The following is a 57,612-nucleotide window of genomic DNA, read 5'->3' as shown; positions in this document are numbered from 1 at the left end:
AAGAGCGGAACCATAAGCGGCCATCACCCAAATAACGGATATGTACCCAGCCCCCCAAAACCATAAAAAACACACCTGAACCATTGCGCTAACTTGAATCCCCCACAGCACTGCCCCTAGATACGCCGCAACATCAACGCCGCCACCCCACACGCCGCCAACGCCACGCACGCCAGAAAGAACGCATCACTGTAAGCCATCAAAAACGCCTGATGACGAACACTCTGGTCCAGCAGGTTCAGCACCACCTGATGTTCCGGCAATTGATCCTGCAGCACCCCGCCACCGGGAAGCTGCTGTTGCAAGGCCGGGTCAAACAGCGTCACCGACTCGCCAATACGCGCCGAATGCACCCTCTCGCGCACCACCACCAATTGCGCCAGCAGCGCCGTGCCGACCGCGCCCCCCAGGTTGCGCAGCATCGAGAACACCGCCGACGCCGACCCCGCCTGCGCCTTGGCCAGGCCGTGCACCGCCAGCACCGACAACGCCACCATGATCAGCGGCTGGCCCATGCCGCGCACCACGATCGAGGGCACGATCACATTGCTGGCGCTATCCACCGACAAGTGCGCACCCATCCAGCAACCCAAGGCCATGATCGCGAACCCCGAGGCCACCAGCATTTTGGCGCTGACCCACTTCATCAGGCGCGGCAAAAACGGCGCCATGATCAGTTGCACCAGACCATACGCGATCAGGCTCACGCCAATTTCGCTGGCGTTGTAGTGCTGCAATTGCGACAGGTAGTTGGGCACCAGGAACACCAGGCCATAGGTACTGGCGCCGAAGATAAACATCGCCACGCTGGCCACCCCAAAGTTGTAATGGCCCAACAGTCGCAGGTTGATAAAGGCGTGCGCGCCCCATAATTGCCGGGCAACGAAGCCGATCAGGCCCACCACCGCCAGCAGTGTCATCCACACGATAAAGGGCGAGCCGAACCAGTCCTTGCGCCCGCCCTCCTCCAGCACGATCTGCAACGCACCCAGGCCCAGCACCATGCAGCCGATACCCAGCCAGTCGCCCTGGCGCAGCAGGCCCAGCTGCATCGGCTGGCGGTCAATGGACCAGGCCACCGCCGCCAGCAACGCGATCCCCGGGAACAGTTGCAGGTAGAAGATCCAGCGCCAGGAATAGGCATCGGTCAGCCAGCCGCCAATCGACGGCCCGGCGGCCTGGGCCACACTGTTGGCCAGGCTGAACAAGGCCATGCCCAGCGGGATCTTGCTGGGCGGCAGCTCGGTGATGATCAGTTGGAATGACAAGGGAATCAGCACCGCCCCGGCCGCGCCCTGCACCACCCGGATCAGGATCATCACTTGCAGGTTGGGCGACAGCGAACACGCCACCGAGGCCACCAGGAATATCCCCGAGCCCCACAGCATCACCCGGCGCAGGGAAAACACCTGCACCAGCCACGCGGTGAGGGGAATCATGATGATCTCCGCCACCAGGTAAGCGGTGGAAATCCACGAACCCTCCTCAAACGTCGCGCCCAGTGCACCTTCGATTTCCGGCAGTGCGGCGCTGGTGACGTGCACGTTCATCCCGGCCATGAAGCAGCCGAACAGCCCGCCGATCACCGCGACCCAGGCGCGAAACGGCACACGCCCTTCAGCCTCCATGGACGTGCTCCTGGCTGGCGGCAGGGCGGGTATCAACCGTGGCAATCACCGACATGCCCGGCAGCACCCGCGACTCACCGGGTTCCAGGCGAATCTTTACCGGAAACCGCTGGACGATCTTGGTGAAGTTGCCGGTGGCGTTGTCCGGCGGCAACAGCGCGAACACGGCACCAGAGCCGGGGGCGATGCTTTCCACTTTGCCGTGCCAATGTGCGCCGGCAAAACTGTCCACCGCGATTTCCACCGACTGCCCCGGCGCCATGTGCTGCAACTGGGTTTCCTTGTAGTTGGCAATCACATAGGCCTGCTCCACCGGCACCACCGCCAACAGCGGCAGGCCGGGCATCACGTATTGCTGGCGCCGGACCTTGCGCTGGCCCACCACGCCATCAAAAGGCGCGCGGATCTCGGTGTCCTTCAACGCATTGCGGGCCAGCGCGAGGTTGGCCTGGGCCTCGCCGATGCGTGCCTGATGCTCGACGATTTGCGCCTGCGCCTGTTGCCGGCGTGCCTGCAAGACCTGCAACTGCGCCTGCTGCCGCGCGACCTGGGCGCTCGCCTGGGCCAGGGCCGCCTGGGCCTTGGCCTGGCTGGCGCTGACGGTTTCCAGGTGCTGGGCGCTGGCCACCTGTTGCGCGACCAATTCACGATAACGCTGGTAATCGAGCCGCGCGCGCCGGGCTTCGGCCTCGCCACTGCTCAGTTCCGCCCGGGCCTGGGCGATGCGTTGCTGTTGCTCGCCCATTTGCGCGTCGAGGGTTTGCACCGATGCCTGCTGTGCGCTCGCTGCTGCTTGCGCCTGTTGCAGTTGCGCCTGGGCGCTGTTCAGACGCTCGGTGAAATCCCGCTCATCGATACGCACCAGCACATCCCCGGCCTTGACCGGCTGGTTATCTTCCACCAGCACCTGGGCTACATACCCGGCAATGCGCGGGCTGATAGCGACCCAATCAGCGCGCACATAGGCATCGTCGGTTTCTTCAAGAAAACGCCCCCATTGCCACCAGTACCCGGCAAAGGTTGCCAGCCCCACCAGCGTCGCGAGGGAAGCCGTGGTCACCAGGGCGCGACGATGACGTTGCATAACGGTCAGGCGAATGGGTTCAACAGCCTGGTTCATGGTTTGGCTCCATTGACAGCGACAGATAAGGGGGCGGTTGGATCGTCACGCTGCCAGCCGCCACCGAGGGCCTGGAACAGGTCGATCTGGCGGTTGATCAAGCGCAGGTCGGACTCGGCCACGCGGGCTTCAAGGCCCACCAGGCTGCGTTCGCTGTCCAGCAGTTGCAGGGCATCCAGCGCGCCGGAATGGTAGCCGCGGGAGGCCAGGTCGAAGGCGCGGCGGTTGTTGTCCAGGGCGGCGGCCAGGGCCTGCCCACGCTGCTGTTCGCCCTGGTACAGGGCCATGGCCTGCTCCACCTGCTTCAGTGCGTTGAGCACCGTACCGTCAAACCGTGCCAGGGCCTGGCGCGCTTCGGCCTGGCTCTGCCTGACCCGCGCCTGGGCGACCTGCCGGTTGGGAAAGCGCCAGGACACCAGCGGCCCGACGGAATACACCGTGGCGTAGCGGTCCCCGAGTTTGCCCAGGCTGCTGGCGGACGAACCGAGCATCGCGCCGAAGGTGATCCGCGGGTAAAGCTCGGCGCGGGACAGGCCCACCGTCAAGGTGGCTGCGCGCAATTGCCCTTCGGCGCGGCGGATGTCCGGCCGCCGTTGCAGCAGTGCCCAACCCTCGCCCACCGGCAAAGGCGCCTGCAACTGCGGGGCCTGGGTACAGCTGCGTGGCGTGACCTGCTCCGGCGGCAACCCGCTGAGCACGGCCAACTCATACAGCGCGCTGCTGCGCCGGGCCGTGAACATCGGCAACGGTGCCCGGGTTTCTTCCAGCAACCCTTGCAGGCGCGCCAGGTCGAGTTGCGTGGCCGCGCCGGCCTTTTGCAGCTTCTGCGTGACCGCGACGCTCTGCTCCAGCAGCTGCACCGAGTGCGCCTGCACCTGTTCGCGCACACCATAGACGCAGGCCTGGGCATAGGCGCGGGCCGTCTGCGCGGCCACCGTCACCCGCAGCTCATCCTCCAGCGCCCGCGCCACCTGGGCATCCGCCCGTGCCGCAGCGATGCGATAACGCACCTCGCCCCACAAATCGAGGGTGTAGCTCAGGGAAAACTCAGGGGTGTGGCTCCATTCGGCACCGGCATGACGGTTAGTCGCCTGGGCCAGCGTCTGGTCATCGCGGCTGCGACCGTAGGCCAGGCCATAGTCCAGGGAAGTCGACGGCAGGCGCTCGCCGTCTGCCTGTTCCAGCTGCGCCAGCAACGCATCGACATGGGCGGCGGCGGCTTCGAGGTCTTTGTTCTGGTGCAGGGCCCGCGCCACCAGGGCGTCCAGTTGCGGGTCGCGGTACAGCTGCCACCAACGGGCGGGCAACGCCTCGGCCGACTCGGCGGAGAGCCGCGGTGCAGGCTGCGCCGTGACGGTCGACGGTTGACCGGGCACACCAGTGCACCCGGCCAGCACACTCAACAGGGCGATGGGCATCCATGGGTGAAAAGAAGGGCTGTGCATCACAAGGCTCGCTCAAGAAGGAGCCTTGCAGATTAGGCAGATGGCCTGTCCGATTCGCCCGCGTCAGGGCCATGTATCGTCGCTAAACGGACAATAGCGTTACCTGACGCAACACTAAACTCCGGGCCGAAAATGACTTGGCGGATAACCCAGCGACTTGCGAAACATCGCACTGAACGCACTCGGGCTCTGGTAACCATGCTCCAGCGCCACCTCCAGGATCGACACGCCCTGGGCCAGCAACTTCAAGCTCAGGGCCAACCGCGCACGCTTGCGCCATTCACCGAAACTCATGCCCAACTCCCGCTGGAACACCCGGCTCAGGGTGCGGGCGCTCATGTTCAGGCTGTCGGCCCAGGATTCCAGGCTGCTGTCGTCAGAAGGGTTGCGGATGAAATGCGTGCACAGCCTGGCCAGCCGTGCTTCGCCGGGCACCGGCACGTGCATCGCCACCACCGGCGCGGCGAGCAGTTCCATGCGGATCAACTCGATCATGGCCTGCAGACGCGGGCTGTGGTGCCCGGCAATCTGCGTGGCGGCGACGATCAGCTCCCGCAGCAATGCCGACACTTCAATCACCTGGCAGGTGCGCCCCAGCCCCGGCTCGGCCTCGGGCATGAGGAACAGCGTGCGCATATGCACCTCGCCGGCCATGCGGATCTCATGCGGGGTGCCGGCCGGCACCCACAGCGCATGCCCGGACGGCACCAGCCAACTGCCCTGGGCGGTGCTGACCACCATCACCCCGGACACACCGTGGATCAATTGCGCCTGGGCGTGGCAATGGGGATGCACCACGTCATCGTTGCGGTAGTTGTCGGCGTAGGCTTCAAGCCACGGGCGGGGTGGGCAGTTCATCGGCTGAGGTCTCGCATCAATCAAGCGTCGATTCTAGCGAAAAGTCCTGTGGCAAAAACGATAGATATAGACAGCCATCGTCGCATTCCAGACAGCCGGTGAACTTGTGGGCCGCCCCGTCAGTCAGCTAGTTGGGCACTCTGAAAAAGGTTGGGTGGGCAATGCGCATTTCGTTGGAGCAACAAGTGGCGCTGGTGACTGGCGCCAGTTCCGGAATCGGCGCGGGGGCCGCCAAGGCCCTGGCCGAGGCCGGAGCCGCCGTGGTACTGAACTACAACGCCCAGGCGGCGCCGGCTGAAGCACTGGCGGCGCAGATCAACGCCAACGGCGGCCGGGCCATTGCGATTGGCGCCGACGTGTCGAAAGAGGCCGATGTGGAGCGCCTGTTTGCCCAGACCCTTGATGCCTTCGGGCACCTGGACATCCTGGTGGCCAACTCGGGCATGCAGAAAGACGCCGCTGCCGTCGACATGACCCTCGACGACTGGAACACCGTGATCGGCGTCAACCTCACCGGCCAGTTCCTCTGCGCCCGCGCCGCGTTGCGCATCTTCAACCGCCAGGGCATCCGCGAAGGTGTTTCCCGGGCCGCCGGGAAGATTATCCATATGAGTTCGGTGCACCAGGTGATTCCCTGGGCCGGGCACGTGAACTACGCCGCGTCCAAGGGCGGCGTGGAAATGCTGATGCGCACCCTGGCCCAGGAAGTCAGCCAGCAGCGCATCCGCATCAACGGCGTTGCGCCGGGAGCGATCCGCACGGCCATCAACCGCGCCGCCACCGAAGGCGCAGCCGAAGTGGAACTGCTCAAGTTGATTCCCTATGGCCGCGTGGGTGACGTCGAAGACGTGGCCAACGCGGTGGTGTGGCTGGCCAGTGATGCCTCCGACTACGTGGTGGGCAGCACCCTGTTCATTGATGGCGGCATGAGCCTTTATCCGGAGTTTCGTGGCAATGGTTGATCTGAAAAACGAACCACAAAGTGCCATTGATGCCCACGGCATCATCGGCGACATGCGCAGTGCAGCGCTGGTGAACGACAAAGGCAGCATCGATTTTTTCTGCTGGCCGGAGTTCGACAGCCCCTCCATCTTTTGCTCATTGCTGGACTCCCCCGCCGCCGGCATCTTCCAGCTCACGCCGGACCTGCCCGACGCCCGCCGCGAGCAGATCTACCTGCCCGACACCAACGTGCTGCAAACCCGCTGGTTGAGTAATGACGCGGTGGTGGAAATTACCGATTTCTTGACCGTCAGTGAAGAAGTTGACGACCTGCCGATCCTGATTCGCCGGGTGCGGGTGGTCAGCGGCAAAGCGAGCATCCATATGCGCTGCGCAGTGCGTCATGACTACGCCCGCGCCCAGACCCGGGCCACTCAAGATGACGGCGACGTGTTGTTTGAGGCCGCAGACCAACCCGGCCTGCGCCTGACCAGCAGCCACACCCTGCAGCTGGATGGCGACGCTGCCGTAGCATCCTTTGAGCTCGGCCAGGAAGAAGGCGCCGAGTTTGTACTCGGCGGGCTGGACGATCCCCGAGTCAAAAACGACTGCACCGACCTGTGCCTGGAGCGCACCCTGAAGTTCTGGCGCGGCTGGATTTCCCAATCCAACTACCGTGGGCGCTGGCGCGAGATGGTCAATCGTTCGGCCCTGGCCTTGAAGCTTTTGACCTCGCGCAAACACGGTGCAATCCTCGCCGCCGCCACCTTCGGCCTGCCGGAAACACCCGGCGGCGAGCGCAACTGGGACTACCGCTACACCTGGATCCGCGACGCCTCATTCACCGTCTACGCGTTCATGCGCCTGGGGTTTATCGAGGAAGCCAACGGCTACATGCGCTGGTTGAAAGGCCGGGTGGGTGACTGCTGCGATCAGCCGATGAAAATCAACATCCTGTACGGCATCGACGGCCGCCAGGAACTGCCGGAAACCGAGCTGAGCCACCTCAGCGGCCACGGCGGCGCGCAACCGGTGCGCATCGGCAACGAGGCGTACGACCAGGTGCAACTGGATATCTACGGCGAGTTGATGGACGCGGTATACCTGGTCAACAAATACGGTGAGGCCATCTCCCACGAGGGCTGGAAACACACGGTGGAAGTAGCCGACCAGGTCTGCGAAACCTGGAACCACAAAGACGTCGGCATCTGGGAAATGCGCGGTGAGCAGCATCACTTCCTGCACTCAAGGCTGATGTGCTGGGTGGCGCTGGACCGGGCGATTCGACTGGCGTCCAAGCGCTCGCTGCCGGCGCCGTTTGCCCGTTGGGACCAGACCCGCCAGGCGATTTACGCCGATATCTGGAGCAACTTCTGGAACGAAGAACGCGGCCACTTCGTGCAGCATATCGGCAGCACCGCGCTGGATGGTTCGATGCTGTTGATGCCACTGGTGCGCTTCGTTGCGGCGACAGACCCGCGCTGGTTGTCGACACTGGAGGCGATCCAGAAAAGCCTGGTGCGCGATGGGATGGTTTATCGCTATCGCAACGACGACAGCCAGATTGATGGGCTACAAGGCACCGAGGGCGCGTTTGCAGCGTGCTCGTTCTGGTACGTGGAATGCCTGGCCCGGGCCGGGCAAGTGGAGAAGGCGCATCTGGAGTTTGAACAGTTGCTGCGCTATGCCAACCCGCTGGGGTTGTATGCCGAAGAGTTTGATAACCAGGCACGGCATTTGGGCAATACACCGCAGGCGTTGAGCCATTTGGCGCTGATCAGCGCGGCAACGTTCCTGGACCGAAAGTTGAGTGGGGTGAAGACGGTTTGGCAGCCTTGAGCCCGAGCACAATCTGAAGGCAATTGAGTAACCTTGTGGGAGCTGGCTTGCCTGCTCCCACATGACCGCGCCAGACTTGGAGACGAGGTGTACCCGGTGCACAATGCGTGGTCCTTCGATCTATACCAGGATGCCAATGCGCCAAGTCCTACTGATCATCGATGTACAACCCTCCTTCGCCCCGCCCGACTGGCTGGTAATCGGCATCAACGCCTTGCTGGGTCGCATGCCGTCAGTAGCCACCGTAGAGCGCCACGACGAAAACATAACCCCCTTCGCTCGCCAACTCGGCTGGCAACCGGCGCCCGACGACGACAGCCTGATCGCCGCCGACCATATCTTCATCAAACACGGCTACGCGCCCACGCCCGAGACCATCAGCCACCTGAAAAGCCTCGCGCCGGACCGAGTGCTGGTGTGTGGCATCCAGACTGATACCTGTGTGCTGGCGGCCGGGTTTGCGTTGTTTGATGCCGGATTACAGCCCACGCTGATCAGCGATTTGACCGTGGGTTCGTCGCTGGATCGCTCGGGGAAACTGGGCGCGGATTTGTGGCGACACCACTTCAAACATGTCATCAGCCACGCAGAGATTTAAGTCAGCCCCTCACTGTGGCGAGGGAGCTTGCTCCCGCTGGGTCGCGAAGCGGCCCCAAAAAGCTCAACGCCATCTAACTCAAAGAACACAGTCAACAAAACCTGGGGCTGCTGCGCAGCCCAACGGGAGCAAGCTCCCTCGCCACAGGTTGTTTGGCAAAAAACACAAGATTATCGGTCCCACCATTTACGACACCGCTAAATACTCAAGGAAGGAATATGACCGCAATACCTGTGGCGAGGGAGCTTGCTCCCGCTGGGGCGCGAAGCGGCCCTAAAAAGCTCAACGCCATCTAACTCAAAGAACACAGTCAACAAAACCTGGGGCTGCTGCGCAGCCCAACGGGAGCAAGCTCCCTCGCCACAGGTTGTTTGGCAAAAAACACAAGATGTGTGTAGATCGGTCCCACCGTTTACGACACCGCTAAATATTCAAGGAAGGAATATGACCGCAATACATGTGGCGAGGGAGCTTGCTCCCGCTGGGTCGCGAAGCGGCCCCAAGAAGCTCAACGCCATCTAACTCAAAGAACACATTCAACAAAACCTGGGGCTGCTGCGCAGCCCAACGGGAGCAAGCTCCCTCGCCACAGGTTGTTTGGCAAAAAACACAAGATCTGTGTAGATCGGTCCCACCGTTTACGACACCGCTAAATATTCAAGGAAGGAATATGACCGCAATACCTGTGGCGAGGGAGCTTGCTCCCGCTGGGGCGCGAAGCGGCCCCAAAAGCTCAACGCCATCTAACTCAAAGAACACATTCAACAAAACCTGGGGCTGCTGCGCAGCCCAACGGGAGCAAGCTCCCTCGCCACAGGTTATTTGGCAAACATCACAACATGTGTGTATATCGGTTTCACCATCAACGCGAAACCTTCGGCCCATGCTGAGCTGGACCGAGACCTGGCAAAGCACTGACTTAAGGAGCATGGACGCATGACCGATCTTCATCAGGAATTCGAACGCAGTCACCTCTTCCACAAGGCGCGTATTGATCGGCGCTCTGCCGACGCATTACTCGGCGTCACTGCCGGCCTGGTCGCCGACGGAAACATCAATCAGATGGAAGCAGCGTTTCTAAAGACCTGGATAGAAACCCATCTGCTCCAGTTGGAAGACCCGGTGGTAAACATTCTTTATCAGCGCCTTGCCAGCATGTTGAGTGACGGTGTTCTCGACGCGGAAGAGTCCGCAGAACTGTTGGAAATGCTGCATCAGTTTTCCGGTATCTCGGTGGGGTCACCTCAACGCCCCTCTGCTGTCAGCAGCCTGCCGCTGAACAATCCGGCTCCGACACTGGAGTGGCAGGACCGGACTTTTTTGTTTACCGGTGTCATGGCGTATGGGCCTCGCAAAGAATGTGAGTTACTTGTCGTCGAACGCGGCGGCCTTATCGGCAACTCGGTGAGCAAGAAGGTTCATTTTCTCGTGGTCGGGAGCGTTGGTAATGAACAATGGCTCCATAGCTCATATGGAACAAAGATCAAAAAAGCCGTCGAGTTAAGAAATAGCGGTATTCCGATCGCTATCATCAGTGAAACCCATTGGCAGCAGGTGTTGTTCGGTTGATGCCCATTATCTCCATCCTGATTCACGTCCCCGACTGGCGTGCCGCCACGGAGTGGTACGCCGCGGCCTTCCCTACCGCCACGCGCATCTACCATGAGCCCGACGATTTCGGTCACTTGGACGTGGACGGCGTTGCCCTCGAAATCGTGAATGCAGACAACAAGGTCGCCAGCGGCGCGGCCGGGTCGGTGGTGTATTGGCGGGTGACGGACCTGCTTCACGAGGTACAGCGACTGGTCACGTTAGGCGCCACGTTGTATCGCGGGCCAATGGAAGTCGAGGGCGGCGAGTGGATGTGCCAGGTGCGCGACCCTTGGGGTAATTGCATCGGCTTGCGCCAGGCCGGTCTAGACAAGTCAAGCAATTGCAGCCTTTCGAACCACACTCGGTAACCCGCTTGGTCTACAGTTCCAACACTTTCCCTCCACCCTTGGAGCCTCCATGCCCACCCTCCAAATCCGCACGCCCATGCTCGATATCGCCTACGAAGCCCATGGCCCGGAAGGCGGTGAGGTGGTGATCCTGCTGCATGGCTTCCCCTACGACCCTCGTGGCTATGACGAGATCGCCCCGGTGGTCGCCGCACGTGGCTACCGGGTATTGGTGCCATACCTGCGCGGCTATGGCCCGACGCGCTTTATCAACGATCAGGTGATGCGCTCCGGCCAACAAGCAGCGCTGGCCAAGGATTTGCTGGATTTCATGGATGCCCTGTCCATCGAAAAAGCCACGCTGGTGGGCTATGACTGGGGCGGACGCGCGGCGTGTATCGTTGCGGCGCTTTGGCCTGAACGGGTGCGCGGCCTGGTGACGGGCGATGGCTACAACATTCAGGATATCGCTGCGTCGACCAAGCCTCGGGCGCCGGAAACAGAACATCGGCTGTGGTATCAGTTTTACCTTCATACCCAGCGCGGCGTCGACGGCTTGACCGCCAATCGTCGCGAGTTCTGCCAGTTACTGTGGGCGCTCTGGTCGCCGTCCTGGGCCGAAGGGCCGAGCCTGTATGGCAAGACAGCGCCCTCGTTTGATAACCCGGATTTTGTCGAGGTGGTGGTCCATTCCTACCGTCATCGCTTCATGTACGCGCCGGGTGACCCGGCGCTGGAAAGCATCGAGCAGGCCCTGGTGCAGCCACCGCCGATTTCAGTACCGAGCATCTCGTTGTGCGGCGCTGATGACGGCGTAGGTCCGGCTCCGGTTGAAGATGACGACCTGGAAAATTTCAGCGGGTTTTATCGGCGCGAAGTGTTGGCCGGCGTGGGCCACAACATTCCCCAGGAAGCGCCCCAAGCGACCCTTGAGGCGATATTCGAGCTGCTGAGCCTCAGCCCCCAGCCGAAATCCTGAAGCTGAACACGCTGCCCTGCCCCACCACGCTTTCAGCCCACAGGGTGCCGCCGTGGGCCTCGATGATGCCGTGGGAGATGTACAACCCCAGCCCGCTGCCGGTGGGGTTGCCCACGCGGGAGGTCCAGTAGCGTTCGAAGATATACGGCAACTGCGCCGGGTCGATGCCGACACCGTTGTCGCACACCCGGAACAGCACCTCATCGCCCGCGGCCTCGGCAATCACCTCGATCACACCGCCCACCGGGGTGAATTTCAGGGCGTTGCCCAGCAGGTTGGAAAACACCTGGAACAGTCGCTCAGGGTCGGCCTGGGCACTCAGCCCGTCCACTGAGCGCCAAGTTAGGTCCACACCCTTGGCCGCCGCCAGCGGTTGCCACATCGAACAGATCTGGTCCAGGGTTGCCGCCACATCGAGTCGTTGCAGCGAAACGCTGTAGCGCCCGGCCTCCATGCGCGAAATATCGATCAGGTCTTCCAGCAGCGTGTTCATGCGGGCGGTGGCGTTTTGCATGGTTTCAATCGCGGTGGAGAGGCGGCGGTTCGCCTTGTTGTCCTCGGCGGGCACCATGCTGCGCATCATGCCGCATTGCATCAGCAGGATGGTCAGCGGGCTGCGCAGGTCATGGGAGACCACCGCCACCAACTCGTCACGCGCCCGCACCGCAGCATGTTCGCGTTGCACCTGGCGCGCCAGGTCATGCTCCAGGGCATTGCGCCGCAGGCTCTCCGCCGCCTGTAGCTCCGACAGCGACCAATACAGCGCCTTGCCATCGACCTGCTGCTTCCACAACTCAAACGACAGGCGCGGGCTCAAGGTCGTGCTGCCCGGTTCCTGATGTTTGACCGGCTGGCCGCTCCACTCCACCGAGGACTGGACCTCCGGGCGAAACCACATCACCGCGTTGTCCACCGGCTTGGGCAGGCAGAACGCCAACAGGCCGCTGGCGTGGGCCTGATAGGCCGCCGCCGGGGGGAAATCCACAGACAGTTGATGGCTGTGCACCACGCCTTTGCCCTGCCCACGCACCCACTGGTACAAGGCGTGGATTTCAGCCCGTTTGGGGCAGACGCCGAACACATGCAGGCGCTCTTCCACCAGGATCGCCAGGCCACCGGCGGCGGTCAGGCTCAGCAGCGTTTGCGCATGCGGCAACAGGCTTTCCATCACATCGCACTGCACCCCCGTCATGGCAGCAACCAACGCTTCGACCATGGCGGCCTTGTCACGTTGCTGGCGGCGCTCCTGCTGCTCCTGGAGCAACGTGATCTGCATCGACAACAACTGGCCGATGCTGGTGCACGCCGTGCGCAGTTCATGGGGCACGCGCAACGGCTCACGGTGACCACAGGTGATCAGGCCCCAGAGCTGGTCGTCCTTGAGCAGCGAAATGCTCATGGAGGAACGCACGCCCATGTTCTTCAAATAATGGCAGTGCACCGGGGACACGCTGCGCAACACGGCGAAGCTGAGGTCCAGGGGCTGGCCGTTGTCGGGGCGCAGGGCCGGCAGGATCGGCACCGGCTGGTACTCGGCGTCGGGAATCGCGCGGATCCAGTTCAGCCGGTACAGCTCGCGGGCCTGGGGCGGGATGTCCGACGCGGGAAAACATAATCCCAGGTACGGCTGCATGCCGTCGCTGAGGGCCTCGCCAATCACTTTGCCGTGGCCTTCCTGCTCGAAGCGGTACAAGGTGACCCGGTCATAACCGGTGAGGCTACGAATCTCGGTCACGCTGATCTGGTACAAGCTGTCGAGCGTCTTCGCCGACTGCAAGCGGCGCAGCGTTCGGGACAGCTGCTTCACAGCGCTGTGCTCAAGCGTGAGGCTCCGCTCCAGTTCGAGAAACAGCAGGCCTTGATGACGATGCAGCAGGATGTCGTAGGCGTAGCCATCCAGCGTCAGTTGATGCACGTCCTCCTCAAAGGCGTCCAGGTCTGCCAGGGCACGACTCACCTGTACTGCCGCTTCGCTGCCCAGCACACTGGCCAGCGCCTGGCCCGACAGGCGTTGCGCGTCCAGGCCCAGCGCGACGCTCAGGTTGCTGCTGGCTTGCAGCACCTCAAGCGCCGGTTCGCTCAGCGTCAACAACAACCCGTGAGGCTGGATCGAGCCGGGAATATGGATGGGTTCGCTGGCGCAATCGTCTATCAGCGTATCGACCGTGGTCATCGCAGCACCCCGCAGCGGTCCAGCCACTGCTCGAAACACAGGAAGGTCGACTCGGCGACCTTCACCGCCTCCACGCGCTCGTACGCGGTTCGCAGCGGGTCAAGGCACGCCATAAAGCGCTGCCACAGGGCGCTGGTCTCGGCCCCGTACACATTCATGAACGCGCCGCCATTGGTGGAGCCCACGCCAATCTTGATCTCGATCAGGTCGCGCAACACCTGGCCGCCGAGGGTGGCGCCTTCCAGCACATAGAGGGCGCCCAAGGCCTGGGCCACGTTGGTGATGGCGGGCAGTTCGGGGCATATCGGCAAGGCATCGATCTGCAGGTTTTCCAGGCCCAGCGCCCGCAAATCCGCCTGCAAGTACGGGGTTTTGCTGCGCCGTCCCCATTCCAGGTCAGGGATGATTTCACCCCACGGCGCCAGGGCTCGCTCCAGCGGCTGATAGAAGCCGTAATAGGCACTCATCAACTCGCGGTACAGCGCAAGGTCCATGCGGGAAAAAGGCAGCCGAGTGTCGAGACGTCGATGCAGCGCAGCGGTCGCCGCGCGTAGTTCGACAAGGACAGGAGGTAGTGAATTCATGAGCTGTGCGCACGCCGGGAAGGTTCAAAACCGCGACGTAGAGGCCTGGGATCAAGACACTGCGCAATGGACTGTGAGTAACATAGCACCTTGATACAAAAACGTACCTATTCGTTCAAACAGGCTTCGCTTCAACCGGGTGAGGAAAACCGTTCGCGGTAGGCCTGGGGCGTGATCGACACCGCCCGCAGGAAGCTGCGGCGCATGGTTTCTTCGCAGCCAAAGCCGCAGTGCACGGCAATACGTTTGATCGACGCGCTGCTGTCGGCCAGTTGCCGGCGGGCGGTTTCCACACGGATCAATTCGACGGCCCGCGCCGGCGTCTGGCCGGTTTCGGCGCGGTAGTGGCGCACGAAGCTGCGCTCGCTCATGCCCGCCTGGGCGGCCAGTGTGGCAACGTTCAAATCGAGGGTCAGGTGTTCAGCGATCCAGGCGTGCAGCTCCGCAAAACGGCTACCGCCCTTTTGCAGGGATAACGTCACGCTGAACTGCGACTGCCCACCGGGGCGCTTGAGAAACACCACCAGGTGCCGCGCCACTTCCAGGGCCACGGCGCGGCCCAGGTCTTCTTCCACCAGTGCCAGGCACAAGTCGATGCCGGCAGTCACGCCGGCGGAAGTCCACAGGTTGCCCTGCTGGATGAAAATCGGGTTGGCCTCCACCGTCAGTTGTGGGTATTTGCGCGCGAGCTCTTCGCAGCGGGTCCAGTGAGTCGCCACGCGGCAGCCGTCGAGCAAACCACTGGCGGCCAGCAGAAAAGCGCCGGTGCACACCGAGGTGATGCGTCTGGCCTGGGTGGCTTTTTGCCGAACCCAGTCCACCAGCGCCGGATCTTCGGCGGCCCCGTACACGCCCCACCCGCCTGCGATCACCAACGTGTCGCACGGCGCATCGGCGGCCGGCAACGGCTCGGCCACCAGGGCCAGGCCCGCCGAGGTCATCACCGGCTCGGCCTGGGCGGCAATCACACTGACCGCATAGGGCAACGGCAAACCCTGCTGGCGCGCCAGGTCATTGGCCGAAGCAAACACTTGCAAGGGCCCGGTGACATCGAGGACCTGCACATTGGCAAAGGCGAGTACGTTGATGATTCTGGGCATGTTGGCGCAATTCGTGGGCTCAATGGCGTATGCGCCAAAGCCTAGGTGACTAGAGTGAAGCCGTCCATCCCTTTATCAGGAGCAGTCCCCATGACCTTGCAGCTCGGCTTTTTGTTGTTCCCCGGCATCCAGCAACTGGACCTCACCGGGCCCTACGACGTGTTGGGATCGCTGCCGGATGTGAAGCTGCATCTGGTGTGGAAGGACCTCGCGCCGGTCACCTCCAGCACCGGCTTGGTGTTTACCCCCAGCACCACTTATGACGAGTGCCCGACGCTGGATGTGATTTGCGTGCCCGGCGGTTCTGGCGTCGGGGCATTGATGGAGGATGAGCAGACCCTGGCGTTTCTCAAGACACAGGCCCAGACCGCGCGCTATGTGACATCGGTGTGCACCGGCTCCCTGGTGCTGGGTGCCGCGGGCTTGCTGCGCGGGCGTCGCGCGACCACTCACTGGGCCTACCACGACCTGCTCGCACCGCTCGGTGCGATCCCGGTGCAGGAGCGCGTGGTGCGTGACGGCAACCTGTTGACCGGTGGCGGGATTACCGCCGGGATCGACTTTGCCCTGACCCTGGCCGCCGAGCTGTACAGCGAGGCGGCAGCGCAACTGGTGCAGTTGCAGATTGAGTACGCCCCGGCGCCGCCGTTCAATGCTGGCCGGCCGGAAACCGCACCGTCGCATGTACTGGAAGAAGCCCGCAAGCGCACCGCCGAGTCGCGCAAGACCCGGGGTGAAATCGTGGCACGGGCGGCGGCCAGGTTGGGTTAAGCGTTCGCCCGCCCGTGGCGGTCGGCGGGCACCAGATGCCCGATCGTGCCGTCCCCATACGCCCGTTCCACTTTGGAAATCACCACGTGATAACCGCCGTACCAGCGGCGGTATAGACGCTTGGCTTCCAGGTGGGTCGGGTGACTGGCAAAGGCGCGAATGGAGGCCTCGTCACGCCAGTAATAACTGGCGTTGATCAACCCGCCATCCGCCGAACGCCACGACTCGGCCCCCACGTATCCCGGCAGCCTTGCTGCCAGTGCGTCGATCAGATTCGTGAGGCGCTGGAACTCGTCATCCCGTTCGCCGGGCTTGTAGATAAAGGCTGCGATGTACATGGGTAACGTCCTTTTATGAGTGATGTTTCACGTCGGGCGAGACATCAATGCCAAGCGCACGGCCAGCACCATCAGCACGGTTGCCAGGCCCCATTTCTGTAAGCCTGCGCTCCCCGGTTTGCCGGCAAAAAACCGGCTAACCGCCCCGCCAAAAATTCCCAGCACGGCATGAAACACACCGCTGATCAGCGTCAGGATGATCCCCAGTTGCACCAGTTGCAGCGCGATGGGGCCCGCCTCGGGGCTGACGAATTGCGGCAGGAACACCATGAAAAACAGCAGCGCCTTGGGGTTGAGCAAACTGTTGAGCATTGCCCGCACAAACACTCGGCCCAGCGGCACGCGGCTGACGTGGGCCGTGTCCAGGGCGGGCGTTTTCTGCAGGGTCTTGAACACCAGCCACAGCAGGTACAACACCCCGGCGTAGCGAATCAGGTCGAAGGCCGGCGGCCAGCTGGCGACCAGAGCGGTCACGCCGGTTGCGGTCAGTGCCGTGAGCAGCAGGTCTGCCACGCTGATGCCCAACCCCGACGCCACTCCGCCGCGCCAGCCATAGGTCACACCGTGGCTGATGACGAATGCCATGTTCGGGCCCGGGGATAACAACAGCAGCAGGACTGCGCCAGAGAACACAGCCAGGGTTGCGAGGTCGATCATGCTCAAGCCATCCACCGGGAAAGCCTGTAGATTAATCAGCTCACCTGATACAAACAAAAAATTGATCTAGATACGCTTTACACGGGAACGCACCATGGCTCAGGTCCGCTACAAACTGATCGTCGATGAACTGGCCACGCGGATTCGCGCCGGAAAATTGCCGCCGGGCACCCAGTTGCCGACCGTGCGTAGCCTGATGAACAGCCATCGCATCGCCCTCGCCACTGCCTTGCGGGTGTACAGCGAACTGGAGGCCAGCGGCCTGGTGGTGGGTGAACCGGGACGCGGGACGTTTGTGCGCGACACCACGTTGCTGCGGGGCATGGGCCTGGTACAACAACCGCTGCAACCGGGCACCGTGGACCTGAGCCTCAACTACCCCTCGTTGCCGGGCCAGGCCGAGATGCTGCGCGACGGTTTGCGTGCCATTGCCGCCTCGGGCGACCTCGATGCGCTGCTGCATTCCGCGCCGCAGGGTGGCCGCGCCCATGAACGACAGACCGCCGCGCGGCACCTGCGCAATCGGCAGATTCGCGTGAGTGGCGAGCAAGTGCTGATCGTCAACGGTGCGCAACAAGGCCTCGCCGTCAGCCTGATGGCGCTGCTGCAACCGGGGGATGTATTGGCGGTGGATGCGCTGACGTATCCCGGGTTGAAAACCCTGGCCCAGTCCCAGCGCATCGACCTGGAGCCGCTGCCGCAACCGGCTGGGCATACGGATCTGGATGCGCTGGAGGCTTTGTGCAAACGGCGCCCGGTGCGGGCTTTTTATTGCATGCCCACGTTGCACAATCCGCTGGGCACAGTGATGGTTGAAGCCGACCGCGAGCGCCTTGCAGCGTTGGCTGAACGCTACGATTTTCTATTGATCGAAGACGGCGCCTACGCCTTTCTCGCCGAGCCCGCACCGAAGCCGTTGTTTACTTATGCACCGCTGCGCACGGTGTATGTGTCTGGCCTTTCGAAGAGTGTGGCGTCGGGGTTGCGGGTGGGGTTTATCGTCGCGCCCAAGGCGTGGGTGCCGGCGCTGGAGCAAGCGATCCGTGTCTCGACCTGGAGCACGCCGACGCTCACGGTGAACCTGGCGTGCCGCTGGATAGAATCCGGCGCAGTGGATGCACTGGAAGAGCACAAGCGCCAGGATGCGCGCCAACGCCAGGCGCTGGCCCGGGAGGTCTTGCGAGGGTGTGAGGTGATTGCGCATCCGGCGTCGTATTACCTGTGGCTGGTGCTGCCGGAAGGTCTGCGGGCGGATGCAGTGGTGGCTGCGCTTGAGGGCCAGGGTGTGCGGGTCACCAGTGCCGAGCCGTTTGCCTGTACGGCCCATGTGCCGCATGCGTTGCGGGTGGCGCTGGGGTCGATTGACTTGGCGACGTTGAGAATAGCCTTGGGGAAAATTCGCGAGGCAATTCGGATATGAATAAAGGGCCAGCAGGGTAAATCCCTTTGATTTGCGGGACATTTCCGAGACAATCTTTCGGCCTTGTGCCTGCCGGAACCGGTGGCTAGTCTTCGCCCCGTCACTGCTCATCAGTGATCGGGTTTAGTCGCCCGGATCCGAAAAGGCGCATGTCCCATCATGAGGTTTTATGGTGGCTGTGCGCAGGGCACCTTCGGGTGCGCCGGTTTTTCCTTTTCGGCCGGTCGACTAACCTGCGTACAGCCGCCACCCTACGTTTAGTCGCGAAGGGGTCGGCTCCTTAACCGAAAAGGAGTTACACCATGAATAAACCCGTCCCCGACCCACCCATCGACCTGCTCAAAAACCGCGCCGCGTTCAATCGCGCCCTCGAACACTACCTGCCCTCCCAGGGCTTCCATACCGTCAACGAAGACCTGAGCTTCGAAGACTCCCTGCTCTACACCGCCAGCCTGCTCAGCAGCGCCTCGGCCACCGCCCTCGACTGCGGCGAACTGCTGCAAAGCCCCGAGCGGGCAAAGTTGCTGGCGGTGTGGCATTTGCTGGAAATTGCCAAGACCACCGTCGACCGCTCGATTGAGTGTTTGCACCTGCGCAAGGCTTAGCCGCAACCCCGTCAAGCCTGTGTGGGTTTGTGCATCCGGCCAAATCCACACGGCAACGATTGCCCAATCCTCTGGCCAACGCATAGAATGCGAACCGTTATCAATTAAGACGCCCGCGCCAGGATGCCCATGTCGAGCGACCACCCACTGGATCATGCCGCCATCGGCCAGCTCTACCATGCCCATCATTCCTGGCTGCGCGGCTGGTTGAGCCGGCGTACGGGCTGCCGTGAGCACGCCGCCGACCTGGCGCAGGAAACCTTCGTGCGCCTGCTCAATGCGCGCAAGCAGCAAGCCTTGCTGCAACCCCGGGCCTACCTGAGCAGCATCGCCCGCAGCCTGATGATCGACCAGTATCGCCGCCGCGAACTGGAGCGTGCCTATCTGGAGAGTCTCGCGCATTTCCCGCAAGTCGAGGTGCCGTCGGAAGAAACCCGCCTGCTGATCCTCGACAGCCTGGAGCGCATCGACCGCCTGCTGGACCAACTCAAGCCACGGGTGCGCGAAGCGTTTTTGCTGGCGCAACTGGACGGCTTGACCTGCCAACAGATCGCCCAGCGCCTGGGGGTGTCCAAGGCCACCGTGGAGCGCGACCTGGCCAAGGCACTGCATGCCTGTTATCGGTTGCGTTATGCCGAAGGCTAATCCGCCATTGGTGGACCAGGCGATCCAGTGGATGATCAAGCTGCGGTTCAATATTGCCGATGACGCCACCACCGCTGCCTTCGAACGCTGGCTTGAAACCAGTGGCGATCACCAGCAGGCCTGGCAACGGGTCTCGTCGATGAGTGACGAGTTTGCGCAGTTGCCGGCACAGGTCGGCCGCCATGCCTTGCAAGGTGCCCGCCAACGCATCAGCCGCCGTGAAGGGTTGAAGTTGCTCGGGCTGTTCGCCGGTGCCGCAGGGCTGACTTGGTTCGGCCGCGACTACACGCCATTGCCCGGCCTGCTGGCCGATTACCGCACCGACACCGGAGAGCGGCGTTGGGTCGCCCTCGACGATGGCAGCCGTATCCAGCTCAACAGTGCCAGCGCCATCGACACAGTCTTCAACACCGAAAGGCGTCTGGTGCAGTTGCGCCAGGGTGAAATCCTGATCGACATGGGCGCCGACGGTAGCGCGCCACGGCCCTTCTGGGTGCAAACCCGCGACGGTTATCTGCGCGCCTTGGGCACCCGGTTCATGGTGCGCGAGGAGCCCCACGGCACCTTGCTCGCCGTGCAAAAAGGCAGCGTCGCGGTATTCGCCGACAGCCATCAGGCCAGCGCACGTGGGGTGATACAGCCCGGCGAGCAGATGCTGTTTGATCGAAACGGCTTGCGTCCACCCGCCACCACGGGACTGGATCCCTGGGCCTGGAGCGACGGTGTGATCAGCGCTCACAACATGCGTCTGGACGATTTCCTCGCGGAGCTGAGCCGTTACCGCACTGGGCTGGTGCGCTGCAGCGAAGCGGTCGCCGGCCTGCGTGTGTCCGGGACTTACCAGTTGGACGATACCGATCAGGTCCTGACCCTGGTGGCACAGGCACTGTCGGTGAACATCACCTATCGCAGCCGTTATTGGGTGACCGTCGCAGCTCGTGCATGACCTTCCGAAAATAAATGAGGTGAATTCTCATCTTCGCTCGACCTGTAAGGAAAGGCCGATCAACAGGCCGATTCTGTCCACTTCCTTCAGGAGCATTCCGCGGTCATGCAAGCGTTCCCCTCCAAGCGTTCTCCCCTCAAGCATGCGGTGCACGCCGCCCTGCTCGGTGCCTGCCTGAACGGCAGCGCCCTGCCCCTGGCGGTCATGGCGCAAACGCCTGTCAGCGACACCCAGGCCCGTGACTGGAACATTGCACCCGGCCCATTGGCCACGGTGCTCGACCAGTTTGCGCGCCAGGCGAGTATCAGCCTGTCCTATGACGCCACCAGCGTCGCCGGCAAGACCAGCCCCGGCCTCAACGGCGCACTGGACAGCCAACAGGCCTTGAGCCAATTGATCCAGGGCCAGGGCTTGCAAGCCCAACGCCAGAGCAACAACACCTGGCTGCTGTTGCCGCAAGTCGCGGACACCGGCGCGCTGAACCTGGGTGCCACCACCGTGACCGGCGAACACCTCGGCGTCACCACTGACGGCAGCGGTTCCTACACCACCGGCGCAGTGACCATCGGCAAGGGCGCCCACAGCCTGCGGGAAACACCGCAATCGGTCAGCGTCATGACCCGCAAGCTGATCGACGACCAGAACATCACCACCATCGATCAATTACTGGAACACACCCCGGGCATCACCACCTACGACTCACCTATGGGTGGCAAGTATTTCTATTCCCGTGGTTTCAAGATGCTCGGCCAATACCAGTTCGACGGTGTGCCGTTGGACATCGGCAAAGACTACGTACAGGCCGACAGCTTCACCGCCAACATGGCGATCTATGACCGGGTGGAAGTGCTCAAGGGTGCGGCCGGCATGCTAAAGGGCGCCGGCACCGCCAGTGGTGCGGTGAACTTCGTGCGCAAGCGGCCACAAGACAAACCCACCACCAGCCTGTCGCTGTCTGCCGGCACCTGGGACAACTACCGCGCCGACGTCGATACCGGCGGCCCGCTCAATGACAGCGGCACCGTACGCGGCCGCGCCGTGGTCAGCCAACAGAACCGTGGCTCGTACATGGACGTCTCCAAGCGCCAGGACCAAGCTGTTTACCTCGCACTGGATGTTGACCTCTCGCCCGACACCACCCTGGGCATCGGTGCCAGCTACGAAGATGTCGATGCAACGCCCTGCTGGGGCGGTGTGCCGCGCTACAGCGACGGCAAGAGCATCGGCCTGAGCCGATCCACCTGCCTGGGCCAGGCCTGGAACGACTGGCAGAGCCAACGCACTACGCTGTTTGCCGACCTCACCCACCACTTCAACGACGACTGGCAACTCAAGGTCACGGCGGTGAACAGCCGCAACCTGCAAGACATCAAATACGCCGCCAGCCAAGGCACCGTGAAGTACGGTGATCCGGCGCCAACCGCCGAGATGTACGCCGCGCTGTTTGACTACGACCACCGGGATTTCGGACTGGATGCCTACCTGGACGGTAAGTTCGAAGCGTTCGGTTTGCAGCATGAACTCATCATCGGCGCCAATGGCAGCCGTGGCACCCAGGACGATGTCTACGCGATCCGGAGCCTGCCCGACCGGCAAAGTATCTTCCTGCCCAACCACCACTTCCCGCAGCCCGCCAACGATACCTTCTGGCCCAACATGTACCGGGGCGGCACCGTCAAGGAAACCGCCACCCAGTACGGTACCTACGCCACTTTGCGCCTGAGGCTGGCCGAGCCATTGATGGTGGTGCTCGGCAGTCGCGTCAGTTGGTTCGAAAACCGCCGCCAGTCGAATAACCTCGCCTGGGGCGAATGGGCCCTGCAGGATGCACGCACCAAGGAAACCGGTGAAGTCACGCCGTTCGCCGCGGTGATCTATGAGCTCGACGACAACCTTTCGGTGTACGCCAGCTACGCCGATATCTTCCAGCCACAAAGCTCCAACGCCACGGTGACCGGCGCTGCCCTCAAGCCCAAAATCGGCGAAAACTACGAGCTGGGCATCAAGGGCGAATGGTTTGAGGGGCGCCTCAACAGCTCGCTGGCATTGTTCCGCGCTATCGAGAAAAACGCCGCCGAAACCGACTACACCACCCAATGCGGTACCTCGGCAGACGGCTATTGCTACACCGACACTGGCAAGGTTCGCGCACAAGGTGTCGAAGCCGAGTTGAGTGGCGAGTTGCTGGAACGCTTGCAAGTGGCGGGCGGCTACACCTACACCCAGACCAAGAATCTCAACAACATCAACAGCGCCGCCATTGGCGCGGTCGCAAACAGCTACGTGCCGCGACACATGCTGCGCTTGTGGGGCGATTATCAGTTGGACGGCACACTGTCGAAATGGAGCGTCGGCACCGGCGTCAACGCCCAGAGCAGCAACTACCGAATTCAAGGCATCAAACTGGAACAAGCCGGTTATGCGGTATGGAATGCGCGGTTGGCGTACCGGGTTGATGACACATGGACGGTGGCGCTGAACGGTAACAATCTCTTCGACAAAAATTACTATCAGACGGTGGGAACGGCCGACTGGGGTAATTTCTACGGCGAACCGCGCAACTTCACTGTCAGTTTGAAAGGCAATTTTTAAGGTTAGTACCGCCTCAATGTGGTGACGGACTCACGTCCTCACCACTCATCGCTTGTCCCCGAAAAACCCCGCATCCGACCTCCGTCAAAAAAAGGTTTTCCTCAGTCGCAGGAAATTTCCTAAATTTGTTCCTACACTCCAAAACGCCAGCATTTTGTTCCGGGAAAACCCGGAAATCCGACCAAGACAGTCAACAAACTGTCACGCGGAAGAGCACCTGACGTGTCTAGACCGAAGGTCTTATAAAAAAGTCAAAACCTTGACGAGCGACGAAAAGGGAACCATCATTTAGCCATTACCCCGCAAATTCCCTGCAGATAGATAGGTAATTGCGTATTACCCAGCGAAGTAACCGTTCGTCTGGCGCCACTTATAAAGCAAGCCCTGCCTTTATGGATGAGCAGCCGAACAAGGAAGCCCTGGTGTGCAATGAGGGATGTTTTTATGCGCGAGAAGTCGTCAGTCGACAGCCTGTTTTTGACCCGGGCCGGTTTCATTGAGTTCTTTGTTGTTTTCGTAAAATTGATGCACGGCCTCACCGCCGTTTTTCCAGCACTGATCCTGCTGTTTTATCCAGACCCGATGGCCCCCGAACTGCGCGCCCACTTTCTCGGCTTGCTGCTGTTTTTCGCGATCCTGACGATCATTCTGTTCCAGGCCATGGGGGTTTACTCCGAGGAGCTGTTCAGCAACCGCCTGCGGTTTCGCACCATGCTGGTGGCCTGGTCCGCGGCCTTTTGCATCCTGCTGTTCATGTACCAGATTCTGCTGATGTTCCCGCAGTTGAGCCCGCGCAACCTGGCGTTCTGGTTTATCACCAGCCTGGCGTTGTTCGGGCTGGAGCGGATCGTGATGCTGCGCCTGTTCCGCAACCTGATGGCCAGCGGCAAATACCTGCAACGCACGGTGATCCTCGGCTTCACCGACACCGCCGTGCACGTGGCCGACCACTTGCAGCGCAACGGCGATATCCGTTCCGGACTGATCGGTTTTATCGACGACCGCACCGAGCGCATCCCCAAGGAACTGAGCAACCTGCCGCTGCTGGGCAACACACGCGACCTGGAAAAGCTGATCCGCTCCGAGCAGGTCAACCAGGTGATGATCACCCTGCCCTGGGCCGCCGAACAGCGGATCAACGGGCTGGTGAAGCGCCTGCGGCAGATGTCGGTCAACGTCATGCTGGTGCCCGACATGGCGGCCCTGCGCTATGGCCACAGCCGTATCACCGATGTGGGCGGCATCCTGATGTTCAACACCTCCCACGTGCCGCTGCGGGGCTGGTCGCCGTTTATCAAGCGCTGTGAAGACCTGATCCTGGCAACCCTGGGCCTGGTGGCACTGTCGCCGATCATGCTGATCACGGCGATTGCCATCAAGCTCGACTCCAAGGGCCCGGTGCTGTTTCGCCAGAACCGGTTTGGCTACAACGACAACGTGATCCGGGTGTTCAAGTTCCGCTCGATGTACGCCGAGATGAGCGACTTCAACGCCGACCGCCAGACCACCCGCGGCGACCCGCGCATCACCCGCGTGGGCCGGATCATTCGCAAGACCAGCATCGATGAGCTGCCGCAGCTGTTCAACGTGCTGCTGGGCAACATGTCGATGGTCGGCCCGCGCCCGCATGCCACCGCGACCAAGGCCGCCGGCGTGCCCTACGAAGTTGCCGTGAGCGAGTACAGCTCGCGCCACCGGGTAAAACCGGGCATCACTGGCTGGGCGCAAATCAACGGCTATCGTGGTGAAACCGACACCCTGTTCAAAATCCAGAAACGCGTTGAGTACGACCTGGAGTACATCTCGAAGTGGTCGGTGTGGTTCGACTTGTACATCGTTTTCATGACGGTCCCGGCCGTCCTTTCGACCAAGGAAGTCTATTGATGAACACCCTCAACGGCTTGATTCCCTGCATCATTTCCGGTGGTTCGGGCACCCGGCTGTGGCCGGTGTCGCGGCAGAACATGCCCAAGCCTTTCATGCGCATGCGTGATGACCAGAGCCTGCTGCAGAAGACGTTCCTGCGGGCCAGTCACCTGCCGGGCGTGGAAAGCGTGCTGACGGTGACCAACCGCGACCTGCTGTTTCGCACCCTCGATGACTACCGCGTGGTCAACAAGGCCCATCTGGCCCTTGACCTGTTGCTTGAGCCGTTCGGGCGCAACACCGCCGCCGCCATCGCCGTGGCCGCCCTGCATGTACAGGAAAACTTCGGCAGCGAGGCGCAGTTGCTGATCCTGCCTGCCGACCATCTGATTCTTGATGAAAGCGCCTTCGCCGATGCCGTCACCCAGGCCCGCGAACTGGCGGAAGCCGGCTACCTGGTGACGTTCGGCATCCAGCCCGACCACCCGGAAACCGGCTTCGGCTATATCGAACAAGGCGAGGCGCTGGGCCAGGGGTTCCGGGTCAAGCGCTTCGTCGAGAAGCCCGACCTGGCCACCGCCCAGGGCTATCTGGACGGCGGCAAGCACCTGTGGAATGCCGGGATGTTCTGCTTCAAGGCCGGTACATTGCTGGAGGAGCTGGCGCTGCACGCACCCGCCGTGCTGGACGCCGCCAAGGCCGCCCTCGAGCACGGCCACAGCCTGAACAACAACAGTTGCCGTCAGCGCGAGCTGAACGCTGAAGGTTTCGGCGCGGCGCCCGACATCTCGATCGACGTGGCGCTGATGGAAAAATCCGCGCAAGTGGCGGTGGTGCCCTGCGACATCGGCTGGAGTGATATCGGTTCCTGGGACGCGGTGCGCCAACTCACCCCCAGCGACGCCAACGGCAACCAGGTCAATGGCCAGGCGATCCTGCATGACGTGCACAACTGCTACATCGACTCGCCCAAGCGCGTGTTGGGCGCAGTGGGCGTGCACGACCTGATCGTCGTCGACACCCCGGATGCGATCCTGATTGCCGACGCCAAGCGCAGCCAGGACGTGCGCTACATCGTCGCCGAGCTCAAGCGCCAGGACCATCCGGCATTCAGCCTGCACCGCACTGTCACCCGGCCGTGGGGCACCTACACCGTGCTGGAAGAAAGCAGCCGCTTCAAGATCAAGCGCATCGTGGTCAAGCCCCAGGCCTCCTTGTCCCTGCAAATGCACCATCACCGCAGCGAGCACTGGGTGGTGGTCAGCGGCGCGGCGATGATTACCAACGGCGACCGTGAATTCCTGATCAACGCCAACGAGTCCACCTACATTCCGGCCGGGCACAAGCACCGCCTGACCAACCCCGGCATCATCGACCTGGTGATGATCGAGGTGCAGAGCGGCGAGTACCTGGGCGAAGACGACATTGTGCGTTTTGACGACATCTACGGCCGGGCTCCGGCCGAAGTGAAGAAGTGATGCGTACCGCCCTGATCATCCCGACCCGCAACGCTTCCAGCCACCTCGACCGGCTGCTGCCGGCGCTGCGCATGCAAACCCTGCAACCGGACGAAACCCTGGTGGTCGACAGCGCTTCCAGCGATGACACCGTGGCGCGTTTTCGCGAGTTCGGCGTACGGGTCGAAGTGATCGATGCCAAGGACTTCAACCATGGCGGCACCCGCCGCTGGGCCAGCGAGCAAGTCGACGGCGACGCGCTGATCGTGATGACCCAGGACGCGATCCCCGCCGAACCCGAGACGTTCGCCAACCTGGTGGGCGAACTGGAACTGGACCCGCTCAACGGCGTCGCTTACGGCCGCCAGTTGCCGCACCCGGATGCCGGCGTGCTGGGCGCCCAGTCACGCCACTTCAATTACCCGCCGCAAAGCCGCAGCAAAAGCCTGGCTGATGCGCCGGAGCTGGGGATCAAGACCTGCTTCAGCTCGGATTCGTTTTCGGTGTACCGGCGCAGCGCCCTGCAAGCCGTCGGTGGCTTCCCCGCGGATGTGATCGGCAGCGAGGACGCCTACGTCGCCGCCCGCATGCTGCTGGAAGGCTACAAGGTGCGCTACGCCGCCACCGCCCTGGTCTATCACTCCCACGATTACCGTCTCATGGATGAGTTTCACCGCTACTTCGACATTGGCGTTTTCTACGGCCGCGAGCCGTGGATCCGCCAGGCTTTTGGCGATGCCGGCGGTGAAGGTAAACGCTATGTACTGGCCGAGCTTCGAGCGTTACGCGAAGCCGGTGCATTGCACCGCGTACCCGAAGTACTGGTGCGCAGCGCGTTCAAATTGCTCGGCTACCGGCTGGGCCATCTGGAGCGCCAGCTCCCCCTCGCCCTCAAGCGGCGCATCAGCATGTTCCCCGGTTATTGGAGGTGAGCATCATGACCTACAGGAAGACCCCTTTGATGAAACGAACCTTGCTCGTCCTGGCCATGATGGCATTGGCCGCCTGCAATACGCCCGCGCGGATCGTCGCGCCCGATGGCAAGACGGTGGACGAGGGCAAGCAGGCCCTCGATCGCATGGCCCAACTGCCACCGGCGGTGGAGCGGATCCGCATCGGCGACCAGTTGCGGATTGTCCGCGATGCCGGGGAAATGCCAACCCTGTCGGCGTTCAACGTCAGCACGATTTACGAGCTGACGCTGTACACCGTGCAGAACGACGGCAAGATCAACTATCCCTTCCTGGGGCCGATCCAGGTGGCGCGGCGCACGCCGGCGGAAGTCGCCGCCGAGCTGAGCCAGAAACTCGCACCGGTGTATCGCGAGCCTCGGGTGACGGTGAACATCAACCAGGCGCCGGGCAACACGGTGATCGTCGGCGGCGCGGTATTAAACCCGTCGGCTATCTCCATCGCCACGGCCCCGACCATGGAGCAGGCGATTCTCGGTGCCGGCGGCGTGAGCTCGGTGGGCAACGCGAGCATGGTCGCCCTGCTGCGTGAAGATGGCCAAGGCGTCTACCACGCCTACTTCCTCGATTTCAGCCAGTACCTGAAGAACGGCGCACTGGGCCGCAAGCCCGTGGCGCTGCAACGCGGTGACGTGGTGTTTGTACCCAAGTCCAACGTCGGCGAACGGATCCAGGGCGTGGACACTTACCTGAACCAGCTGATTCCCTTCACCAAATCCATTGGTGTGGGCTACAGCTACACCACGAACCACTAAAGGAGCGACATCCCATGATCGAGATCCGTTCTTTTCGTGATCTTCTGCGTCTGTTCTTCATCTTCAAGCACGAGTTCAAACTGGCGGCGATTGCCGCGCTGGTGATCATTTTGCTGGGGGCGTTCCTGCTGCCGGCCAAGTATGAATCCACCGCGCGATTGCTGGTAAAACCAGGGCGTGACTCGACGATGCCGATCGAGGTCGACAACCGTCAGCCAATCGTCATGCCGAGTACCCAGCGCGACCCGATTGTCGACGAAGAACGCCTGCTGACCGGCCGCCCTATCGTGCGTGCAGTGGCCGAGCATTACCTCGACGTGATGGACAAGATGCAGCCGCCGGAAGGCGTGTGGAAGCGCACCAAGTGGTACGTCAAGAAAGGCATCAGTGCCGTGTTTGACGGTGTGCGAGTGGTGCTGGAAACCGTTGGCATCGTCGAAGAAACCACCCCGGTGGAACGCCTGGCGAAAAGCCTGGAGAAAAACTTCGAAGTGACCCACGCCATCGGCTCTACGGTGATGGACATCAGCTTCCGCTGGGATGACCCGCAAATCGCCCAGGCGGTGGTCAAGGATTGGGTCGAGACCTACATCGACGAGCGCACCCAGGCGTTGGGCCGCAAGAGCCTGTATGCGTTCTATGAAGGCCAGGTGTCTTCCAGCGCTGCGCAGATCAAGAGCTACAAGGAGCAGATCCTCGCGCACTTGAACGACATCGGCGCCTCGAGCATCACCGATCGCCTGGAAGACTTGTCCGAGCGGATCAACGTGCTGCGTGGCGAGGTGTTCAACTCCACTCGGCTGATCGCTTCCTCCGACGTGGCGTTGCAGAGCACCCGTGACCAACTCAAGGGCCAGCCCAAAGAGGTGACCACGGTTCGCCAGATCGCGTTGAACCCGCAGCAACAAGACTTGCGTCGCCTGCTGAACCAGAAGCTCCTGGAAAAAGCCGACATGATGCGTACCTATACGGATAACGCGCCGCCGGTCAAAGCCCTGGACGCTTCGATCCGTGCCATGCAGGCCCAGGTCGCCGGTGAAAGCGACACGGTGCAAAGCTCCGAGAACCGCGCGCCGAACACCCTGGAAATCCACCTGCAACGGGTACTGCTGGATGAGACCAGCCGCAACCAGTCGCTGCGTACACAGTTGGTGCAACAGCAGAAGCAACTGACTGAACTGGAAGCCCAGCGCAAGGACGCCCTGGCCATCGAGCCGGAACTGGCGCGCCTGGCCCGTGAGTTGAACGGCACCGAGAAAAACTACGCGCTGTATGTCGACAGCCTGGAAAAATCGCGGATCGACCGTGAACTGGACAAGAGCCAGATCAGTAACATCGCGGTGATCGAAGAAGCTACCCTGAACCCTGGGCGCGTCTTCCCGAAAACCCTGCTGATGCTGTTGCTGGCGATCCCGTTCTCCATCGTGGTCGGCCTGCTGGTGATCTACCTGTGCTACCTGCTGGATCAACGGATCCACGACGGCGGCCTGGTGGAAGGCAAATTCGGCCTGCCGCTGTGGACCACGCTGCCGGAGCTGGACACCAGCACCGCGCAAAGCACCAACGCCTTCAACGCGAGCATCTATCGCCTGTATGGGTTGCTGCCGCTGGAGCGTATTGCCGAACAGGGCCTGACCCTGGGGCTGACCTCGGCACGGCACGGTGAAGGCGTGAGCTTTATCGTCGAGCAGTTGCGCCAGTTGCTGGAAGAGAACGGCGTGCGGGTGCGGATCGGCGGGGTTGAGCCGGCGATTCCGGGCCAGGTGGTACTGCTGGATGCTTCGGCGCTGCTGGACAATCGTGATGCGTTCATCAACCTGCGCCGTGCCGACCTGATTGCGCTGGTCGTGGAAGCGCAAAAAAGCACGGTACCGGTGGTGGAACACGCACTGTCGATCCTCACCACGGCGTTCGGCAAGGTCGATGGCATTATCATCAACCGCCGCAAGTTCGAGGTACCGGTCAAGGTGCTGAAAACCATCGCCAAATACCGGGGTTCGTTCTGATGCGCATCGCCCTGCTCGCTCCCCTGCCGCCGGAAAAGAACGGGATCGCCGACTACGCGAACCACTTCAAGACGGCACTGGAGCAACTGGGCGTCGAGGTGGCTACGCCCTTGACGGGCGTGGTCGGCAGCACGGCGGCGATCAAGCAAGCCATTGCCGGTTTCGACTGGCAGGGTGTTGACCTGGTCCACGCCGAGCTGGGCGGCGGGCGGCTGGGGGAGTTCCTGGCCCTGCGCGAATTGCGCAAGGCCTACCCCGCCCTGCCGTTGACCGCCACGGTGCATGACCCGGAACGCATGGTCTGGCGGCGCGAGCAATTGCCCTTTCCGCTGAACCTGCTGGAATCCTTGCCCAGCCCATTGCCCCAGGCGGCAGTGGTGCTGGCCGATCCCTTGACCCTGCGCGAAGAACGTCACGTCGCCCAGGGCCTGACCCGGCTGGTGACCCTCACCCGCCTGGGCGCCGACTGCCTGACGGCGCGCATGCAATTGCCCGCCGGCAAGGTGGCGGTGATCAACCACGCCAACCTGGATATCCCGCCGGTGGCCTTGCCGCCGCTGGACACGCTGCACCTGTTGTATTTCGGTTTTATCTACCGTGGCAAAGGCATCGAAGACCTGTTGCAGGCCCTGGCCGCCGCCTTCGAAAAAGCCCCCGAATTGCGTGACCGTGTGCGCCTGACCCTGGCCGGTGGCACTGCCGCCGAAATGGCGTTTGGCACAGGCGGCAATTACCTGGAGCAGTTGAACAGCCAGATTGCCGAACTCGGCCTGGCAGGCTCCATCGACTGGCGGCTGAATTTGCCGGCCAGCGAGATCCCGCAGACGATCCAGGCGCACCATGTGATGGTGCTGCCGTATCGCGAATCGAAAAAGCTCGGCCTGCTGGGCCGCCAGCGCGGCACCAGCGGCGCATTGTCCTGGGCTGCCGCCTGCGGGCGCGGCGCGATCACCTCCGATGCCAGGGCGTTTGCCGAGGAAGTCGCCAGCGGCAATGGCGCCATCTATCCACAAGGCGATGTAGCCGCCTTGAGCGAACAACTGCTGCGGCTCGCACGCAACCCGCACATGGCCACGGACTGGGCCGCACGCGCCGCCGCCATAGGCCGCGAACGGTTGTGGCCAGTGACCGCGCAGAAGTTCGCGAGCCTGTTTGAGCAAACCGTTGCAGGAGGCAACCATGGCGCGTAAACGGACTTACCTCGCTACCCTCGCAGTCGTCGCTGCGCTGGGTTTGACCGCCTTTCTCTGGGGCCGCCCGGCCGATGCCGAGAGCCATGTGCTCAAGGGCAGCAAAGAGGTCGTGTGGAAGGACTTCCTGGGGGTGAACGCGCAGTTCCTGTGGTTCAGCCCCGAGCGTTATCAGAAGCAGATCGACCGCCTCAAGGCCCTGGGCCTGGAGTGGGTGCGCCTGGACCTGCACTGGGACCAGCTGGAAACCGCCGAGAACCAGTACAACGTCGCGACCCTCGACGAACTGGTGAACAAGCTGCAGCAGAACCAGATCAAGTCGGTGTTCTACCTGGTGGGCTCGGCGAAGTTCGCCACCACCGCGCCCGCCTCCTCGCCGTACCAGGACCAGTTCCCGCCCAAGGACCCGAATATCTTCGCCAACCGCATGGCATTGCTGGAACAGCGTTACCCCAGCGTGGACGCGTGGCAGGTGTGGAACGAACCGAACCTGCTGGGGTTCTGGCGCCCCGCCGCCGACCCGGCCGGCTATGCGAACCTGTTGCAAGTCACCGCCGCCGCGTTGCGGGTGGTGAACCCGAACAAACCGGTGGTGGCCGCCGGCATGGCATTCTTCAGCGAAATGCCCAACGGCCAGAACATGCTCGACGGGCTGCTGCAACTGGGCGTGCCGAGCCTGAATACCATCATGTCCTATCACCCCTACACCCAATTGCCCGAAGGCAACACGCCGTCGAACCTCGACTTTGTCGAAAAAACCAGCGCCCTCAACCAGAAACTGCGGGCGGCCGGGGTGAATACCCTGTGGAGCACCGAGTGGGGCTGGTCGACCTACAAAGGCCCGAAAGAGGTGCAGGACTTCATCACCACCCAGGGCCAGGCCGACTACATCGTGCGCCGCGTCGCGCTGATGAGCGCGCTGGATTTCGACAAGATCTTCCTGTTCACCCTGAGCGACCTGGACCAGCGCGCCAGCGTGCGCGACCAGAGTTATGGCTTGCTCGACATCGACGCCAACCCCAAGCCGTCGTACACCGCGCTGCAGAATTTCCTGCAGGTGAGCGGGCCCAAATTGACCCCCGGCGACCCACCCACCGCCGATCAGTTGCCCGATGGCCTGTTCAGCATCGGCTGGTCCCGTGCCGACGGGCGCAAGGTGTGGTTTTTCTGGTCGGCCCGTGGCGGCAGCGCGCACTTGCCGGGCATGACCACCGCCACCTTGTATGACCCGTTGCGCGGCACCGAAACACCCTTGAGTGGCACCAATGGACTGGACGTACCGGTCAAGCCGAACCTGCAAATTCTGTTATGGGATTGAAGCCACCCATGCGCATCCTCTGGATCCTGCCCTACTCGCCTTGGCCCGCTACCAGCGGCGGCAAGACGCGCCAGTTTCATTTGCTGCGCAGCCTGGCTGCGCGCGGGCATCGGATCACCTTGCTGCTGCATGACAAACATGCGGTATCGCTGACGGATCGCCAGGTGCTGGAAGCCTTTCTGGAACAGGTGATCATCCTCCCCCGCCGCCCGCTGCGCAGCCTGAAGACCCTGCTGGCCGGGCTGTTTGCGCCGTACCCGTTGCTGGCCAGTGTGAATGGCCTGTCGGGTGAACTGCAGGACACCTTCGAGCGCTTGCTGACCGAGCATTGGGACGTGGTGCAGATCGAACATACCTACACCTTCCAGCCTTACGAAGCTGCATTGGCCCGTCGCTCCCAGCCGTTTGTGCTGACCGAGCACAATGTCGAATCGTCCCTCGGCGCCGCGACTTACGACCGCCTGCCCGGCTGGGCGTTGCCGTTCATACGCTACGATCAATGGCGCTACGGCCGCTGGGAACACCGGGTGATGCGCCAGGCCGCGCAAGTGGTCGCCGTGACCGACGCCGACGCCCAGACCCTGGCGCAGATTGCCGGCAAGCCGGTACCGGTGGTGGTCAACGGGGTGGATTGCGCGCACTTCGCTGCTGCCCGACCCGACCCGACGACCCGCCGCGTGCTGTTTCTGGGCAACTACGAATACGCGCCCAACGTCGATGCCATCGAGTGGGCACTGGATGAGATCCTGCCGAAAGTGTGGGCCCGCTGCCCCGACGCACGCATGAGCGTCTGCGGTTTCGGCATGCCGGAAAGCTGGCGCGAACGCTGGAAGGACGGACGCATCGAATGGCAGGGTTTTGTCCCCAACCTGCTGGCCCTGCAATCGAGTTGCTCGGTGTTTCTGGCGCCGTTGCGCCATGGCGGCGGCTCCAAGCTCAAGGTGCTCGAAGCCCTGGCCGCCGGCCTGCCGCTGGCGAGTACCGACCAGGGCGTGTCCGGCCTGGACCTGGTGGAAGGCCTGGATTACCTCGGCGGCCAGACCGCTGAAAGCCTGGCCGACGCCGTGGTGCGCCTGCTGCAACAGCCTGAAGTCGCTGCTCCCATGGGCGAAGCCGGTCGCGCCTATGTGCGCCGTGCCCATGACTGGAGCGTCGCCGCCAGCCAGCTGGAGCAGGTGTACGCGCAACTGTCGCCCCAGAGCCAAAAGGAGCCGGCATGCGCATAGGCCTCGATTACCGCACCGTCGGCACCTCGCCGCAATCAGGCATCAGTCGCCAGGTGTACGCCCTGGAAGATGCCCTGCGCACCCTGCCCGGCATCGAGCTCGAACGCTTCAGCGTCGCGCCGCTGGGGGATGAGCTGCGCCTGAACGTGCATTGCCCGGACTGGGGCTGCGCCAAGACCGCCATGCACCAGCCGCACCAGCGCCTGCGTTTCGAGGCGGGCTACCTGCCCAAGGCGCTGCGCAATGAGCACATCGATGTGTACATCAGCACCTTCAATATGGGCCTGCCGCTGCCGCCCAAGCCGCAGGGCCTGCGCACCGTGGTGCTGCTGCATGACCTGTTTCAGATCACGCTGGACAACTATCACGCCAACCGCCTGAAGGCGCTGATCTACAAGGCCAGTGATCGGCTGTCGATCACCTATGCGGTGCACACGGCAGACCGGGTGTGGACGCCTTCGCAGTACAGTGCCGACGAAACCGCGCGGCTGTTTCCCAAGGCGGCAGGCAAGATTCGCGTGCTGCCCAACCAAGTGGTCGGTTTTGTCGGACTGCCGGCGGACCTCTCGGCCCGGCAACTGCCCGAGCGCTACTGGCTGCTGGTGGGTACCCGGGAATTGCGCAAGAACGTGCCGTTCCTGGTGGACGCCTGGCAGCAAGCGCGCAGCCAGTCGCCGAGCGTGCCGGAACTGGTGCTGGTGGGCAGCCTGGAGCATTTGCCCGAAGCACAACGCAACTACCCGGGGATACGCGCCTTGAGCGGCGTATCCGACGCTGAATTGCACGGGCTCTACCGCAAGGCCTTGCGCCTGTGGCAGCCTTCCTACGCGGAAGGCTTTGGCTTGCCGGTGATCGAAGCCCTGAGCGTCGGCACTCCGGTGGCGGTGGCCAGCGGTACCTCGCTGGACGAAATCACCCCGCCGCTGGCACCGCGGTTTTCACCCACGGACGGCGCGGCGCTGGTGCAGTTGATGCTGCACCTGGCCGACCAACCCGTCGAACAACCACCTGAACAGTTACGCAGCTGGGCCGAACGCTTCAACCACCAGGCCTACCGTCGGCGCCTGGCCGAACTGATCGAGGAATTGAATTGAGAATCTCACTGGGTAGCCTCGTCGCCATCGTCTTCGGCCTGCTGTTTGGTGGGTTGATCCTGTTTCTTTCCCCGGTCAAGGCCGTGCTGGCAGTGATCGGCCTGGCCGCTGCCGTGACGATTCTGCGGTTCCCGTTCTGGGGACTGCTGCTGTTCGCCCTGGTGGCGACGTTCATGCCCTACTCCACCCTCAACCTGGGGATTCGCAGTACGGTCAGTGAGGCGCTGATCGCCCTGACCTGGGCGGCGGTGATCTGGCACGGTTTCCTCTCGCGCCTGCCGGCCGCCCCACCGCTGTCGCGGCGCCCTACCGACCGCATGTTGATGTGGCTGATGATCTTCACAGTGGTGCCGTTTATCGTCGGCCAGGTGAGCATTACCGCCGAGGCCAGCGGCGTGGCGAACTGGTTGCGTTGGCTGCTGAACCTGTCGGTGCTGTTCCTCGCCGCCAAGCTGCTGGTTGAACAGAAGAACCGCGAAGCCCTGGTGATCGCCTTGTTGCTGGGCACACTGGCGATGCTGGTGATGTCCATCGGCGTATTTATCCGCTCGCGCTCGGCGTCGGGCATGTTGCCGATCCTGACCCTGATGAACTACGGCAGCCTCGACACCTTGTCCTTGGGCCTGGGTGCCATGGCCTCGCGGATGGGTTCGCCATGGATGCACCCGAATGCCACCGGCGGGATCATGGCGCTGCTGCTGCCATTGGCGTTCTGCTACGGCATCACCAACACCGGCTGGAAACGCGGTCTCGGCCTGGGCGTTGCCTGCCTGGGTGCGGCGGCCCTGCTGTTGGCCAGCAGCCGGGGGGCGATGGTCAGCCTGGCGCTGGTGCTGATCTGGATGGCGTCGCGCCGGGTGCCGTACACCGGGCGTTTGCTGATGATCGGCGTGGCGTTGGCCGTGGCGCTGGTGCTGTCGTACCCACCGTTGCAGGAACGTCTGGCGACAATCTTTTCGGCGCAGAACGCGAGTACCGAAGTGCGCTTTGACGAATACCGCATGTTCCCCCAGGCCGTGGCCAGTTACCCGCTGGGCATTGGCTTCAAGGTTGACCCTCCGGTGCCGGGTACGCACCTGCTGGGGATTTCCAACCTGTGGCTGAATTTCGTCTACAAGACCGGGGTGATCAGCATGCTGCTGTTTATCGCGGTGACCTGGCGCTGGTGGCGCGAGTCCCGTCCGGAAATCGGCCCGATCCGCCTGACCAAGGACAATGCGATCTGGCTGGGCAGCACGGCGGGGATTCTGTCGGCGCTGGTCAGCGGCTTTTTCGACCACTACTTCAGCTTCGCCCTGGTGATGATTGCGCTGTTCTGGCTGATGGTGGGGATCAACGTGCTGGAGGCGCGGCGGCTGTTTCCGGCGCGTCTGCCAAAGGTCAAGACCGTGGCGCATCGCAAGCCTGTGTTCAATAGCGTCGGGCCCTAGGCATGCTCGGATCGGCGTTCTGGTTGACCCTGGCGACCTTGCTGGGGTTGTGCCTCGGGTTTGCCCGTGAGTGGTTGCTGGTGGCGGCGTGGGGTGCGGGCGAGCGCAGCGATGCGTTCCTGATCGCGCTGTTCTTGCCCGAAGCGTTGCGCATGTCCCTGGCCGGGGGTGTGCTGAGTGCCGCCGCCCTGCCGCTGTACCTGCAACGCAAGGACGGCGAGCGCCTGGACTGGCTGGCGGTGTTGTTCCCGGCGCTGTTGCTGATCGCCCTGGTGACCAGCCTGCTGCTGACATTGCTGGCGCCATGGCTGGTGCAGCTGCTCGGCCCGGGGCTGGCGGCGACGGCCACCAGCCTCGCCAGCAGCAACTTGCAGATTCTCGCCTGGAGTGTGCCGGGGCTGATGCTGCATGCGCTGTTCAGTATTCCGCTGCAGGCCAGCGAGCGCTTTGTGGTCGCGGGGCTCGGCTCGTTGCTGTTCAACCTGCCGCCGGTGACCTACCTCGCCCTCGCCGGCACCGCCACGCAACCGCACTCGCTGGCGCTGGCCTGCCTCACCGGCAGCCTGCTGATGCCCCTGGCGCTGTTGCCATCGATGCTGCGCCTGGGCTGGCGGCCGTGGCGGCTGCGGGCTTCGACATTGGAATTGCGCGAGCTGGGCGCTCGCATAGGCCCGCTGCTTTTAAGCAACGGTGCCAGCCAGGGTTTGGCGCTGATTGAACGGCTGGTGGCGTCCTTGCTGGGTGAAGGTGCGGTGACCTGGGTCAACCTGGCCCGCAAGCTGATGAACTTGCCGTTGATTGCCCTGATGAGCCTCAACCAGGTGCTGCTGGGCATGATGAGCCGGCGCCAGGGCGACGAGCGCCTGGCCCTGCTCAAGCGTGGCCTGGAAACCGCCAGCCTGCTGACCTTGCCCGCAGGCGTCGGCCTGGTGGCGGCGGCGCCGAGCCTGGTGGCGTTGCTGCTGCCCAAGCAGTCGGTGGATTCGCCGTTGCCGCTGTTGCTGGCCTGGTTTGCCGTGCCGCTGGTGTTCGGCGCCTGGAACGCCCTGCTGGCGCGTTATGCCTATGCCGCCGGCGACACCCGCCAGCCGCTGCGTTGCGAGTTGCTGGGCAGCCTGGTGAACGTGCTGCTGCTGGCTGCGCTGCCGTTTGTGTTTGGCCTGGCGGGCATTCCGCTGGCCGCCCTCGCCGGGGTGTTGTGCACCGCGTTGCTGTTGATGCAGCACCAGGACTTGCTCGGCGCCCTGCCCTGGAAGCGGCACTGGGTGTTGAGTGCATTGATGATGGGCCTGGCGGCGTTGGTGTTGTTCAGGATCCAAGGTATCTGGCTTCAGCTGGGGTTGAGCACCCTGGCGGGGGCCGTGGTGTTGCTGGGCATGGGCCTGTGGCTCAAGCCGTGGCGCAAGGCAGATTTATAGAGTGGGAGCAGTCAGGTGAAAAAACGCTGGATTCAAATGGATATTGCCAAGGGCATTGGCATCCTGATCATCGTGTTCGGGCACAGCTGGTTTGTCGCCAGTTCCCTGGACTTGCTGTACCCGCTGCTGGCGGTATTTATCCTGCCGTTGTTCTTCTTTCTCTCCGGGGTGTTCTTCAAGCCTGAACAACCCTTTGTCGAGATGGCGGTGCGCAAGGCCGATGCACTGCTCAAGCCGTTCTTCTTCACCATGCTGGTGTACATCCTGATCCGCGACCTGCTGCGCGGCCAGGCACTGCTGCCGGACATCGGCGGCGTGCTGTATGCCTCGGTGGACACCATTCCATGGCAGGCGCTGTGGTTCCTGCCGCACTTCTGGGTGGCGATTCTGTTCGGCTGGGTGATGTTGCGGCTGATGCAGCGCCTGGGCTTGTCGCTGGCCATGAGCTGCGTGGTGATCACCCTGCAATTGATGCTCGGGATCTGGACCCTGCCGTGGTTCTGGCAGGTGCCGGTGACCGTCGGCGGGCAGACCTGGACGATGCCGGGGCTGCCGTTCAGCATTGATGTGACGTTGATCAGCAGTACCTATTTTATCTTTGGTTACTTGCTGCGGGACGTGCTGCGTCGCCACCAGAGTTCGTTGCTGACGCTACTGGGCGCCATGGCGTTGTTTGCGGTGGTGTTCATCTACAGCTGGGACACCATGGACCTGGCACAGCGGCGTTACGACCACTGGCTGTGGACCAGTTTGCTGGCGGTGATCGGCGTATATGTATGCTGGGCCCTGGCCGGGGTGATGATGGTCTCGGGGCTGCTGACGCGGGCGATGACGTACATCGGGCAGTCGACGTTGATTCTGTTGATCTTCCACGGGGAAATTCAACACAAGACGGTGGACTTGATGGAACGGTTCGGGCTGCATCCGCTGCTGTCGGCGAGCATCGGGCTGGTGGTGGCGGTGGTGGTGCCGTTGATGATCGGCGAAGTGATCAAGCGGGTAGCGTTCCTGCGGTTTTTCTACTTCCCCTTCCCGATACGCAAGGCACCGGCGGTGGCCGGTGAAAAGCCTGGAGCTTGAGGCGTGATGTGGGAGCTGTCGAGCTTTAGCGAGGCTGCGATGGCATCACCGCGGTGTGCCTGAATTACCGAGGTGATGCTATCGCAGGCAAGCCAGCTCCTACAGAAAAACGCTCAATCATCCAGTGCCGGTTGTGGCGCTGGATGCTTGGTGTTTTTGCCCGCCTTGGCTCCAGGCTTGCCTGCTGCAGGGGCAGCGGGCTCAGGTTCGGCCGGCGCGGCAAGGTCCTTTTCAGCCTGGGGCATCTGATCAATCGCGCTGAAGAAATCCGCCAGGCTGAGGGTGTCGGGTGGCACGGTCTTCTCGAGTTTTTTCTCGCCGTCCTTGCCCACCAGAATCACTTTGGTGCCACTGCCGGCACCCAGCTTGAGTGCGCGGATCAGCGCGTTGGTTTCAGGCGGTGCGAGCTTCTTGTTGTCCTTCGCGTCCTTGGCGAACTTCTCGCCTTCAGCGCCGATGCTGCCAAAGGACACGGTGTACAGCACCATGTTGCGCTCTTCAAAGGACTGCTTGTTGGCAGGCTCGTCCAGCTGTTTCTTGAGGGTGGCCAACGTCGGGTTGCCGGAGTCGAGCTCCACCACCACCAACGGACGGGACTTGCCCAGGTCCTGCTTGAGCGGATTGAGATCATCCGCGGCCAACAGCGGCCCCGTAAAAGCCATCAGGGTAGCCAGGGTCAGCGACCGGATGAGCATGCACACCTCCTTTGAATTCCATGCAGGGTTCTTGAGTTTCATGTCTGCGACAGTCAAATTCAAGGATGATTCCTACAACAACTTCAGAAAGCGTAGGTCAGGACGCCCGCGACGCAAGGCGTTTAGCCACCTTACGCCTCATTGTTTCTTTTGATTGCGGATGCTCACGACGGCCAATGCCGGGCAAATACCGGCGCTACGTTTGGGTGGGCATCCACCTGCGCCAGCACCCGGGCAAACTCAGGCCGCGACTGTTGCAGCGCGTCCCGCCCGCCTGCCCAACGCGACACCGCCGCAGCCATGATCGCCAGTGCATTCGGAACCTGCGCCGGGGTGAACAGTTGCTCGGCAAATTGATCGGCAAACACCTCCCAGGCCCTACGCAGGCGGCGACGGGTGCCGCTGATCAACTGTTCATGCTGCTGCGCATCGGGGCTGTCGGTCCAGCGTTCCGGATAGTCGATGATGCCAATCGCCGAGTAACAGTTGGCGGCGATGTACACCAGGCCGCGAATGACTTGGGCGGGCTCCTCGGGCAGCAGCCCTGAGGCGGGAAACTGCAGGCCCAGGTGAATCAGGATCGCCGCGCTTTCCGTCAACACGCTGCCATTGGGCAGTTGCAGGGTAGGGATTTGCTTGAGCGGGTTGATCCGCGCCAACGCCTCGTTGCCCACGCGGTCTTCCCAGGAGCAGGCGTCGACCTGGCACCACTCGACACCGCAACGCTGCAGGGCAATTTCGATGATGCACGAGCCGGTGCCGGGGGTTCCGTAAAGGGTGTACACAGTGCCAAGCCTCCTGGCAGTGGATTGAGGTGTTAGGCTAGGCCGTTCATTCGTTCAACGGGAAGCCATCATGCACAGCAAACGCGTCACGATCGAAGACTGGGACGGCGACGGCGCCATCCGCCTGCCAGACGAAGCCTTGCAGGAACTGGGGCTGGATGTGGGCGACACGCTGTACATCGTCGAGACCTATGTGGGCACGCAAAAAGGCTTTGTGCTGTCGACCACGCCGAAAATTGCCGACCGGATGGATGAGTTGGTGGAAGAGCTGAGCCATAAGCCCTAGCGAGCCAGCCTGGCTTGCAACCCCGCCTTCACCTGTGGCCATTCCGGATCAATGATGCTGAAGCGCACCGAGTTGCGCTTGCGGCCATCGGGCATGATGCGCTCGTGGCGCACGATCCCTTCCTGTACCGCGCCGAGGCGCAGGATCGCGGCCCGGGATTTTTCGTTGAGTTCATCGGTGGTGAACTGCACCCGCACGCACTCCATCACTTCAAACGCGTGGGTCAGCAGCAACAGCTTGGCCTCGGTGTTGACCCCGGATTTCTGCACCGACTGGCTGATAAACGTGTGGCCGATCTCCAGCTTGCGATTGACCCGGTCGATCTTCCAGAATCGGGTGCTGCCCACCACTTCACCGGTGTCGCGGCGCACGATGACAAACGGCATCACGGTGCCCGCCTCACGCCCGGCCAGGGCAATGTCCACGTACTTTTCGACGGTGTCGGGCCCCGGCACGTTGGTGACCTTGAGGTTCCACAACTGCCCGTCGGCAGCAGCCTGTACCAGCGCGGTGGCGTGTTCGCGTTGCAGGGGCCGGAGTTCGACCGTGGTGCCGGTCAGGGTGATTTCAGTCATGGGAGGGCTGCGCTGTCTGGTGGTCGTCAGTGGCCAAGATTGCAGGCTCTCGCCACCTCAAGGCAAGCCGTTTCAGAACAAGCCCATCTGGCCGCCCACCAGGGTGCCGAAGTCATCGTTTACAAACGGCAGGATCGCGTCCGCCACCGGTTGCAGTTGCCGGGTGACGTAGTGGTCGTAGTCGATCGGTGCCTGGCGCACTTCCAGCGGCTCGGGGCCGTTGACGCTGATCACGTAGCTGATCCAGCCACCGTTCTGGTACTGGCGCGGGCGGCCCTGGCGGTCGTTGTATTCGTCGGCCAGCCGCGCGGCGCGCACGTGGGGCGGTACGTTGCGCTCGTAGTCACCCAGTTGCCGGCGCAGGCGCTTGCGGTAGATCAGCAGGTCGTCGAGCTCGCCGCTCAAGGTGCGACGTACGTAGTCGCGCACATAATCCTGGTGGGGCTGGCGGTGGAAGATGCGCTGGTAGAGTTCCTGCTGGAATTGCCGGGCCAGGGGCGACCAGTCGCTGCGTACGGTTTCCAGGCCCTTGTAGACCATTTCTTCGCTGCCGTCGGCACGGGTGACCAGCCCGGCGTAGCGCTTTTTGCTGCCCTCTTCCGCACCACGAATGGTCGGCATCAGGAAGCGGCTGAAGTGGGTTTCGTATTGCAGTTCCAGGGCGCTTTGCAGGCCGAACTCATTCTGCAGCCGCTCGCGCCACCAGGTGTTGACGTGCTGCACCAGGTCCAGGCCGATGCGCGTCGCGTCTTCCTGGGAATGGGGGCTGCCGAGCCAGACAAAAGTCGAGTCGGTATCGCCGTAGATCACCTCATAACCCCGGGCTTCGACCAGCTCGCGGGTCTGGCGCATGATCTGGTGGCCGCGCAGGGTGATGGACGATGCCAGTCGCGTGTCGAAAAAGCGGCAACCACTGGAGCCGAGTACGCCGTAGAAGGCGTTCATGATGATCTTCAGCGCCTGTGACAGCGGCGCGTTGTGTTCGCGTTTGGCCACTTCGCGGCCCTCGGAAACCCGCGCGACAATCGACGGCAGGCAATGCCGGGTGCGGGAAAACCGCGCACCGCGAAAGCCTTCCACCGACTCGCTGTCTTCGGGGTGACGCAGGCCTTCGATCAGGCCCACCGGGTCGATCAGAAAGCTGCGGATGATCGACGGGTAGAGGCTTTTGTAGTCAAGCACCAGCACCGACTCGTAGAGGCCCGGGCGCGAATCCATGACAAACCCGCCGGGGCTGGCCTGGGGTGGTTTGTCTCCCAGGTTCGGCGCGACGAAACCCTGGCGGTGCATCAGCGGCATGTACAGGTGCGTGAACGCTGCCACCGAACCGCCGTTGCGGTCTGCCGGCAAGCCGGTGACGCTGGCTCGTTCGAGGAGGAATTTCAGCAGCTCGGTCTTCTCGAAAATCCGCGTGACCAGCTCGCAGTCCTTGAGGTTGTAGCGTGCCAGCGCGGGCTTGTCCTCGGCGAACATGCGGTTGATTTCGTCCATGCGCTGGTACGGCGTGGAGATCGATTTACCTTCACCGAGCAAGGTCTGGGCGACGTTTTCCAGGCTGAAGGATTCGAAACTCCAGGTGGCCGAGCGCAAGGCTTCGATGCCATCGATGATCAACCGCCCGGCCGCTGCCGCGAAGTAGTGATTGCGGCTGCCGTGCTCGCGCCAGCCCATGGCATCGCCGCCACGGCCCAGCAGCAGCGGCACGTTCAGGCGTTGCGCGTGTTCGTGCAGCACGCGCAGGTCGAACTGCACCAGGTTCCAGCCGATGATCGCGTCGGGGTCATGGGTGGCGAGCCACACATTCAGGCGTTCGAGGAGTTCGGCGCGGGTGTCGCAGTAGTCGAGCTTGAAGTCCACCGCATCGGTGTTGTTGGGCGGGCCGAGCATGTACACCTGGCGCTCGCCGCAACCTTCCAGGGCGATGGAATACAGGTCGCCCTGGGCGGTGGTCTCGATGTCCAGCGACACCAGCTTGAGGGGCGGGCGGTAATCCGGCGCGGGTTTCATCTGCGCCTCCACCAGCATGCCGCCCTCGCCCGCTTTGCCGCCGAACAACACCGGCGCGGTGATGAAGCGCTCCATCATGTAGCGATCGGGCGGGCGCACATCGCCTTCGTAGACGTCGATGTCGGCTCGACGCAGGCGCTTTTCCAGGTCCATCAATTGGCGATGCTGTTTGGTGTAGAGGCCCAGCACCGGGCGATGGTGGAAGTCGCAGAGCGCCAGGTCACGCAACTCGATACCGCGCTCGCCCTTGAGCTGCAGCTCGGCGGGCTTGCGATGGGCTTGCGGGATGAACATCACGGAGGTCTGCACCGGCAAGCGCACGAACCTGGGGCCTTGATCGGTAGCCAGCCAAAAGCTGACCTCCGTGCCCGCCGGGGTGTCGCGCCAATGCCGGGTCAGGACAAACCCCTGCTGTAAATCCACCTTGCCACACCTCAAGAATCACTTTCAGGGCGTGATTCTACTCGGCCTGTGCCACGGCGCGGCGATTTAACCGAAATGGCCTACGTATACGGAGAGAGTAATCTCACAAACTTGTTGCAGAACATTAATGACAATTACTATCATTCGCACCGGAGTCGTATCCGCGCAGCGAGGACGCGCAACGTTGTTGCCCTTTTCCTCACATTGACGGTTCGCCGTCAGGATCGACCATGCCCACTTCCACCCGTTTGGCTGTGCCGTTTCGCCCTACCCTGCTCGCCCTTTGCTGCTCCCTGAGCCTCGCCGCTCACGCCGCCACTCCAGAAACCCCGCAGGATGCGAACAACAGTCAGGACGGCAAGGCTCTGGAACTGGGTGCTACCACCATCAGCGCCGACGCGGCCACGCCCAACGCCCTGCCCCCGGTGTACGCCGGCGGCCAGGTCGCCCGCGGCGGGCAACTGGGGGTACTGGGCAACCAGGACATCATGGACGTGCCCTTCAGCATGTCTTCCTACACCGAAAAATTGATCCGTGACCAGCAGGCCGAGAACGTCGGCGATGTGCTGCTCAACGATTCGTCCGTGCGCCAGGCGTCGGGGTACGCGAACCAGGCCCAGGCCTTTGTGATCCGTGGCCTGCCGCTGAACGGCGATGACATTTCGTTCAACGGTCTGTACGGCATCCTGCCGCGCCAGATCATGTCCACCGACGCCCTGGAGCGGGTTGAAGTGTTCAAGGGCCCCAACGCCTTTATCAACGGCGTGACGCCCGGCGGCTCCGGGATTGGCGGCGGTGTGAACCTGCAACCCAAGCGCGCCGATGATGTGCCGTTGCGGCGTTTCAGCACCGACATCAGCAGCGATGGCCGGGTCGGCGAGCACCTGGATATCGGGCAACGTTTTGGCGAGGACAATCGTTTTGGCGCACGGGTGAATATTTCCCAGCGTGAAGGCGACACCGGGATCGATGACGAAAGCCAGCGTTCGAAGCTGTTTGCGGTTGGTCTGGACTATCGCGGTGATGCGCTGCGTTTGTCGGGAGACTTTGTCTACTCGAAACAGCAGATCAATGGCGGGCGCAACACCGTGTTGCTCGGCCAGAACCTGACCCATATCCCCAACGCGCCTTCGGCCGACACCAACTACGCGCCGAGCTGGGGCACCAGCAGCCTGGAAGACACTTTCGGCATGTTGCGCGCCGAGTACGATCTGAATGACAACTGGACCGCCTACATCGCGGGCGGCGCCAAGCACACCAACGAGATTGGCCGTTACTCCTCGGTCACGTTGAATGACACCCTGGGCAATGCCACCGTCAGCGGCTCGCGCATCGCCCACCAGGAAGACAACACCAGCCTGATGGCGGGCTTGAATGGCAAGTTCCAGACCGGCGCTGTCAGCCACAAACTGAACTTCGGGTTGACCGGGATCTGGGCCCAGACGCGCAACGCCTATGACTTCGACCTCAACGGCCACGCCAGCAATATCTATAACCCGGTGGACGTGGCCGAACCGGTCAAGGGCAGCTTCGTCGGCGGCGACCTGAACGATCCGGGCATCACCGCCAAGACCTTCGCCCGCAGTGCAGCGGTCTCGGACACCCTGGGCTTTATGGATGATCGCTTGCTGGTGACCGCCGGGTTGCGCCGCCAGGAACTGGTGGTCCAAGGGTATGCCTACGGGTCGGGCCCACGTAACGCCGATTACGACAAGTCGATCACCACACCGGTGTACGGCCTGGTGTTCAAGCCGTGGGACCACGTGTCGTTCTATGCCAACCATATCGAAGGCTTGGCCCAGGGCCCGACCGCACCTCAGAACGCCGGCACCGCACCCATTACCAACGCCGGCCAGGCCTATGCCCCGGCGCGCTCGAAACAGACCGAAGCCGGGGTCAAGCTCGACATGGGTACCTATGGCGCAACCCTGGGTGTGTATCGCATCGAGCAACCAACCGACGGTTACTCACAACTCAGCGCCGACGGCTTGAGCGCCACCTATGTTCGCCAGGGCGAGCAAGTCAACAAAGGCGTTGAGCTCAACGTGTTCGGTGAACCGATCGCCGGCCTGCGCCTGCTGGGCGGCGCAACCATCATCCACACCGAAGTCCACGGCACCCAGAACGGCGCCAACGACGGCAACCGCGCCATCGGCGTACCGACCTTCCAACTGAATGCCGGCGTGGACTGGGATGTACCAGGCCTGCAAGGCGTGACAGTCAACGGACGAATGCTGCGCACCGGCGGCCAATATGCCGACGCGGCCAACAACCTCAGCCTGCCCGCCTGGAACCGCTTCGACGTGGGCGCCCGCTACACCTTCAAGGTGGACCAGCGAGACGTCACCCTCGGCGCCACTGTGGAGAACGTCGCCAATACCAAGTACTGGGAATCGGCACTCGGCGGCTACCTGACCCAAGGTGACCCGCGCGTGGCCAAGCTGTCGGCCAGTATCGACTTCTAACCCTAGTCAATGTAGGAGCTGGCTTGCCTGCGATGCAGGCACCTCGGTGTGTCAGATGCACCTCGGTGATGCTATCGCAGGCAAGCCAGCTCCTACAGAAAGCAGATCTGCCTGCACCCGGGTTGTTTGCCGGACATTGGACAGCCGAACGCCAACTGCGTAGTTTCCCAACCACTGCGCACAAGGACCCCGGCATGTCCCCCGACCTCACTTCCATCGAGCTGTTCCTCAAGGCGATCAAGCTGGGCAACCTGTCCCGGGCGGCCGAGCAATCCCATCTCTCCCTCTCTGCCGCCAGCCGACGCCTGTCGCTGCTGGAGCAGCACTTCAAGGTCGCCCTGCTGACCCGCACCTCCACCGGCGTTTCACCGACGGCAGCCGGGGAAGTATTGGCCCAGCATGCACAATCGATCCTGCGGGCCGTGGACGGCATGCACGCCGATCTCGCCGATTACGCCAAGGGCGCCACCGGCCGGGTTTGCCTGTACGCCAACAGTTCGGCGATGAGCCAGGAACTGCCGCGCCAACTGACCCAGTGGAACACCTTGCACCCGGGCATCCGCCTGGATATTCGCGAGGAGCGCAGCCGGGAGATCCTCCAGGCCGTGCGCGAGGGCGTGGCAGATGTCGGTATCGTCACCACCCGCCCCAGCGAAGAGCTGCGGTTCGAGCCCTACTGCCAGGACCGCCTGTGCCTGCTCGTGCCCAATGACCACCCACTGAAAATGCGCCATGCGCGCTTCGAGGATTTGCTCGGCTACGACTTCGTCGGCCTGGAAGACAACGCCGCCATCACCCCGTTGATTACCGAGGCCGCCGCGGCGATCGGCATGCCGTTGCGGCTGCGGGTGCAGGTGCGCAGTTTCGAAGCAGTGTGCCGCTTGATCGCCGCCGGCCAGGGTGTGGGCGTGTTGCCACAGGGCGCGGTGCAGATCTTCCGCAAGGAGATGGCCTTGCGCTTTATCGAAATCGACGACAGCTGGGCCGACCGGCAGATGTACCTGTGCATGCGCAAGGAACAGCCGTCGCTGACGAGCCTGGCACTGTTCGACTACTTGAGTGCCAACCCTGCGTAAACCTTTGGCCTTCGAATTTTGCGAAGGCCGATTCCACAATTAGCAATTCCCCTGTTGTCACAGCTGTGCCAAGAATGCCCCCGCCAGACCTTCCTATAAAAACAAGACAGGAGACACGGCGTGTCCCAATCCCACACCCGCCCCACCCACCGCATCGCCGTGATTCCCGGCGACGGCATCGGCCGCGAAGTGGTGCCCGAAGGCCTGCGGGTACTGGACGCTGTCAGCCGGCGCTTCGGTATTCACTTTCACTTCGACCACTTTGCCTGGTGCAGCGAACACTACCTGGCCCACGGCACGATGATGCCCGACGACTGGGCCGAACAGATCGGCAGCCATGACGCGATCTTCTTCGGCGCGGTGGGTGCGCCCGACATCATTGCCGACCACACTGCGGTGTGGGAGTCGCTGCTGAAGATCCGCCGCCAGTTCGATCAATACGTGAATATCCGCCCGGTGCGCCTGATGCCCGGCGTGCCCTGCCCGCTGGCCGGCCGCGTGCCGGGGGACATCGACTTTATCGTGGTGCGGGAAAATACCGAGGGCGAATACTCCAGCGTTGGCGGCCGCATGTGGGAAGGCACGGCGCGGGAAATCGCAGTGCAGGAGTCGATCTTCTCCCGCGAAGGCGTGGACCGCGTGGTGGACTACGCCTTCAAACTGGCGCAACAGCGGCCGCGGAAAAACCTGGTGGCGGCGACCAAATCCAATGGTATCTCGATCACCATGCCGTTCTGGGACGAGCGGGTTAACGAAATTGCCCGGCGCTACCCGGACGTGAAGACCGCCAAGTTCCACATCGACATTCTGTGCGCGCACTTCGTGCAGCATCCCGACTGGTTCGATGTGGTGGTGGCCTCCAACCTGTTCGGCGACATCCTTTCCGACCTCGGCCCGGCGTGCACCGGCACCATCGGCATCGCGCCGTCGGCCAACCTCAATCCCGAGCGGCGCTACCCGTCGCTGTTCGAGCCGGTGCACGGTTCCGCGCCGGATATTGCCGGGCTCGGTGTCGCCAATCCCATCGGGCAGATCTGGTCGGCCGCGCTGATGATCGAGCACCTGGGCGACGGTGATCCGCTTTACCAGGAAGCGGCGGCAGCCATCGTGTCCGCCATCGAAACGGTGCTTGCCGAAGGCCCGCGCACCCGGGAAATGGGCGGCAGCGCCAGCACTGTCGAAGTGGGTCGCGCCATCGCCGAATGCGTCGCAGGGAACAGGAGCTGAACATGACCAACGCACATTACATCGCCAACCAATGGCTGGCGTCGACCTCGCTGGAAGACATTCCGGTGATCGACCCCAGCACCGGCGAAACCTATTCGAGCATCGCCCGTGGCACGGCCGCCGATATCGAGGCGGCGATCAGCGCGGCGCGCCTGGCACTCGGCGAAACCTTCGACGGCCCGTGGGGCCGGTTGTCTGCCGTGGAGCGCAGCCGTTTGCTGGCCAAGCTTGGCGTGGCGGTGCTGGAACATCATGAAGAGCTGGCGCAGATCGAGGCGCGGGACACCGGCAAGGCGCTGAAAGTCGCCCGCGCCGATGCCACCGCCCTTGCCCGCTATTTCGAATACTACGCGGGTGCCGCCGACAAACTGCACGGCGAAACCCTGCCGTACCAGGCCGGCTACACGGTGTTGACGGTGCGCGAACCCCACGGGGTGACCGGGCATATCATCCCGTGGAATTACCCGATGCAGATTTTCGGGCGCAGCGTCGGCGCCTCGTTGGCGGCGGGCAATGCGTGCGTGGTCAAGCCGGCGGAAGATGCCAGCCTGTCGTTGCTGCGCCTGGCGGAAATCGCTGCCGAGGTTGGTTTTCCAGCCGGCGCGATCAACGTAGTCACCGGTTACGGCTACGAAGCCGGCGCGGCGTTGTGTGCACACCCGGGCATCGATCACATTTCGTTCACCGGCTCCACCGCCACCGGTACTGCTGTGTCGAAAGCCGCTGCCGAACGCCACTGCCCGGTCACCCTGGAGTTGGGCGGCAAGTCGCCGCAACTGGTGTTCGCCGATGCCGACCTGGATGAAGCGTTGCCGGTGCTGGTCAACGCCATCATTCAGAACTGCGGGCAAACCTGCTCCGCCGGCAGCCGTTTGCTGGTGGAACGCAGCATTTACGAAACCCTGCTCGCACGCCTCAGCCAACGTTTCAGCGAACTGCGCGCCGGGCCTTCGGCGCTGGACCTGGACATGGGCCCGCTGATCAATCAGAAGCAGCTGCGCCTGGTGCGCGAGTTTATTCGTCAAGCCGAACAGGAAGGGATCACCGTCGCCGCGCGCGGAACGGTGGTTGCCGAGGCCGGCAGCGGCGGGTATTTCCAGGAGGCGGTGCTGTTTCGCGATGTGCCGCCTGACAGTCGCCTGGCGCAACAGGAAGTGTTCGGCCCGGTGCTGGCCGTGATGCCCTTCGATGATGAAGCCGAAGCGATTCGCCTGGCCAACGGCACCGAGTTCGGCCTGGTGGCCGGCGTGTGGACCCGCGATGGCGCACGGCAAATGCGCCTGGCGCGCACCCTGCGTTGTGGCCAGGTGTTCATCAATAACTATGGCGCCGGTGGCGGCGTTGAATTGCCATTCGGCGGCGTGAAGGCCAGCGGGTATGGACGGGAAAAAGGCTTCGAGGCGCTGCTGGGCTTTACCACCTTGAAGACCATTGCGATCAAACACGGTTGATTCCTCACAACAACAAGAACGGAGAACACACCATGCGTTTAGCCAATAAAGTCGCGATCGTCACCGGCGCCGGCTCGGGGTTTGGCGAGGGCATCGCCAAGACATTTGCCCGCCAGGGCGCCAAGGTCATCGTTGCGGACATGAACGCCGTGGGCGGTCAGCGAGTGGTCAATGAGATTGCCGAAAGCGGCGGCCATGCGCACTTTATCGAGGTCAACGTGGCCAACGATGAAAGCATGGGCGCGCTGCTGCGCGGCACACTGGAGCAATTCGGTGGGCTGGACATCGTCATCAACAACGCCGGTACCACCCACCGCAACCGGCCGATGCTGGAAGTCGACGAAGCCGAGTTCGACCGGGTGTTTGCGGTCAACGTCAAAAGCATCTTCTTGAGCGCCAAGCATTTTGTGCCGCATTTTCGCGGCCAGGGCGGCGGCGTGTTCGTCAATATTGCCTCGACGGCGGCGATCCGCCCGCGTCCGGGACTGGTCTGGTATAACGGCAGCAAGGGCGCAGTGGTGGTCATGAGCAAGACCATGGCGGCGGAGCTGGGGCCGGACAATATCCGCGTCAACTGCGTGAACCCGGTAGTGGGTGCCACGGCGTTGCTCAGCGAATTCATGGGCGTACCGGACACCCCGGAAAACCGCCAGAAATTCATGGCGACCATTCCCCTGGGGCGCTTTTCCACCCCGCAAGATGTGGCCAACGCCTGCCTGTACCTGGCGTCGGACGAAGCGGCGTTCATCACCGGCACTTGCCTTGAAGTCGATGGCGGGCGCTGCGTGTAACTCACTCTCACAGGGACCGGAATTGCTATGTGTGATCTTCATAATAAGAACGAGCCGAACACCCGCGAATTGCTTGAAGGCCTGCCAAAGAACTGGGGTAAATGGGGCCCGGACGACGAAGTCGGCGCCCTCAATTACCTGACTGAAGCCGAAGTACTGCGGGGCGTGGCCTCGGTGCGCCAGGGCAAGACCTTTACCCTGCAAGTGCAGATCGGCCACCCCGACGGCGACCCGATGTGGCCGGCGCGCAACCCGTCGATGCGCTTCAACACCCTCGACCACAGCCATTACCACTTCGGCAAACAGCCGCACATGACCGGTGGTGCGGCGTATTCCGATGACGTGATCTTCATGCAGCTGCAAGGCTCGACCCAGTACGACGCCCTCGGCCACGCCTGGTACGACAATCAACTGTGGAACGGCTACGACGCCCAGACCACCGTTGGCGGCATGGCCAAGGCCAGCGTGCTGGCGATTGCCGAACGCGGCGTGGTGGGCCGTGCGGTGCTGATCGACATGGCCCGCCATCGCGGCAAGAAGTGCCTGGGCCGGGGCGAAACCTTCAACCACTTGGACCTGCTCGACGCCGCCAAAGCCCAGGGCGTGACCATTGAAAAACGTGACATCCTGATCATCCGCACCGGGTCCATGGGGGCGTTTTATGAGCTGGGCAAGACCGAGTTCTTCAAGGACCTGATGGAGCCGGGGCTGACCTACAGCCGGGAGCTGGTGGAGTGGTTCCACGAGATGGAAATCCCCAACCTGGTGACCGACACCATCGCCAACGAAGTGATCACCGACCCGGTGTCCGGGGTGCAGATTCCGCTGCATTGCGCGCTGATGCGCAACCTGGGGATCGCCTTCACCGAAATCGTGTTGCTGGAGGAACTGGCCGCCGATTGTGCGGACGACGGCCAGTGGAAATTCCTCTACACCGCCGCCCCGCTGAAGATTGTCGGGGGCAGTGGCGCACCGGTGAATCCGGTGGTGATCAAGTAGCCGTTCCGTCTCAGTGGCGAATTTGCGAATCGCGAACGCGCCACTAGACTCAAGGCTCCTCTCACATGGAAGTCCACTCAATGAATGTATTGCGCCCTCTTCGCCAGGCAATTGCCCTGGCAACCCTGCTGTCTGCTGGTGCCCTGACGGCACATGCTGCCGATATCCCGCTGTCCAAGTCGCTGGAAGCCGATGAGGTGACCACCAAGGTGCTGGAGGTGGATGCCGCCAACCATCAGGTGGTGCTCGAAGGTGCCGAAGGCCGCAAGGTGCATGTGCAGCTCAGCGACCAGGCCAAGGATCTGGGCAATCTCAAGGCAGGTGATCAGGTCAAGGTGCTGGTGACCCATTCGGTCGCCGCCGTGCTGGACACCGACATCGACAAGAGCGCACCGGACGCCACCGAGAAGACTGGCGTCTTGCGCGCCACCGCGGATAACCCGAACCCGGGCGGTGCGGCCTTCCGCCAGGTACAGGTGCAGTTGAAGATCACCCACATTGACCTGGCGAAAAACCAGGTAACCCTGGAAAACCCGGCGGGCCAGAGCAAAGTACTGACCGTGGAGAAACCGGAAATTCGCGCAGGCCTCAAAGACCTCAAGGTCGGCCAAAGCGTGTTGGTGACCTACACCGATACCCTGGAAATCAGCACCGCCCACGAGGGCTGATGAATGCGGCGCCCCATCAGCTCACGGCTGATGGGATTTCGCCAGATAGTCTTCGATGTTGTTCATCTGATCATCCCAGCCTCGGGAGTTCTTCTTGTAGGCCTTCTGGCGGCGAACGTCCGGGATCCCGTCAAAACCTGACTCCACCACCCGCAACAAGATGCCTTCGGCGTGATCCTCGAGGGTGAACTCCACCAGCGTTGGGGTTTCCGCGTCGTAATCCACATCCTTGTCTACGGCGTAGGGATGCCAGCTGAAAGAGAACCGTGTCTGTGGTTCAAGCCGCTCGATCCTTGCCTTCCACACCACGTGCTCGTAACCGGGATAGGTGATCGGGGCTTCAATGGCCCGCCCCTGGGCGAACTGTTTGCCCTTGAGGGCGATGCCAAACCAGCTGCCGAATTGCTCGGCGTCGGTCAGTGCTTCCCAGACCCGTTGGCGTGGAGCGTTGAGCAGGACTTTACGTTTGATTTCATTTGATTCGTGCATGAGACACCTCCTGTATTGACAGTAGGCGACATCGACCAATGCGCAACCTTTGAAAAGGGATAGGGCATGACGGTGTCATGCCCTTGTGGCGTCAAACGTGGGGATCACCCGGCGCCTTGGCAGGGGTCGCGTATTGCGGCTTCAAGTGGCCTTCCTGATCGAGCAGCCAGGCGTCCATGATCTGGCGCACCACCGGCCCCGCCACTCGGCCACCAGCCTCGCCGTTTTCGATCATCACCGAAATCACGATCCGCGGGTGCTCCGCCGGGGCAAAGCCGACGAACAAGGCGTTATCGCGGTTGCGCTCCAGGGTCTTGAGACGGTTGTAACGCTCGCCCTGCTTGATCGCCACTACCTGCGCAGTACCAGACTTGCCAGCAATCCGGTACTGCGCACCGGCTGCAGCCGCCCGGGCGATACCGCGTGGATCGTGCATTACCAATTGCATGCCGTGGTTGACCTGCTCCCAGTCGCGCGGGTCTTTGAGCACCACGTTGGGCATCGGGTTTTCATCCACCGGCGGCACGCCATTGATGGTCTTGGCCAGGTGCGGTCGGTTCCACACGCCCTTGTTGGCGATCAGCGCAGTGGCCTGGGCCAGCTGCAACGGGGTGACCTGCATGTAACCCTGGCCGATGCCGAGGATCACGGTTTCACCCGGGAACCACGGCTGGCGCCGGGTAGCGCGCTTCCAGGCTTGGGACGGCATCAGGCCGGCTGACTCTTCGAACATGTCGAGGGAGACTTTCTGGCCAAGGCCGAACTCGGCCAGGTAGTCGTGCAGGCGGTCGATACCCAGCTTGTGGGCCAGGTCGTAGAAGTAGGTGTCGTTGGAGCGCATGATCGCTGCGTCCATGTCCACCCAACCATCACCGCTGTGGTTCCAGTTGCGGTATTTGTGGTCGAAATCCGGGAGTTGGTAATAGCCCGGGTCGAACACCCGGGTCTGGGCGGTAACCACGCCGCTGTCGAGGCCAGCGATGGCGACTTCCGGCTTGATCGTCGAACCCGGCGCGTAGAGCCCACGCAGCACCCGGTTGAACAGCGGACGGTCGAGGGAGTCGTGCAGCGCGGCGTATTCCTTGAAGCTGATGCCGGTGACAAACAGGTTCGGGTCGAAGCTTGGCTTGCTGACCATCGCCAGCACTTCGCCGGTTGCCGGGTCGAGAGCAACCACCGAACCACGGCGGTCGCCGAGGGCTTCTTCGGCGGCTTCCTGGAGTTTGACGTCCAGGCTCAGCACGATGTTTTTGCCGGGGATCGGGTCGGTGTGCTTGAGCACCCGCAGGACGCGGCCCTGGGCGTTGGTTTCAACTTCTTCATAGCCGACGTGGCCATGCAACTCGGACTCGTAGAAACGCTCGATCCCGGTTTTACCAATGGACTGCGTGCCCCGGTACTCCACTGAGTCGAGGGCTTTGGATTCTTTTTCGTTGATCCGGCCTACGTAGCCAATGGAGTGGGCAAAGTGCGCACCCAGGGGGTAATGGCGGACGAATTGCGGCTCGACATCCACGCCCGGCAGGCGGAATTCGTTGACGGCCAGCACGGCTATCTGCTCTTCGGTCAGCTCGTAGAACAGGGTGACGGGCACGAAGGGATGACGGGCTTGCTTGAGCGCCTTATCAAATACGCCGCGATCCTCGGCGGGCAGATGCAGGAGGCTGACGATAGCGTCCAGCTCTCCTTTGAGATCGGTGGTGCGCTCGCGGGTGATGGTCAGGTTGTAGCTGGGACGGTTGTCGGCAAGTACTACGCCGTTGCGGTCATAGATCAGGCCGCGGGTCGGTGTGATCGGCAGGACGTGGACGCGATTGTTTTCGGAAATGGTGGAGTGGTAGTCGTACTGCACCACCTGCAGGAAGTACATCCGACCTACCAGGGCGCAGGTAATGCCGATTACCAGCAGCGCGCAGGCCAGCAGCCGCTTGTTGACCAGGCGGTTTTCTTTTTCGTGATCCTTGATCGGTATTGGTTCAGGCATTTCTACAGCATCTCGTTGAATAAGGTCGACGCCGCTTCCTGCGGAGGAAAAATCAGTCCTTGTGAAAATGTGCTGCACCATACCAAAAATGCAGAAACACTTTGCATCGATTTCCCTGAACGGTGTGCTAATGGAGCCTGTTCATGCACTTTGGTTTGAGCCGTTGACCTTATTCATGCGTTTTTATGCTGACGATCAGCTCAGGATCGACTTGGGCTCCAGGAAGGCTTCGAGGCCGAATGTGCCGTACTCGCGGCCGATACCCGATTGCTTGAAGCCACCAAACGGCGCTAGAGGTTCATGGGCCAGGGTATTGATCAGCACTCGGCCAGCGTCTATACGGCTGGCCAGCCTGCGGGCGCGTTCGGGATTTGAAGACAGGATGTATGCCTGGAGGCCGTAGGGTGTGTCGTTGGCGATGGTCAGGGCCTCTTCCTCGGTTGCGTAGGTAATGATCGAGAGCACTGGGCCGAAAATCTCCTCGCGGGCGATGGCCATTTGGTTGGTCACCCGGCTGAATACGGTTGGTTTTACGAACCACCCGGCTTTGATGCCCTCAGGCAAACCGCGACCTCCTGCCAATAGGTGGGCGCCCTCCTCGATCCCGATCTGAATGTAGCGCTGTACGCGCTCCCACTGTTTTTGGCTGACCATGGGGCCGACCGCAGTGGCTGGGTCACGAGGGTCGCCGGCTTGCACGTTGCCCACCTCGTCGATCATCAGCGCTTCGATTTCTTCCAAACGACTTTCGGGTACCAGGATTCGAGTGCCGGCGATACAGGCCTGGCCGCTGTTCATGAAACCGGCCTGAAGGGCCATGGGCACGGCCGTCTTGAGGTCCGCATCATCGAGAATCAGCACCGGTGATTTGCCGCCCAGCTCTAGGGTCACGCGCTTCAGGGTCTCGGCGCCGGTCCGCAGGATTGTTTTGCCGACAGCGGTTGAACCCGTGAAGGACACTTTTGCGATGTCGGGATGGGCGCTCAACACGGCGCCTACGGTTTCGCCACGGCCAGTGACGATGTTGAATACACCGGGAGGCAAGCCTGCGTCATGCAGGGCGCGGGTGACTAGCGAGGTCTGGATTGCGCTCATTTCACTGGGTTTGATCACGGCGGTACAGCCGGCGGCCAACGCCGCAGCGAGCTTGCCGCAGATAAAACCGGCGTTGCTGTTCCAGGGTGTGATCAAGCCGGCCACACCCAGCGGCTGCATGACCACCTCGGCGATGCCAATGCGTCGGGAGAAGTTGTAGCTCTCCAGTACTGAAGCGGCATCTTGCAGGACGCTGGCCGCATGCCTGGCCATCCACCGCGCACGGGATATTGGGGCGCCGTACTCCTCGATAATCGCGTCGGTAAGTGCGTCTTCAATGGATTCAACTGCGGCGTGAAGGCGTTTGAGATAGTCGATGCGCACATCTTTAGAGCTATGGGAGAACTCGGTAAAAGCTCGCTTGGCGGCAGCGATGGCATCCAGGGCGTCTTGTTCATTTGCCAATCGAACCTGGCCGATACGCTGGCCTGTTGCAGGGTTGAACAGGTCAAAAAGCTCTTCGCCATGGGGCGTCACAAAGGCGCCGTTGATGTAAATCTGGTTGATGTATTGCATAGGTCCTCCGGGACGCTGAGCTAGTGCGTCCTACGGTAAGTCACTATGATTAAGCTGATAAGCCGTACAAATCGGCATGAGTTGATGAGCGATTCAGGACAATGAATACATCCGGGCTGAATGAGTTGGAAGCGGTGCTGGCAGTGGCTCGGCATCGCAGTTTTCGTGCAGCGGCGACCGAGTTGAATGTGTCGACATCGGCGTTGAGCCACTCTATCGCGGGGCTTGAAGCGCGGATGGGGGTGAGGCTGTTCAATCGCACCACGCGCAGCGTGTCGTTATCTGAAGTGGGCGCGGAGTTTGTCGAAACCATTACCCCTGCACTGTTGAGCATTCGCACGGCCTTGGAACAGGCAGGAAATCGCAGCGCGGAACCCAGCGGTACCTTGCGCCTGAATACCTCGGCGGGGGCGGCAAAGCAGGTGATGCCGTTGCTGCTGGAGTACCTGCGACGTTATCCACGGATGAAATTGGATATCGTCACTGAGGGGCGGCTGGTGGATATCGTCGCGCAGGGGTTTGATGCGGGGATTCGGCTCGGTGATACGGTTCCTCAAGACATGATCGCAATCGATATCAGTCCGGCCCAGCGTTTTGCGGTATTGGGCAGCCCGGACTATTTTGCTCTCAACCCAGTTCCCGTCAGTCCCATGGATCTGCGGGCCCATCAGTGTATTCGCAGCCGGATGCCCAGCGGGGCGATCTATCATTGGGAGTTTGAGCGACATGGCGAAGCGCTTGCTGTAGAGGTGCAAGGGGTTTTGACCCTGGATAATCCGACTCTGATGCTTGAGGCTGCCAGGGCGGGACTAGGCTTGACCTATCTTACGGAATGGAATGCCGCTGCCGATTTAGCGAACGGGACGTTAGTGCGCGTACTAGAGGAATGGACGCCGTCTTTTGACTGCTTGCGCCTCTATTACCCAGGTAGGCGCCATGTGCCGGCCGGGTTAAGGGCACTGATTGAGTTGATCAGGGAGCAAGGCTTTTAACCAGGCTGGATCTTTTTTACGGCCAACAGCTCTCTCCCCGTTTTCCGACCGCCCAAAACAAAACCCCTGACTGCATAAGCAATCAGGGGTTCTGGAA

49 protein-coding genes are annotated in these 57,612 nt (G+C 62.4%); 33 read left to right on the top strand and 16 right to left on the bottom strand.

Translation table 11 applies throughout. From position 1 onward, the window contains the following. Positions 1-116: 116 nt before the first annotated feature. The 4 genes from HX839_RS25230 to HX839_RS25215 all read right to left on the bottom strand — a co-directional run bounded on the left by HX839_RS25230 (position 117) and on the right by HX839_RS25215 (position 5,051). Positions 117-1,628 (bottom strand): MDR family MFS transporter, encoded by a 1,512-nt coding sequence (locus HX839_RS25230; protein ID WP_177067870.1) that lies wholly within the window; start codon positions 1,626-1,628, stop codon positions 117-119. Next, positions 1,618-2,748 carry an HlyD family secretion protein gene (locus HX839_RS25225; RefSeq protein WP_003208172.1) on the bottom strand — a complete coding sequence of 377 codons (1,131 nt, stop codon included), beginning with the start codon at positions 2,746-2,748 and terminating at the stop codon, positions 1,618-1,620. The genes HX839_RS25230 and HX839_RS25225 overlap by 11 nt, the downstream gene beginning before the upstream one ends. Further along, positions 2,745-4,193, bottom strand: coding sequence for an efflux transporter outer membrane subunit (locus tag HX839_RS25220; protein WP_003208173.1), 1,449 nt, complete (start codon positions 4,191-4,193; stop codon positions 2,745-2,747). The genes HX839_RS25225 and HX839_RS25220 overlap by 4 nt, the downstream gene beginning before the upstream one ends. A 114-nt stretch (positions 4,194-4,307) precedes the next feature. Continuing rightward, a complete protein-coding gene (locus HX839_RS25215) occupies positions 4,308-5,051 on the bottom strand; it encodes a helix-turn-helix domain-containing protein (RefSeq protein WP_102605376.1) in 744 nt (247 codons plus the stop codon). Positions 5,052-5,212: 161 nt separating this feature from the next. Between HX839_RS25215 and HX839_RS25210 the strand changes: the two genes are divergently transcribed. The 6 genes from HX839_RS25210 (at position 5,213) to HX839_RS25185 (ending at position 11,349) form a co-directional block, all read left to right on the top strand. After that, positions 5,213-6,013, top strand: a complete 801-nt coding sequence (locus HX839_RS25210) for a glucose 1-dehydrogenase (RefSeq protein WP_003208175.1) — start codon at positions 5,213-5,215, stop codon at positions 6,011-6,013. Further along, the gene (locus HX839_RS25205; protein WP_134327034.1) at positions 6,006-7,832 is read left to right on the top strand and encodes a glycoside hydrolase family 15 protein; all 1,827 of its coding nucleotides are present in this window, start codon (positions 6,006-6,008) and stop codon (positions 7,830-7,832) included. Before HX839_RS25210 ends, HX839_RS25205 begins: the two co-directional genes overlap by 8 nt. A 136-nt stretch (positions 7,833-7,968) precedes the next feature. Then, the gene (locus HX839_RS25200) at positions 7,969-8,430 is read left to right on the top strand and encodes a cysteine hydrolase family protein (protein WP_087695347.1); all 462 of its coding nucleotides are present in this window, start codon (positions 7,969-7,971) and stop codon (positions 8,428-8,430) included. Positions 8,431-9,366: 936 nt separating this feature from the next. Continuing rightward, positions 9,367-9,999, top strand: a complete 633-nt coding sequence (locus tag HX839_RS25195) for a BRCT domain-containing protein (protein ID WP_087695346.1) — start codon at positions 9,367-9,369, stop codon at positions 9,997-9,999. Beyond that, entirely contained in the window at positions 9,999-10,391 is a 393-nt protein-coding gene (locus HX839_RS25190) for a VOC family protein (protein WP_003208182.1), read from the top strand. The genes HX839_RS25195 and HX839_RS25190 overlap by 1 nt, the downstream gene beginning before the upstream one ends. Before the next feature lie 49 nt (positions 10,392-10,440). Beyond that, entirely contained in the window at positions 10,441-11,349 is a 909-nt protein-coding gene (locus HX839_RS25185; RefSeq protein ID WP_177067869.1) for an alpha/beta fold hydrolase, read from the top strand. Here the strand turns inward: HX839_RS25185 and HX839_RS25180 are convergent. The 3 genes from HX839_RS25180 to HX839_RS25170 all read right to left on the bottom strand — a co-directional run bounded on the left by HX839_RS25180 (position 11,327) and on the right by HX839_RS25170 (position 15,206). Then, a complete protein-coding gene (locus HX839_RS25180; RefSeq protein ID WP_177067868.1) occupies positions 11,327-13,522 on the bottom strand; it encodes an ATP-binding protein in 2,196 nt (731 codons plus the stop codon). The genes HX839_RS25185 and HX839_RS25180 overlap by 23 nt on opposite strands. Then, positions 13,519-14,106, bottom strand: a complete 588-nt coding sequence (locus tag HX839_RS25175; protein ID WP_032899296.1) for a biliverdin-producing heme oxygenase — start codon at positions 14,104-14,106, stop codon at positions 13,519-13,521. Before HX839_RS25175 ends, HX839_RS25180 begins: the two co-directional genes overlap by 4 nt. A 131-nt stretch (positions 14,107-14,237) precedes the next feature. Then, positions 14,238-15,206 carry a GlxA family transcriptional regulator gene (locus HX839_RS25170; RefSeq protein ID WP_177067867.1) on the bottom strand — a complete coding sequence of 323 codons (969 nt, stop codon included), beginning with the start codon at positions 15,204-15,206 and terminating at the stop codon, positions 14,238-14,240. A gap of 90 nt (positions 15,207-15,296) precedes the next feature. On the opposite strand from HX839_RS25170, the gene inhA reads away from it, so the two are divergent. Then, the gene (inhA, locus tag HX839_RS25165; RefSeq protein ID WP_177067866.1) at positions 15,297-15,977 is read left to right on the top strand and encodes an isonitrile hydratase; all 681 of its coding nucleotides are present in this window, start codon (positions 15,297-15,299) and stop codon (positions 15,975-15,977) included. Here the strand turns inward: inhA and HX839_RS25160 are convergent. Beyond that, positions 15,974-16,315 (bottom strand): antibiotic biosynthesis monooxygenase, encoded by a 342-nt coding sequence (locus tag HX839_RS25160; RefSeq protein ID WP_003208192.1) that lies wholly within the window; start codon positions 16,313-16,315, stop codon positions 15,974-15,976. The genes inhA and HX839_RS25160 overlap by 4 nt on opposite strands. Before the next feature lie 27 nt (positions 16,316-16,342). Next, a complete protein-coding gene (locus HX839_RS25155; protein WP_087695340.1) occupies positions 16,343-16,972 on the bottom strand; it encodes a LysE family translocator in 630 nt (209 codons plus the stop codon). Between the two features lie 94 nt (positions 16,973-17,066). Here HX839_RS25155 and HX839_RS25150 point away from each other — a divergent pair, with 94 nt between their 5' ends. From HX839_RS25150 to HX839_RS25070, 17 genes are all read left to right on the top strand, one after another. Continuing rightward, positions 17,067-18,392 carry a PLP-dependent aminotransferase family protein gene (locus HX839_RS25150; protein WP_177067865.1) on the top strand — a complete coding sequence of 442 codons (1,326 nt, stop codon included), beginning with the start codon at positions 17,067-17,069 and terminating at the stop codon, positions 18,390-18,392. Between the two features lie 302 nt (positions 18,393-18,694). Then, on the top strand, positions 18,695-18,997 hold the full coding sequence (locus tag HX839_RS25145) for a DUF6124 family protein (protein WP_003208197.1): 303 nt from the start codon (positions 18,695-18,697) through the stop codon (positions 18,995-18,997). A 129-nt stretch (positions 18,998-19,126) separates the two neighbouring features. After that, positions 19,127-19,642, top strand: coding sequence for a sigma-70 family RNA polymerase sigma factor (locus HX839_RS25140; protein ID WP_003208199.1), 516 nt, complete (start codon positions 19,127-19,129; stop codon positions 19,640-19,642). After that, positions 19,629-20,588: a FecR domain-containing protein gene (locus HX839_RS25135; protein ID WP_177067864.1), complete on the top strand. Its 960-nt coding sequence runs from the start codon at positions 19,629-19,631 to the stop codon at positions 20,586-20,588. The genes HX839_RS25140 and HX839_RS25135 overlap by 14 nt, the downstream gene beginning before the upstream one ends. A 105-nt stretch (positions 20,589-20,693) precedes the next feature. After that, positions 20,694-23,180: a TonB-dependent receptor gene (locus HX839_RS25130; protein ID WP_177067863.1), complete on the top strand. Its 2,487-nt coding sequence runs from the start codon at positions 20,694-20,696 to the stop codon at positions 23,178-23,180. Between the two features lie 444 nt (positions 23,181-23,624). Beyond that, positions 23,625-25,064 carry an undecaprenyl-phosphate glucose phosphotransferase gene (locus HX839_RS25125; RefSeq protein WP_003208206.1) on the top strand — a complete coding sequence of 480 codons (1,440 nt, stop codon included), beginning with the start codon at positions 23,625-23,627 and terminating at the stop codon, positions 25,062-25,064. Further along, complete coding sequence (locus HX839_RS25120) at positions 25,064-26,524, top strand: mannose-1-phosphate guanylyltransferase/mannose-6-phosphate isomerase (RefSeq protein ID WP_177067862.1); 1,461 nt, start codon at positions 25,064-25,066, stop codon at positions 26,522-26,524. The genes HX839_RS25125 and HX839_RS25120 overlap by 1 nt, the downstream gene beginning before the upstream one ends. Further along, a complete protein-coding gene (locus tag HX839_RS25115; RefSeq protein WP_003208209.1) occupies positions 26,524-27,435 on the top strand; it encodes a glycosyltransferase family 2 protein in 912 nt (303 codons plus the stop codon). Before HX839_RS25120 ends, HX839_RS25115 begins: the two co-directional genes overlap by 1 nt. Before the next feature lie 29 nt (positions 27,436-27,464). Then, positions 27,465-28,229 (top strand): polysaccharide biosynthesis/export family protein, encoded by a 765-nt coding sequence (locus HX839_RS25110; RefSeq protein ID WP_003208211.1) that lies wholly within the window; start codon positions 27,465-27,467, stop codon positions 28,227-28,229. Positions 28,230-28,243: 14 nt separating this feature from the next. Continuing rightward, a complete protein-coding gene (locus tag HX839_RS25105) occupies positions 28,244-30,235 on the top strand; it encodes an exopolysaccharide transport family protein (RefSeq protein ID WP_003208213.1) in 1,992 nt (663 codons plus the stop codon). Beyond that, positions 30,235-31,425: a glycosyltransferase gene (locus HX839_RS25100; RefSeq protein WP_003208215.1), complete on the top strand. Its 1,191-nt coding sequence runs from the start codon at positions 30,235-30,237 to the stop codon at positions 31,423-31,425. Before HX839_RS25105 ends, HX839_RS25100 begins: the two co-directional genes overlap by 1 nt. Then, on the top strand, positions 31,415-32,743 hold the full coding sequence (locus HX839_RS25095) for a cellulase family glycosylhydrolase (RefSeq protein ID WP_008434562.1): 1,329 nt from the start codon (positions 31,415-31,417) through the stop codon (positions 32,741-32,743). The genes HX839_RS25100 and HX839_RS25095 overlap by 11 nt, the downstream gene beginning before the upstream one ends. 8 nt (positions 32,744-32,751) lie before the next feature. Then, complete coding sequence (locus HX839_RS25090; protein WP_177067861.1) at positions 32,752-33,969, top strand: glycosyltransferase family 4 protein; 1,218 nt, start codon at positions 32,752-32,754, stop codon at positions 33,967-33,969. After that, the gene (locus tag HX839_RS25085) at positions 33,960-35,063 is read left to right on the top strand and encodes a glycosyltransferase family 1 protein (RefSeq protein ID WP_008434566.1); all 1,104 of its coding nucleotides are present in this window, start codon (positions 33,960-33,962) and stop codon (positions 35,061-35,063) included. The genes HX839_RS25090 and HX839_RS25085 overlap by 10 nt, the downstream gene beginning before the upstream one ends. Before the next feature lie 2 nt (positions 35,064-35,065). Then, positions 35,066-36,493: an O-antigen ligase gene (locus HX839_RS25080; protein WP_043225192.1), complete on the top strand. Its 1,428-nt coding sequence runs from the start codon at positions 35,066-35,068 to the stop codon at positions 36,491-36,493. A 2-nt stretch (positions 36,494-36,495) separates the two neighbouring features. After that, positions 36,496-37,911 (top strand): murein biosynthesis integral membrane protein MurJ, encoded by a 1,416-nt coding sequence (gene murJ / locus HX839_RS25075; RefSeq protein ID WP_177067860.1) that lies wholly within the window; start codon positions 36,496-36,498, stop codon positions 37,909-37,911. Between the two features lie 15 nt (positions 37,912-37,926). Then, complete coding sequence (locus HX839_RS25070) at positions 37,927-38,991, top strand: acyltransferase family protein (protein ID WP_168197518.1); 1,065 nt, start codon at positions 37,927-37,929, stop codon at positions 38,989-38,991. A gap of 113 nt (positions 38,992-39,104) precedes the next feature. Here HX839_RS25070 and HX839_RS25065 read toward each other — a convergent pair whose 3' ends face one another. Beyond that, a complete protein-coding gene (locus HX839_RS25065; protein WP_003208227.1) occupies positions 39,105-39,686 on the bottom strand; it encodes a DUF4174 domain-containing protein in 582 nt (193 codons plus the stop codon). 164 nt (positions 39,687-39,850) lie between these two features. Further along, entirely contained in the window at positions 39,851-40,471 is a 621-nt protein-coding gene (locus HX839_RS25060) for a glutathione S-transferase (protein ID WP_177067859.1), read from the bottom strand. 70 nt (positions 40,472-40,541) lie between these two features. Between HX839_RS25060 and HX839_RS25055 the strand changes: the two genes are divergently transcribed. Then, positions 40,542-40,757, top strand: coding sequence for an AbrB/MazE/SpoVT family DNA-binding domain-containing protein (locus HX839_RS25055; protein ID WP_003208231.1), 216 nt, complete (start codon positions 40,542-40,544; stop codon positions 40,755-40,757). On the opposite strand, the gene HX839_RS25050 is transcribed toward HX839_RS25055, so the two are convergent. Continuing rightward, a complete protein-coding gene (locus tag HX839_RS25050; protein WP_177067858.1) occupies positions 40,754-41,332 on the bottom strand; it encodes a GNAT family N-acetyltransferase in 579 nt (192 codons plus the stop codon). The two genes, HX839_RS25055 and HX839_RS25050, sit on opposite strands and share 4 nt — an antisense overlap. Before the next feature lie 72 nt (positions 41,333-41,404). Next, positions 41,405-43,762, bottom strand: a complete 2,358-nt coding sequence (locus HX839_RS25045; RefSeq protein ID WP_177067857.1) for a DNA polymerase II — start codon at positions 43,760-43,762, stop codon at positions 41,405-41,407. Positions 43,763-43,992: 230 nt separating this feature from the next. On the opposite strand from HX839_RS25045, the gene HX839_RS25040 reads away from it, so the two are divergent. From HX839_RS25040 to HX839_RS25010, 7 genes are all read left to right on the top strand, one after another. Continuing rightward, positions 43,993-46,227: a TonB-dependent siderophore receptor gene (locus HX839_RS25040; RefSeq protein ID WP_177067856.1), complete on the top strand. Its 2,235-nt coding sequence runs from the start codon at positions 43,993-43,995 to the stop codon at positions 46,225-46,227. 194 nt (positions 46,228-46,421) lie between these two features. Then, positions 46,422-47,303 carry a LysR family transcriptional regulator gene (locus tag HX839_RS25035; protein ID WP_177067855.1) on the top strand — a complete coding sequence of 294 codons (882 nt, stop codon included), beginning with the start codon at positions 46,422-46,424 and terminating at the stop codon, positions 47,301-47,303. A 120-nt stretch (positions 47,304-47,423) separates the two neighbouring features. Next, complete coding sequence (locus tag HX839_RS25030; RefSeq protein ID WP_003208239.1) at positions 47,424-48,530, top strand: tartrate dehydrogenase; 1,107 nt, start codon at positions 47,424-47,426, stop codon at positions 48,528-48,530. A 2-nt stretch (positions 48,531-48,532) separates the two neighbouring features. Continuing rightward, positions 48,533-49,981 carry an aldehyde dehydrogenase family protein gene (locus HX839_RS25025; protein WP_102605360.1) on the top strand — a complete coding sequence of 483 codons (1,449 nt, stop codon included), beginning with the start codon at positions 48,533-48,535 and terminating at the stop codon, positions 49,979-49,981. A gap of 32 nt (positions 49,982-50,013) precedes the next feature. Then, entirely contained in the window at positions 50,014-50,772 is a 759-nt protein-coding gene (locus HX839_RS25020; protein WP_008434578.1) for an SDR family oxidoreductase, read from the top strand. 27 nt (positions 50,773-50,799) lie between these two features. Beyond that, positions 50,800-51,771: a cyclase family protein gene (locus HX839_RS25015; RefSeq protein WP_087695324.1), complete on the top strand. Its 972-nt coding sequence runs from the start codon at positions 50,800-50,802 to the stop codon at positions 51,769-51,771. Between the two features lie 80 nt (positions 51,772-51,851). Then, on the top strand, positions 51,852-52,439 hold the full coding sequence (locus HX839_RS25010) for a hypothetical protein (RefSeq protein WP_102369595.1): 588 nt from the start codon (positions 51,852-51,854) through the stop codon (positions 52,437-52,439). A gap of 21 nt (positions 52,440-52,460) precedes the next feature. Here the strand turns inward: HX839_RS25010 and HX839_RS25005 are convergent, their stop codons facing one another. The 3 genes from HX839_RS25005 to HX839_RS24995 all read right to left on the bottom strand — a co-directional run bounded on the left by HX839_RS25005 (position 52,461) and on the right by HX839_RS24995 (position 56,523). Further along, positions 52,461-52,928: an SRPBCC family protein gene (locus HX839_RS25005; protein WP_003208248.1), complete on the bottom strand. Its 468-nt coding sequence runs from the start codon at positions 52,926-52,928 to the stop codon at positions 52,461-52,463. Between the two features lie 91 nt (positions 52,929-53,019). Continuing rightward, positions 53,020-54,912: a penicillin-binding protein 2 gene (gene mrdA, locus HX839_RS25000; protein WP_003208249.1), complete on the bottom strand. Its 1,893-nt coding sequence runs from the start codon at positions 54,910-54,912 to the stop codon at positions 53,020-53,022. A gap of 195 nt (positions 54,913-55,107) precedes the next feature. Continuing rightward, positions 55,108-56,523 carry an aldehyde dehydrogenase family protein gene (locus HX839_RS24995; RefSeq protein ID WP_177067854.1) on the bottom strand — a complete coding sequence of 472 codons (1,416 nt, stop codon included), beginning with the start codon at positions 56,521-56,523 and terminating at the stop codon, positions 55,108-55,110. Between the two features lie 101 nt (positions 56,524-56,624). Between HX839_RS24995 and HX839_RS24990 the strand changes: the two genes are divergently transcribed. Further along, entirely contained in the window at positions 56,625-57,515 is an 891-nt protein-coding gene (locus HX839_RS24990; RefSeq protein ID WP_134327051.1) for a LysR family transcriptional regulator, read from the top strand. Positions 57,516-57,612: the final 97 nt, after the last annotated feature.

This window comes from Pseudomonas sp. I8001, from assembly GCF_013385345.1.
Lineage (GTDB): Bacteria > Pseudomonadota > Gammaproteobacteria > Pseudomonadales > Pseudomonadaceae > Aquipseudomonas.
This window is presented reverse-complemented; position numbering and strand designations above follow the sequence as displayed.

Excerpts from the sequence above, each read along its gene's own strand:
- HX839_RS24990 (WP_134327051.1), top strand. The coding sequence starts at position 56,625 with ATGAATACATCCGGGCTGAATGAGTTGGAAGCGGTGCTGGCAGTGGCT.
- HX839_RS25200 (WP_087695347.1), top strand. The coding sequence starts at position 7,969 with ATGCGCCAAGTCCTACTGATCATCGATGTACAACCCTCCTTCGCCCCG.
- HX839_RS25170 (WP_177067867.1), bottom strand. The coding sequence starts at position 15,206 with ATGCCCAGAATCATCAACGTACTCGCCTTTGCCAATGTGCAGGTCCTC.
- murJ (WP_177067860.1), top strand. The coding sequence starts at position 36,496 with ATGCTCGGATCGGCGTTCTGGTTGACCCTGGCGACCTTGCTGGGGTTG.
- HX839_RS25120 (WP_177067862.1), top strand. The coding sequence starts at position 25,064 with ATGAACACCCTCAACGGCTTGATTCCCTGCATCATTTCCGGTGGTTCG.
- HX839_RS25010 (WP_102369595.1), top strand. The coding sequence starts at position 51,852 with ATGAATGTATTGCGCCCTCTTCGCCAGGCAATTGCCCTGGCAACCCTG.
- HX839_RS25020 (WP_008434578.1), top strand. The coding sequence starts at position 50,014 with ATGCGTTTAGCCAATAAAGTCGCGATCGTCACCGGCGCCGGCTCGGGG.
- HX839_RS25185 (WP_177067869.1), top strand. The coding sequence starts at position 10,441 with ATGCCCACCCTCCAAATCCGCACGCCCATGCTCGATATCGCCTACGAA.
- mrdA (WP_003208249.1), bottom strand. The coding sequence starts at position 54,912 with ATGCCTGAACCAATACCGATCAAGGATCACGAAAAAGAAAACCGCCTG.
- HX839_RS25140 (WP_003208199.1), top strand. The coding sequence starts at position 19,127 with ATGTCGAGCGACCACCCACTGGATCATGCCGCCATCGGCCAGCTCTAC.
- HX839_RS25085 (WP_008434566.1), top strand. The coding sequence starts at position 33,960 with ATGCGCATAGGCCTCGATTACCGCACCGTCGGCACCTCGCCGCAATCA.
- HX839_RS25015 (WP_087695324.1), top strand. The coding sequence starts at position 50,800 with ATGTGTGATCTTCATAATAAGAACGAGCCGAACACCCGCGAATTGCTT.
- HX839_RS25230 (WP_177067870.1), bottom strand. The coding sequence starts at position 1,628 with ATGGAGGCTGAAGGGCGTGTGCCGTTTCGCGCCTGGGTCGCGGTGATC.
- HX839_RS24995 (WP_177067854.1), bottom strand. The coding sequence starts at position 56,523 with ATGCAATACATCAACCAGATTTACATCAACGGCGCCTTTGTGACGCCC.
- HX839_RS25105 (WP_003208213.1), top strand. The coding sequence starts at position 28,244 with ATGATCGAGATCCGTTCTTTTCGTGATCTTCTGCGTCTGTTCTTCATC.
- HX839_RS25135 (WP_177067864.1), top strand. The coding sequence starts at position 19,629 with ATGCCGAAGGCTAATCCGCCATTGGTGGACCAGGCGATCCAGTGGATG.
- HX839_RS25055 (WP_003208231.1), top strand. The coding sequence starts at position 40,542 with ATGCACAGCAAACGCGTCACGATCGAAGACTGGGACGGCGACGGCGCC.
- HX839_RS25215 (WP_102605376.1), bottom strand. The coding sequence starts at position 5,051 with ATGAACTGCCCACCCCGCCCGTGGCTTGAAGCCTACGCCGACAACTAC.
- HX839_RS25210 (WP_003208175.1), top strand. The coding sequence starts at position 5,213 with ATGCGCATTTCGTTGGAGCAACAAGTGGCGCTGGTGACTGGCGCCAGT.
- HX839_RS25190 (WP_003208182.1), top strand. The coding sequence starts at position 9,999 with ATGCCCATTATCTCCATCCTGATTCACGTCCCCGACTGGCGTGCCGCC.
- inhA (WP_177067866.1), top strand. The coding sequence starts at position 15,297 with ATGACCTTGCAGCTCGGCTTTTTGTTGTTCCCCGGCATCCAGCAACTG.
- HX839_RS25110 (WP_003208211.1), top strand. The coding sequence starts at position 27,465 with ATGAAACGAACCTTGCTCGTCCTGGCCATGATGGCATTGGCCGCCTGC.
- HX839_RS25195 (WP_087695346.1), top strand. The coding sequence starts at position 9,367 with ATGACCGATCTTCATCAGGAATTCGAACGCAGTCACCTCTTCCACAAG.
- HX839_RS25125 (WP_003208206.1), top strand. The coding sequence starts at position 23,625 with ATGCGCGAGAAGTCGTCAGTCGACAGCCTGTTTTTGACCCGGGCCGGT.
- HX839_RS25175 (WP_032899296.1), bottom strand. The coding sequence starts at position 14,106 with ATGAATTCACTACCTCCTGTCCTTGTCGAACTACGCGCGGCGACCGCT.
- HX839_RS25115 (WP_003208209.1), top strand. The coding sequence starts at position 26,524 with ATGCGTACCGCCCTGATCATCCCGACCCGCAACGCTTCCAGCCACCTC.
- HX839_RS25065 (WP_003208227.1), bottom strand. The coding sequence starts at position 39,686 with ATGCTCATCCGGTCGCTGACCCTGGCTACCCTGATGGCTTTTACGGGG.
- HX839_RS25180 (WP_177067868.1), bottom strand. The coding sequence starts at position 13,522 with ATGACCACGGTCGATACGCTGATAGACGATTGCGCCAGCGAACCCATC.
- HX839_RS25155 (WP_087695340.1), bottom strand. The coding sequence starts at position 16,972 with ATGATCGACCTCGCAACCCTGGCTGTGTTCTCTGGCGCAGTCCTGCTG.
- HX839_RS25040 (WP_177067856.1), top strand. The coding sequence starts at position 43,993 with ATGCCCACTTCCACCCGTTTGGCTGTGCCGTTTCGCCCTACCCTGCTC.
- HX839_RS25160 (WP_003208192.1), bottom strand. The coding sequence starts at position 16,315 with ATGTACATCGCAGCCTTTATCTACAAGCCCGGCGAACGGGATGACGAG.
- HX839_RS25145 (WP_003208197.1), top strand. The coding sequence starts at position 18,695 with ATGAATAAACCCGTCCCCGACCCACCCATCGACCTGCTCAAAAACCGC.
- HX839_RS25005 (WP_003208248.1), bottom strand. The coding sequence starts at position 52,928 with ATGCACGAATCAAATGAAATCAAACGTAAAGTCCTGCTCAACGCTCCA.
- HX839_RS25205 (WP_134327034.1), top strand. The coding sequence starts at position 6,006 with ATGGTTGATCTGAAAAACGAACCACAAAGTGCCATTGATGCCCACGGC.
- HX839_RS25225 (WP_003208172.1), bottom strand. The coding sequence starts at position 2,748 with ATGAACCAGGCTGTTGAACCCATTCGCCTGACCGTTATGCAACGTCAT.
- HX839_RS25100 (WP_003208215.1), top strand. The coding sequence starts at position 30,235 with ATGCGCATCGCCCTGCTCGCTCCCCTGCCGCCGGAAAAGAACGGGATC.
- HX839_RS25035 (WP_177067855.1), top strand. The coding sequence starts at position 46,422 with ATGTCCCCCGACCTCACTTCCATCGAGCTGTTCCTCAAGGCGATCAAG.
- HX839_RS25095 (WP_008434562.1), top strand. The coding sequence starts at position 31,415 with ATGGCGCGTAAACGGACTTACCTCGCTACCCTCGCAGTCGTCGCTGCG.
- HX839_RS25130 (WP_177067863.1), top strand. The coding sequence starts at position 20,694 with ATGCAAGCGTTCCCCTCCAAGCGTTCTCCCCTCAAGCATGCGGTGCAC.
- HX839_RS25025 (WP_102605360.1), top strand. The coding sequence starts at position 48,533 with ATGACCAACGCACATTACATCGCCAACCAATGGCTGGCGTCGACCTCG.
- HX839_RS25220 (WP_003208173.1), bottom strand. The coding sequence starts at position 4,193 with ATGCACAGCCCTTCTTTTCACCCATGGATGCCCATCGCCCTGTTGAGT.
- HX839_RS25090 (WP_177067861.1), top strand. The coding sequence starts at position 32,752 with ATGCGCATCCTCTGGATCCTGCCCTACTCGCCTTGGCCCGCTACCAGC.
- HX839_RS25050 (WP_177067858.1), bottom strand. The coding sequence starts at position 41,332 with ATGACTGAAATCACCCTGACCGGCACCACGGTCGAACTCCGGCCCCTG.
- HX839_RS25150 (WP_177067865.1), top strand. The coding sequence starts at position 17,067 with ATGGCTCAGGTCCGCTACAAACTGATCGTCGATGAACTGGCCACGCGG.